General features: G+C 59.9%; 50 protein-coding genes. 22 read left to right on the plus strand and 28 right to left on the minus strand.

Annotated features, from left to right (window positions below; genetic code table 11):
• Positions 1 to 36: 36 nt before the first annotated feature.
• Both I6F38_RS08040 and I6F38_RS08045 read right to left on the minus strand, forming a co-directional pair.
• Positions 37 to 804, minus strand: coding sequence for a creatininase family protein (locus I6F38_RS08040; protein ID WP_225159861.1), 768 nt, complete (start codon positions 802 to 804; stop codon positions 37 to 39).
• Entirely contained in the window at positions 805 to 1,569 is a 765-nt protein-coding gene (locus I6F38_RS08045; protein ID WP_028342724.1) for an enoyl-CoA hydratase/isomerase family protein, read from the minus strand. It lies immediately after the preceding gene.
• A 349-nt stretch (positions 1,570 to 1,918) separates the two neighbouring features.
• Between I6F38_RS08045 and I6F38_RS08050 the strand changes: the two genes are divergently transcribed.
• From I6F38_RS08050 to I6F38_RS08060, 3 genes are all read left to right on the plus strand, one after another.
• Complete coding sequence (locus tag I6F38_RS08050) at positions 1,919 to 2,542, plus strand: Lrp/AsnC family transcriptional regulator (protein ID WP_016841238.1); 624 nt, start codon at positions 1,919 to 1,921, stop codon at positions 2,540 to 2,542.
• A gap of 667 nt (positions 2,543 to 3,209) precedes the next feature.
• Positions 3,210 to 3,416: a hypothetical protein gene (locus I6F38_RS08055; RefSeq protein WP_225159862.1), complete on the plus strand. Its 207-nt coding sequence runs from the start codon at positions 3,210 to 3,212 to the stop codon at positions 3,414 to 3,416.
• A gap of 77 nt (positions 3,417 to 3,493) precedes the next feature.
• Positions 3,494 to 4,330, plus strand: coding sequence for an alpha/beta fold hydrolase (locus tag I6F38_RS08060; RefSeq protein ID WP_080686847.1), 837 nt, complete (start codon positions 3,494 to 3,496; stop codon positions 4,328 to 4,330).
• A gap of 165 nt (positions 4,331 to 4,495) precedes the next feature.
• Here I6F38_RS08060 and I6F38_RS08065 read toward each other — a convergent pair whose 3' ends face one another.
• From I6F38_RS08065 to I6F38_RS08105, 9 genes are all read right to left on the minus strand, one after another.
• Positions 4,496 to 5,107: a TIGR00730 family Rossman fold protein gene (locus tag I6F38_RS08065; protein ID WP_225159863.1), complete on the minus strand. Its 612-nt coding sequence runs from the start codon at positions 5,105 to 5,107 to the stop codon at positions 4,496 to 4,498.
• Between the two features lie 169 nt (positions 5,108 to 5,276).
• Positions 5,277 to 6,380, minus strand: a complete 1,104-nt coding sequence (locus I6F38_RS08070) for an ABC transporter substrate-binding protein (protein ID WP_077230983.1) — start codon at positions 6,378 to 6,380, stop codon at positions 5,277 to 5,279.
• 20 nt (positions 6,381 to 6,400) lie between these two features.
• A complete protein-coding gene (locus tag I6F38_RS08075) occupies positions 6,401 to 7,156 on the minus strand; it encodes an ABC transporter permease (protein ID WP_225159864.1) in 756 nt (251 codons plus the stop codon).
• A gap of 32 nt (positions 7,157 to 7,188) precedes the next feature.
• A complete protein-coding gene (locus tag I6F38_RS08080) occupies positions 7,189 to 8,115 on the minus strand; it encodes an ABC transporter ATP-binding protein (protein ID WP_225159865.1) in 927 nt (308 codons plus the stop codon).
• A 23-nt stretch (positions 8,116 to 8,138) separates the two neighbouring features.
• Complete coding sequence (locus I6F38_RS08085) at positions 8,139 to 8,357, minus strand: hypothetical protein (protein ID WP_225159866.1); 219 nt, start codon at positions 8,355 to 8,357, stop codon at positions 8,139 to 8,141.
• Positions 8,358 to 8,568: 211 nt separating this feature from the next.
• Positions 8,569 to 9,252: a TetR family transcriptional regulator gene (locus I6F38_RS08090; protein ID WP_050994231.1), complete on the minus strand. Its 684-nt coding sequence runs from the start codon at positions 9,250 to 9,252 to the stop codon at positions 8,569 to 8,571.
• Positions 9,253 to 9,401: 149 nt separating this feature from the next.
• A complete protein-coding gene (locus I6F38_RS08095) occupies positions 9,402 to 11,693 on the minus strand; it encodes a xanthine dehydrogenase family protein molybdopterin-binding subunit (RefSeq protein WP_035632283.1) in 2,292 nt (763 codons plus the stop codon).
• Positions 11,693 to 12,166: a (2Fe-2S)-binding protein gene (locus tag I6F38_RS08100; RefSeq protein WP_016844813.1), complete on the minus strand. Its 474-nt coding sequence runs from the start codon at positions 12,164 to 12,166 to the stop codon at positions 11,693 to 11,695. The genes I6F38_RS08095 and I6F38_RS08100 overlap by 1 nt, the downstream gene beginning before the upstream one ends.
• A 9-nt stretch (positions 12,167 to 12,175) precedes the next feature.
• Entirely contained in the window at positions 12,176 to 13,033 is an 858-nt protein-coding gene (locus tag I6F38_RS08105; protein ID WP_225159868.1) for a xanthine dehydrogenase family protein subunit M, read from the minus strand.
• Between the two features lie 249 nt (positions 13,034 to 13,282).
• On the opposite strand from I6F38_RS08105, the gene I6F38_RS08110 reads away from it, so the two are divergent.
• Positions 13,283 to 14,236 (plus strand): amidohydrolase family protein, encoded by a 954-nt coding sequence (locus I6F38_RS08110; protein WP_225159870.1) that lies wholly within the window; start codon positions 13,283 to 13,285, stop codon positions 14,234 to 14,236.
• A gap of 39 nt (positions 14,237 to 14,275) precedes the next feature.
• Complete coding sequence (locus I6F38_RS08115) at positions 14,276 to 15,208, plus strand: alpha/beta hydrolase (protein ID WP_225159872.1); 933 nt, start codon at positions 14,276 to 14,278, stop codon at positions 15,206 to 15,208.
• Between the two features lie 86 nt (positions 15,209 to 15,294).
• Here I6F38_RS08115 and I6F38_RS08120 read toward each other — a convergent pair whose 3' ends face one another.
• Complete coding sequence (locus I6F38_RS08120) at positions 15,295 to 16,722, minus strand: aldehyde dehydrogenase family protein (RefSeq protein ID WP_077230981.1); 1,428 nt, start codon at positions 16,720 to 16,722, stop codon at positions 15,295 to 15,297.
• Positions 16,723 to 16,881: 159 nt separating this feature from the next.
• Between I6F38_RS08120 and I6F38_RS08125 the strand changes: the two genes are divergently transcribed.
• Entirely contained in the window at positions 16,882 to 17,658 is a 777-nt protein-coding gene (locus tag I6F38_RS08125) for an aspartate dehydrogenase (protein WP_168388408.1), read from the plus strand.
• 71 nt (positions 17,659 to 17,729) lie between these two features.
• On the opposite strand, the gene I6F38_RS08130 is transcribed toward I6F38_RS08125, so the two are convergent.
• Together I6F38_RS08130 and I6F38_RS08135 are read right to left on the minus strand one after the other, a co-directional pair.
• The gene (locus I6F38_RS08130) at positions 17,730 to 18,200 is read right to left on the minus strand and encodes a cupin domain-containing protein (protein WP_077230984.1); all 471 of its coding nucleotides are present in this window, start codon (positions 18,198 to 18,200) and stop codon (positions 17,730 to 17,732) included.
• A gap of 330 nt (positions 18,201 to 18,530) precedes the next feature.
• On the minus strand, positions 18,531 to 18,977 hold the full coding sequence (locus I6F38_RS08135) for a carbon monoxide dehydrogenase subunit G (protein ID WP_028342715.1): 447 nt from the start codon (positions 18,975 to 18,977) through the stop codon (positions 18,531 to 18,533).
• A 133-nt stretch (positions 18,978 to 19,110) separates the two neighbouring features.
• Between I6F38_RS08135 and I6F38_RS08140 the strand changes: the two genes are divergently transcribed.
• From I6F38_RS08140 to I6F38_RS08185, 9 genes are all read left to right on the plus strand, one after another.
• Positions 19,111 to 20,022, plus strand: a complete 912-nt coding sequence (locus tag I6F38_RS08140; RefSeq protein ID WP_050994232.1) for a dihydrodipicolinate synthase family protein — start codon at positions 19,111 to 19,113, stop codon at positions 20,020 to 20,022.
• Between the two features lie 234 nt (positions 20,023 to 20,256).
• Positions 20,257 to 21,414 (plus strand): thiolase family protein, encoded by a 1,158-nt coding sequence (locus I6F38_RS08145; RefSeq protein ID WP_028342714.1) that lies wholly within the window; start codon positions 20,257 to 20,259, stop codon positions 21,412 to 21,414.
• Between the two features lies 1 nt (position 21,415).
• Positions 21,416 to 21,850, plus strand: coding sequence for an OB-fold domain-containing protein (locus I6F38_RS08150; RefSeq protein WP_016844824.1), 435 nt, complete (start codon positions 21,416 to 21,418; stop codon positions 21,848 to 21,850).
• Positions 21,847 to 23,175, plus strand: coding sequence for an AMP-binding protein (locus I6F38_RS08155; protein WP_225159874.1), 1,329 nt, complete (start codon positions 21,847 to 21,849; stop codon positions 23,173 to 23,175). The genes I6F38_RS08150 and I6F38_RS08155 overlap by 4 nt, the downstream gene beginning before the upstream one ends.
• Positions 23,176 to 23,416: 241 nt before the next feature.
• Positions 23,417 to 24,028 (plus strand): TetR/AcrR family transcriptional regulator, encoded by a 612-nt coding sequence (locus tag I6F38_RS08165; RefSeq protein WP_080583573.1) that lies wholly within the window; start codon positions 23,417 to 23,419, stop codon positions 24,026 to 24,028.
• A 1,202-nt stretch (positions 24,029 to 25,230) separates the two neighbouring features.
• Complete coding sequence (locus I6F38_RS08170; RefSeq protein ID WP_225159877.1) at positions 25,231 to 25,686, plus strand: DUF3788 domain-containing protein; 456 nt, start codon at positions 25,231 to 25,233, stop codon at positions 25,684 to 25,686.
• A gap of 699 nt (positions 25,687 to 26,385) precedes the next feature.
• Complete coding sequence (locus tag I6F38_RS08175) at positions 26,386 to 26,841, plus strand: (2Fe-2S)-binding protein (RefSeq protein ID WP_225159880.1); 456 nt, start codon at positions 26,386 to 26,388, stop codon at positions 26,839 to 26,841.
• Positions 26,825 to 29,053, plus strand: coding sequence for a xanthine dehydrogenase family protein molybdopterin-binding subunit (locus I6F38_RS08180; RefSeq protein WP_225159882.1), 2,229 nt, complete (start codon positions 26,825 to 26,827; stop codon positions 29,051 to 29,053). Before I6F38_RS08175 ends, I6F38_RS08180 begins: the two co-directional genes overlap by 17 nt.
• A 237-nt stretch (positions 29,054 to 29,290) precedes the next feature.
• Positions 29,291 to 30,307: an AraC family transcriptional regulator gene (locus I6F38_RS08185; RefSeq protein ID WP_225159885.1), complete on the plus strand. Its 1,017-nt coding sequence runs from the start codon at positions 29,291 to 29,293 to the stop codon at positions 30,305 to 30,307.
• A gap of 52 nt (positions 30,308 to 30,359) precedes the next feature.
• On the opposite strand, the gene I6F38_RS08190 is transcribed toward I6F38_RS08185, so the two are convergent.
• The 7 genes from I6F38_RS08190 to I6F38_RS08220 all read right to left on the minus strand — a co-directional run bounded on the left by I6F38_RS08190 (position 30,360) and on the right by I6F38_RS08220 (position 38,154).
• Entirely contained in the window at positions 30,360 to 31,598 is a 1,239-nt protein-coding gene (locus I6F38_RS08190; RefSeq protein ID WP_225159887.1) for a DUF3095 domain-containing protein, read from the minus strand.
• Positions 31,599 to 31,684: 86 nt separating this feature from the next.
• Entirely contained in the window at positions 31,685 to 32,200 is a 516-nt protein-coding gene (locus tag I6F38_RS08195) for a DNA starvation/stationary phase protection protein (RefSeq protein ID WP_225159890.1), read from the minus strand.
• Between the two features lie 78 nt (positions 32,201 to 32,278).
• The gene (locus I6F38_RS08200) at positions 32,279 to 33,958 is read right to left on the minus strand and encodes a GMC oxidoreductase (protein WP_225159892.1); all 1,680 of its coding nucleotides are present in this window, start codon (positions 33,956 to 33,958) and stop codon (positions 32,279 to 32,281) included.
• 325 nt (positions 33,959 to 34,283) lie between these two features.
• A complete protein-coding gene (locus I6F38_RS08205) occupies positions 34,284 to 35,309 on the minus strand; it encodes a hypothetical protein (protein ID WP_225159894.1) in 1,026 nt (341 codons plus the stop codon).
• 169 nt (positions 35,310 to 35,478) lie between these two features.
• Entirely contained in the window at positions 35,479 to 35,880 is a 402-nt protein-coding gene (locus I6F38_RS08210; protein WP_225159896.1) for a hypothetical protein, read from the minus strand.
• A 302-nt stretch (positions 35,881 to 36,182) separates the two neighbouring features.
• Entirely contained in the window at positions 36,183 to 37,166 is a 984-nt protein-coding gene (locus I6F38_RS08215) for a LysR family transcriptional regulator (protein ID WP_225159898.1), read from the minus strand.
• A gap of 352 nt (positions 37,167 to 37,518) precedes the next feature.
• Entirely contained in the window at positions 37,519 to 38,154 is a 636-nt protein-coding gene (locus I6F38_RS08220; protein WP_225159899.1) for a response regulator, read from the minus strand.
• Between the two features lie 229 nt (positions 38,155 to 38,383).
• Between I6F38_RS08220 and I6F38_RS08225 the strand changes: the two genes are divergently transcribed.
• Positions 38,384 to 38,776: a response regulator gene (locus tag I6F38_RS08225; RefSeq protein ID WP_225159900.1), complete on the plus strand. Its 393-nt coding sequence runs from the start codon at positions 38,384 to 38,386 to the stop codon at positions 38,774 to 38,776.
• On the opposite strand, the gene I6F38_RS08230 is transcribed toward I6F38_RS08225, so the two are convergent.
• The 3 genes from I6F38_RS08230 to I6F38_RS08240 all read right to left on the minus strand — a co-directional run bounded on the left by I6F38_RS08230 (position 38,771) and on the right by I6F38_RS08240 (position 49,460).
• Entirely contained in the window at positions 38,771 to 44,653 is a 5,883-nt protein-coding gene (locus I6F38_RS08230; protein WP_225159901.1) for an AAA family ATPase, read from the minus strand. The genes I6F38_RS08225 and I6F38_RS08230 overlap by 6 nt on opposite strands.
• 395 nt (positions 44,654 to 45,048) lie before the next feature.
• Positions 45,049 to 48,222, minus strand: coding sequence for a multidrug efflux RND transporter permease subunit (locus tag I6F38_RS08235; protein ID WP_225159902.1), 3,174 nt, complete (start codon positions 48,220 to 48,222; stop codon positions 45,049 to 45,051).
• Complete coding sequence (locus I6F38_RS08240) at positions 48,219 to 49,460, minus strand: efflux RND transporter periplasmic adaptor subunit (protein ID WP_225159903.1); 1,242 nt, start codon at positions 49,458 to 49,460, stop codon at positions 48,219 to 48,221. Before I6F38_RS08240 ends, I6F38_RS08235 begins: the two co-directional genes overlap by 4 nt.
• 571 nt (positions 49,461 to 50,031) lie before the next feature.
• Between I6F38_RS08240 and I6F38_RS08245 the strand changes: the two genes are divergently transcribed.
• The 6 genes from I6F38_RS08245 to I6F38_RS08270 all read left to right on the plus strand — a co-directional run bounded on the left by I6F38_RS08245 (position 50,032) and on the right by I6F38_RS08270 (position 54,083).
• The gene (locus I6F38_RS08245; protein ID WP_225159904.1) at positions 50,032 to 50,295 is read left to right on the plus strand and encodes a hypothetical protein; all 264 of its coding nucleotides are present in this window, start codon (positions 50,032 to 50,034) and stop codon (positions 50,293 to 50,295) included.
• Between the two features lie 164 nt (positions 50,296 to 50,459).
• Positions 50,460 to 50,951 carry an OsmC family protein gene (locus tag I6F38_RS08250; protein WP_225159905.1) on the plus strand — a complete coding sequence of 164 codons (492 nt, stop codon included), beginning with the start codon at positions 50,460 to 50,462 and terminating at the stop codon, positions 50,949 to 50,951.
• A 256-nt stretch (positions 50,952 to 51,207) separates the two neighbouring features.
• A complete protein-coding gene (locus tag I6F38_RS08255; RefSeq protein ID WP_225159994.1) occupies positions 51,208 to 52,125 on the plus strand; it encodes an NADP-dependent oxidoreductase in 918 nt (305 codons plus the stop codon).
• Between the two features lie 185 nt (positions 52,126 to 52,310).
• Positions 52,311 to 52,946 carry a nitroreductase family protein gene (locus I6F38_RS08260; protein ID WP_225159906.1) on the plus strand — a complete coding sequence of 212 codons (636 nt, stop codon included), beginning with the start codon at positions 52,311 to 52,313 and terminating at the stop codon, positions 52,944 to 52,946.
• A 35-nt stretch (positions 52,947 to 52,981) separates the two neighbouring features.
• Entirely contained in the window at positions 52,982 to 53,527 is a 546-nt protein-coding gene (locus I6F38_RS08265; protein WP_225159996.1) for a carboxymuconolactone decarboxylase family protein, read from the plus strand.
• A 274-nt stretch (positions 53,528 to 53,801) separates the two neighbouring features.
• Positions 53,802 to 54,083, plus strand: a complete 282-nt coding sequence (locus I6F38_RS08270) for a DUF427 domain-containing protein (RefSeq protein WP_225159908.1) — start codon at positions 53,802 to 53,804, stop codon at positions 54,081 to 54,083.
• 20 nt (positions 54,084 to 54,103) lie between these two features.
• On the opposite strand, the gene I6F38_RS08275 is transcribed toward I6F38_RS08270, so the two are convergent.
• From I6F38_RS08275 to I6F38_RS08290, 4 genes are all read right to left on the minus strand, one after another.
• Positions 54,104 to 54,412, minus strand: coding sequence for an L-histidine N(alpha)-methyltransferase (locus tag I6F38_RS08275; RefSeq protein ID WP_346657100.1), 309 nt, complete (start codon positions 54,410 to 54,412; stop codon positions 54,104 to 54,106).
• A 33-nt stretch (positions 54,413 to 54,445) separates the two neighbouring features.
• A complete protein-coding gene (locus I6F38_RS08280) occupies positions 54,446 to 54,856 on the minus strand; it encodes a cupin domain-containing protein (RefSeq protein WP_225159910.1) in 411 nt (136 codons plus the stop codon).
• A 72-nt stretch (positions 54,857 to 54,928) separates the two neighbouring features.
• Positions 54,929 to 56,383 carry an MFS transporter gene (locus tag I6F38_RS08285; protein WP_225159912.1) on the minus strand — a complete coding sequence of 485 codons (1,455 nt, stop codon included), beginning with the start codon at positions 56,381 to 56,383 and terminating at the stop codon, positions 54,929 to 54,931.
• A 171-nt stretch (positions 56,384 to 56,554) separates the two neighbouring features.
• Entirely contained in the window at positions 56,555 to 57,472 is a 918-nt protein-coding gene (locus I6F38_RS08290) for an NADP-dependent oxidoreductase (RefSeq protein WP_225159914.1), read from the minus strand.
• Positions 57,473 to 57,524 lie beyond the last annotated feature (52 nt).

The following is a 57,524-nucleotide window of genomic DNA, read 5'->3' on the forward strand; positions in this document are numbered from 1 at the left end:
GCAAATCTCAAGCTGTGCAGGAAGGTGTGAAGCGGGTCAGTCTTCGAACGCGTCGACCAGGAGGTCGGCTATGTGCTCAAGACAGCTTTCCCCGATCGCAACCGTCGAACCACGAGGATCTCCGAGGACCCCGTTCTGCGTGACGGAGGAAATGCCGTTCCTCCACATCAGCTCCAGCTGGTGCTGCGACAGCAGACCGATGTGGCCTGGTTCGAAACGATCGATACGTACGCTGTCTGGACGAATCTTCATCATCAGTGACGTTTCGGCGATGTCGGCGTGGCCGCCTACCGCGGCTTCATCGCCACCGGCAGCGGAGACCGCTTCCCGCCACCCCTTCATCCACGCCTCGGAATCGACGAAAGCATCGATCCGTGCTCGTCCTTCAACGCTCCCGCGAAGGCGCGGCATCATGTCCCTGAGGACCGGGAAGTTGCCGATATGGCCAGAGAAGAAGATGATTCTGGAAAAGCCGTGCCGCATCAGGCTGGCACAATAGTCCGAGCACAACGCCTCGAGCGTTTCGGGACGTATCGATATGGTGCCGGGAAACGTCAGATGATGGGAAGAGCAGCCGACCCTTATTGTCGGGGCAATAAGCGTTCGACCGAGGCGGCGGGCGACCAAGGTGGCGAGGGCTTCCGCATGGTCCGCATCCATGCAAAGCGGCAGATGGGGTCCATGCTGCTCCACGGCCCCGCAAGGTACGACCACAGTGTGGAACCCGCTGCTCAGAGCCATCGAGACATCTTCGAATGTCATGAGCTCCAGGCGCAGATCGCCCATCCATCCAGGCTCGCTCATTCAGACCTTCTTGTTCTTCGCCAGAAAGCGGGCTCTGGCTTCGGCAGAACCCTCTTCGTCCAGATACGCCGGCAGATCCGCGATCGTCATGTCGTCTAGTTCACCGTCACTCATCTGACCGGTGAGATTCAAAGACCGCTTTATCGCCGCGAACAGCTTTCTGTCCTTGCTTCGGAGCTGACGACAAATCGATCTGGCTCTGTTGGCAACCTCGTCCGTGTCAACGATTTGATCGACCGCACCCAGTCTGAGGGCTTTTGACGCGTCGATCAACTCTCCCCAATACAGCAACTCCTTGGCAGCCCGCTGGCCGAGCATTCGCCCCGCTTGACGCATGCCCTTCACGGCGGGAAGCAGCCCATGATTGATCTCCGGGAACCCGACCTGGCATTCGGGATTTGCCACCACGTAATCTGCATGCAGCAGAAACTCGAAGGCTCCTCCCACGGCGTAACCGCGAACGGCACAAATGAATGGGCTCGGATACCTTTCCATTTCACACAGCAGCGCGTGAAACATCCTTAACCGTGGCGTTGCCACCTCGACGGTCGCGATCTCCTTGATGTCGCCGCCGGCGCTGAAGAAGCGATCTCCACGTCCCGTCAGGACGATACCCGGCGGAGCCTCATCTCGTGCGAAGGATTGAATTCGATCCAGAAGGACGGAGATCAGGTCAATATTCAGAGCGTTCGCCGGCGGACGATTCATCGTCATCACAACCACGTCGGCGTCGCGATCTATCAGCAGAATATCGGAGCTTGCCATGCTTGCAGGCTAGCCAAAATTCCCCTTGGTAATCTGCCGAATCTGCTGATCGTTTTCAGATACGGCAACACAAACATTCGCCGGAGCTTCCCCAATCCGCAGGTTCTGCCGCTTCGGCGCGGATTCACCTATTCTATGTGGGATCGATTTTTCTCACGATTCCAACGCCTGATAAGCAACATGGATACCGATCAGATTGTCAGTTTTTAGATACAAGTCGGCATTTTGTCGAAATTCCGCAACCGAGGGAAGCGTTAGCATCGCTGTCATCGAGATGTCACCGTGCGGAGCAACGCGCGGGACGGGAGGCCTCGACAGTCGTATCGTTTGCCCATAGGAGGACTACAGTATGACCGTGGTGGCGCTGGATAGAATCGATATCAAGATCCTGAACGAATTGCAGCAGAACGCGAGCCTGACCAACGTCGAACTCGCCGCTCGAGTTAACCTCTCTCCTTCACCCTGCCTCGCCCGGGTCAAAAACCTCGAAAAGCTTGGCGTGATTGATCGCAGAATTACAATCCTCCATGCCTCCGTGCTGGGTCTTGGCGTGACCGCATTCATCCAGGTGAGGCTCGAAAAGCAAGTACAGAACTCACTCGATAACTTCACCCGTGCAATCGATCGCATGGAGCAAGTGATGGAATGCTATCTCATGACTGGTGATAACGACTATCTGCTCCGCGTCATGGCTTCGGATATTGAGGACCTCGAAGATCTCATCGTAAACAAGCTATCGCGCATTTCGGGTGTATCCAGCATCAAATCCAATCTTGCCTTGAAGAAGATCTCGTACAAGACGGTGCTCCCGATCGACACGACGCGCCCTGTCCAGATCAGACCGTGTCAATCGACGGCGAGGTATGGTGCCGCCAAGGCAAAGTGCGAAGCCACTGCCCTTCCCGCAAGGCCAGAGCATAGCGTGACGTTCGGATTGTCGCACGCGGATAAGCCGTCGGTAGGTGCAAGCTGAGCCAACCAGGAAACTCACAACGATCAGATCTGGTAGACAATCGTTTCCGCTAGGATTCCATGAACGTAGACAGATCCACCGCACTTGGGTCTAATCCCTGCAGAGCCCCTCGGCCTTCTTCACCAAAGCCCGCAATCGAGGCGTGGTTCAAGTGGGCTTCAACTTGGTGCCATGCGGACTACAGACGCCACGAAGCCAACTGGCCCCCTGGACGTTGCGGATCTACATGGGATCATTTGACCGATTTAATCTACGTATCCGCCCGGCCCGTATTTCTCCTCCCGCCGACGCGCCACCCGTGAAGTTCATCACGGCGCCGCCCCAACAACACCAACGCCGCTCGCTTTAATTCCGGCTTCATTTTCGACCCTGTCGCACAAATTGAGTCATCGCTAATGAGTGCCAGCAACCCGCCGACGATTCGGTACGCTGTACCGAGGTGCATTTGCCATGAATCATGTTGACCATACCGTCAACACAATCTAGCAATATACGCGCCGCGCGATCCCGAGGGATGAAGGGAGCCCACGTTACCGTTTTAGAGCGGAGAAATCCGCGCGTAGACCGGAGGCTGTTTGGTGTGTGACGGTTGGACAGACCCTCCTCAGACCCGTCGACGAATGGTCCAAGCGGCCGCCACTGGCGACTATTGCTTCGGAGACACTAGATGACTTCTCAAAAACTTCGGCGAGTATTTGAAGCACTGAGGTGCGGGCTGGCCAAGCAGCTGGAAGCGTTGCAGCGCAACTTAGCTCAATATCCGCCTATCGATCACCCGCTGGACGTCTCGGAATACGAGATACTGAGCAGCGTTTGGGCCGCCCATACCGGCCAGCTTCGCAGCCGACCTCGGGGTGGCGAATTGGAGCATTAAATCGCTCGCGGCGGCCCGTCGGATTGCCTTCCGATGCCCGACCGACTTCCGTACGACAGCTACTTGGGGAAACATTTATGAAACGACGTGACGCGCTCAAAATTGCTGGTGCAACTGCTTTTTCTGTCATCTCCGCCTCTGCAGTATCGGCAGAAGCGTCTCCGCCGACCAGGCAGAAGATAATTATGGTCCACGGATCATGGCACTGGGGCGCTTGTTTTGAAAAAGTCAGCAATTTTCTGGCTGAAGCGGGTTGCGCTGTGGCCACGCCTGACCTCAAGTCACACGGATTCGACGAGAGCCGATATGATAGCTTTTCGACTATGGGAGAATATGTGCAGCCCGTAGAGAAAATGCTGCAAGAGTCAAGAGAGCCTGTCGTATTGCTCGGCCATAGCATGGGCGGCGCCACATTGACTTATCTAGGGGAGAAGTATCCGGAGAAGATTTCGAAGCTAATCTATCTTACAGCGTTCATGGTCCCCCAAGGAAAAACGGTCTTGGATTATACTAAAGCAGATGCCACTAATCCTCAGAAAAGGGAAATCCTGGCGATAGTTAAGTTAGTTGGCGACGGTCGCGGTCTCGAGCTCGATACAACCCGGCGCGACCTCGTGAAGGCTGCGTTTTACGGCGATTGTAGCGACCATGACGTCAATATAGCTATCAAGAATTGCGTGCCCATCACTAGCACCGTGCCCTACGCTGTAGTGTCAGAGATAACAGCCGATCGGTTCGGCAAGATCCCTCGCGTTTTTATCGAATGTTCAATGGACAAAGCGATTCCAATTGAAAGCCAACGTCAAATGGCCGCTGATGTACCCGGCGCGAAGATCATTAGCATCGATACCAGCCATTCTTCCTTCTTCTCTAGGCCGGCAGAGCTCGCCCATATTATTTTAGAGAACACATAGTCACTAGGCCGTGTACTTATAAACCAGCGGGGCATGTGGCTGGTGGTGACTATGTCCACTTTGCTCCTATAGCGACCAAGTTCGTGCGGCAGCGCAGCATGTCGCTATGGGCCAACATCAGAAGCCAACGGCACCTGGCCTCATGACGTCTGAGGACGTTGAGATCTACATCTTGTCGATGATCGACGAACCATCGGCTTTGGGCGCGCCATCTTTAGCAGCGGCAGCGACAATCGCAGGGATGACATCCTCGGCACGATCGACGACAATGGGCTGAAGCAGGTGGTCTCTATGAAGGAAACCTGCGTTGCGTATGTGGTTCAGCATCGCCATCATCGGCGCCCAAAAGCCTTTGATGTTCACCAGGACCATCGGCTTGCGGTGCTGCCCAAGCTGGGCCCAGGTCATGATTTCCACGATTTCTTCGATGGTGCCGATGCCACCCGGAAGCGCCACGAAGGCATCAGAACGCTCGAACATTCTGTGCTTGCGCTCGTGCATGGTGTCGGTGATCGTCAAGTCTTCGAACGTCTTGAGCGCGTCGGTCGTCGTTTCCCAGTTGGTGAGAAATCTCGGAATGATCGCGCCGACCTTGCCGCCGTTGTCCAATGTGCCGCGAGCAACTGCGCCCATCACGCCATGGGTTCCGCCGCCATAGATCAGCGTTAATCCCGATGCAGCAAGTGCGCGTCCCAATCGTTCGCCTGCCTCGACGTAGGCAAGATCGTGTCCGGGCGAGGAACCGCAATAGACGCAGACTGCTTTGATCTTGCTCATGTTGGCGATAACCTTTCCGACGAGCGCCGTCACAAGGGCTCGATATCCGTCGTCTTCGCCCTAACATGCCCTATCCCGTTTCGAGGGAAAGCGATGCGCTATATTCAGTTTGGCACGGGTAGCCGTACAAGGCCTCTCGCAATCAGTATGGCGCCGAGCGTGACGATCCTCAATCGCCCTGGAGCTTGGAGCTTCCGTCCTTCTTCGCATCGTTGATGATGGCGGTTCGATCGTAGTTGTTGATACTATCTATGAACTGGTTCGTTAGAACGTGATCGACGGCTATGGGAGCCGGTAAGACCTTCTGGTCGACAAAGAAGTTGATTAGCCGATTCCAATCGTCGGAGACAAACGTCCCGTGTTTGTCACCAATCTTAGGCGTATTCCAAATGCCGAGCCGTGCCTGATTGACGGTTATTCCTTCCTCAAGCGCTGCAGCGCTGTCTGGGTTTTTGGATGCAGCCTCGGGATACGCTTTCCAAGTGATCAGAACCGCAGCTTTGGGATTTGCCATCGAGTAGTCGTAGCCCTTTGCAACGGCCCGTCCAATTCCCGTTAACATCTTTGGATTGCTCTCGATCGTCTGTGTGCGGGCCAGCAAGCCCACATCCGGCAGCGCGCGCAGATTTTCCGCCACCGGTAGCTCGCGAATGCCGAGACCGGAGAACTTGAACTTGGCGAGCGCGGCATCCCAGTAGACGGCCCCGTCGACAAACTTCTGACGGATCGATGTGACGGCCTGCGCTCCAACACCTATCGGCAGAAAGGAAACATCCTTGTCGGGATCCAGGCCGGCGGCCTGCACGAACGCGCGACCAAACGTCGTACCGGCGCTCCCCATCGATTGGACGCCCAGCTTCTTGCCTTTCAGGTCGCCGAGCGCCTTGATCGGACTATCAGGCAGGACGGCGACCGACCAGATGTTCGAATAGTAGAGCCCGTAGAAGTATCGAATGTCGAGCTTTCCGGACTGAACCCCAACCAGAGCTTCACCTGGCGAGGCGGCGCCGACTTCCGCGTTGCCCGCCGACACTTGTATCGCCGATTCGTTGGAGCCGCCGACCGCGATCAGCGTAACGTCGTAGCCTTCGGATGCGAAATAGCCCTTTTCCTTGGCGACGACGAATGGTGAGAACGCTTCGTCGATATTGCGAACTGGAATCAGCAAGCGTACCTTTTCCAGGGCGCTCGCACTCTGCATTCCGCCGAAATAAACGATTATCGCGGTGGCAGCCGCCCCTAATAGTCCGCGCTTACGCAACATGGTCGACATCGGCTATCTCCTAAATTGTTTCACGTCATGACTGGCGCATCGCCACGCCTGATCCAGAAGATGTACCTGCGTGCGGCATACCTCATCAGGCCGTGCATCACCAGGCCGATCGCCGATAAGATGATCAACACGGCAAAGACGCCGGAAACGTCCATGCTGAAGTTCAGCGTAACCACCAGGTAGCCGAGCCCCACCTGAGCGCCAACGAACTCCCCAACGATGGCGCCGATAACAGCAAGGACGGCAGCGATCTCGAGGCCGGCAAAGATCAACACCAATGCCGACGGAATCCTCAGACGCATTAGGGTCTGCAATTTGGTGGCACCGAATGCCTTCATCATGTCGAGCTGATCTTTATCGGTGGAGTGAAAGCCGGCGATCACGCTGACCAACACCGGGAAGAAGCAGACGAGTGCCGTGATTACGATTTTCGACGTCAAGCCATAGCCGAACCAAATGATGAAGAGGGGCGCAATGGCGACCTTCGGCAAGGTTTGCAGCGCGACGAGATAGGGGTAGACCAGTCGCTCAAAAACCGGAATGAGCGAGATCATCGCACCGATAATCAAGCCTGCGGCGCAGCCGAGCACAAAGCCGCTCAGGACCTCGACCAACGTTGCCCAGAGATGCGGCCAGATCATTCCGCTCGTGACCAGCGCATACAGCCTGAACACTATCGAGCTCGGGGCGGGAAGCACGATGGGCGAGACCGCGAATAGGCGGCAAACGCCTTCCCAGAATGCGATCACCGCCACGGCGACGGCGATTGACTGCAACAGGTGGGCTCGCGATGGGGTCATTGGACTGCTCATAGCGATGTCGTCGTCAAGGATTGTGCTCCGAAGATATTCCGGATGTGATCGCAGATCTCTCCGAAGCGTGGAGTTGCCATTGTCTGCAGCGTACGCGGCCGGCCAACGTCGACGTCGATGATCTCGGATATCCGGCCCGGTCGCGGCGACATGACCACGACACGGTCGCCGAGCAGCACCGCCTCCGGGATGCTGTGAGTGATGAAGATGACGGTCTTCTTTTCTTCGGACCAGACCCGCATCAATTCCATGTTCATCGCTTCGCGCGTCATTGCATCGAGCGCGCCGAACGGCTCATCCATCAGCAGGATCCGCGGCTCGCGCATCAATGCCCGGCAGATCGAGACACGTTGCTGCATGCCGCCGGACAGTTCGAAGGGGTACTTCTGCGCGAAGTCCTTCAGCCCCATGAATGCCAGCAGGCGCTCGGCGCGCCTTACCGTCGCTTCCGATCGATCGCTCTTGAGGTGTGCCGACAACAGGACATTGGCCAATACGGTGTTCCATGGCAGGAGCGTCGCTTGCTGGAACACCACGCCGACGTCCGGGCGCGGCCCAGTGATCTGTGTCTGGTCGCATTGAATGACGCCTGACGATGCGCCTTCGAGACCCGCGAGGATGCGTAGCAGCGTCGTCTTGCCGCACCCACTCGGACCAACCACCGAAATGAACTCGTTCTCCTGGATATCGAGATCGACGTTTGTGAGCGCGTTTACGGTTTCGCCGGAACGCGTCCTGAACCGTTTCTCAAGACCAGCGATGTGAATCATCGGCGGTTTCGATCCGCCAGCGTTCGGAACCAGAGCGCCATATGCGCCACCCTCCACGTTAGCTTTCAAAGCAATCATTGTTTCCTTCCCACAGGGCTGACAGTCGCTCTCGAGGGGAGCAAGAACTACGCCAAGGCGCCACATGCGCCACATGCGCCGTTTTCTATTTCTGTTGACTATTCAGTTAACTGAATTTTTGAATTTGTCCAGCGTGAATTTTGGGCTGCCTTGATCGCGACAGGATCGCCCGATCGCGCGCTTATGTTGAGATGCTCGTGGAGCCGGTCGCCGCCAGTGATCGCACGTACATTCGAGTTTGCCGCAAGAGGCATCCGGAATGCCCTCGCCTTGCGCTCTGGCGGTTGGTCAGCTTCAACTTCCAATGTTGCCAGCATGGTGATCTGCTGCGGGCGAGCTGGCGCGCCACAGTTCGCTGGTTCCGCTCAAGAGCAGATCTTGGCGAGCGGATCGAGGGCGTTAGACCGAGATGGACCTCTACGTAGACCCTGCCAGCTGCACTCTTTTCAAGCGTCTCGCTTGATGCACGATCAAGAAATGCCTTGTAAGAAGCAGCTCATCTTCCTTCGAACAGGGTGAAACGAATGCTTAGCCAGGGGTCTCTGCGAGCGCTTTGACGTTTGATTTCCGTTCTAACGCCGCGCCGGGATCCAACACGCAATACTGCAGGACGAGATTCGTAACGTGCTTGAGCCAATGTTCTCGCGACGATGCTGAGCTCAAGTCTTTATTGAGCGCATTTTCCAGCGTGTATTGGTTGGAGAGGTAATGATAGCACAGCGACGAGAGTGTCAGATACACGACTGCGGGGTCCAAACCGGAACGAAAAGTTCCGTCTCGACTACCGCGCTCCAGGATGAAACTGAGAGTTTCAACGAGCGGATTGTAGAGCTCCCGGATACGCTTCGACTTGCGGATATATTTTCCGCGGTGCTTGTTCTCTTCGTTCAGCAGGCGGATCGCATTCGGATTGCTCTCGAGCGCCACGAAGGTGTGCTCGATCAGCTGCTTCAGCGCAAGCACAGGATCACTCGCGCGCACCGAAAGATCGCTCTGTTGATTACGAAAGTCTTCGTACATCCGCTCCAGGGCGGCGACAAACAAGCCTTCCTTGGATTTGAAGTAGTAGTACAACATGTTCTTGCTGAGACCGCAGCGCTCCGCGATGCGGTCAACCCGTGCGCCCTCGAACCCGATGCGGGCGAATTCTTCGATCGCCAGCTTCAAGATCTTCTCGCGTACGCGAGCCGGATCACTGCTACGACGCGCCAAGACGCGGCTCCCTTCGTCTACAAGAGCAATACCCTGGAAGCATTCATTTCGCCAACGGCCTTTGCATTCACCGACGCTCAGGCTGGGGACGCTCCCATTTTGCTGCACGAACAGAGCGCAACCGCACCCGAAAATCAAATGCAAAATGACTAGGTTTTAGCGTGCGATGCCTCCGCCTCCTCGACCAGTTGCCAGATCCGCGGCGGCGACAGCGGCAGCTGCATCGGTTGAACATTGAGATGGGACAGCGCGTCCGCCACCGCGTTGGCCATAAGCCCCCCCACCGGAATAAGCCCACCCTCGCCGGCGCCCTTGGCACCGAGCGGGTTGTTCGGGCACGGCCTGAGCTCAAGCGTCACCGAATCCAGTTTCGGAAAGTCCGAGGCGGTGGGCAGCAGATAGTCGGCAAAAGAGCCCGTCAGGAGCTGTCCTTCGTCGTCATACACCAAGTGCTCGAGGAAGGCGCCGCCGAGGCCTTGAACCATCGAACCGATAGCCTGACCGTGCAAGGTCAGCGGATTTATCATGCGGCCAACATCCTCGACCGACATGACCTCTATCACCTTGACATGACCCGTGCCTGGATCGACGGCGACGTGCGCAGCTTGCGTGCCATAAGCCCAGGTATATTTTTTATTGAAGAATTCGGCCTCGACCTCAAGGGGGGCTTCCGACAGATCCGCAAACGAAAGCTGGTTCCCATCGAAGCTGGCGCGTTCGCTATCGACGATCACTTCCTCCGGCTTGCAGCCGAGCCGCTCCGCTGCCGTTTTCCTGATCAGCTCCTTGAGCTTTTCGGCGCCCAACAGAATGGCCGAGCCGCCCATCACGGTCGAACGAGAGTGATACGCCCCGTAACCATCTTTCACGTAGGCGGTCGATCCATGAAGGATCGTTATCTTGTGGTAAGGCATCTCCATCGCGTCGGCCGCGATCTGGGCCATGATGGTTTCCAGGCCCTGCCCCACCGAGGATGATCCCATATACACCGACAGCGCACCGTCGGTTTCCAGCACCAGGCGCACTTCTTCCTTTGGCCCCGCCGCGCCACCCTCGATGAAGCTGCCGATCGCGATGCCGTGGTAGTAACCGTCGATCAACTTACCACTCAGCTTTTTCTTTTCTTCCCAGTCGAATTCTTTCAAGCAGCGGTCAAAAACGGTGTGATAATCGCCACTATCGAGCTCGGTCGAGCTGTCGTAGGGCGTGATCGAAGGCAGCGGATAAGGCATTTGCGCGTCGGCCACCAGATTGCGACGACGAAGTTCGATCCGATCGATCTTCAAGTCCTGGGCGGCCAGATCGATCATGCGTTCGCGGACGAAATCGGTCTCGTAGCGCCCTGGGCCGCGATAGGTCCCGCACGGCGTCTTGTTGGTGGTCAGCATCGAGCTCTTCAGGTCGACATGCTCCATGCAGTATGGACCGCACATATATTGCGCGATATTCCGTGGACCGACCGATCCGTTGGTGCGCACGTAGGCGCCGATATCCGACCAGATTTGCCCACGCAGACCTATGAAGCGACCGTCACGCGTCGTCGCGAATTCGACGTCGCATTCCATATCGCGCGCGTGGTTGGCGCTCATGAGGTGTTCGCGGCGATCCTCAGTCCATTTCACCGGACGGCCTACGATGCGCGCGGCTGCAGGGATGAGGTAGTCTTCCGGGTAGAACTCGCCACGCGAACCAAAGCCGCCACCGACATCGACCTCGATGAGATCCACCGCCTCGATCGGCAGGTCGAGCTGGGCGGCAAGCGTGCGGCGGTTATGCCAGGCAGTCTTTGCCGCGCCCCACACCGTCAGTTTCCCGGCCACCGCATCCCATTCGGCCACGAAGCCTCGCGGCTCCATGAACATTGCAGCGTGGCGTTGGACCTTGAACGTCTCCCGGCGGATGTAGTCCGCGTTCTTGAACGCATCGTCGGCATCGCCGCGAAACGCCTTCCAGGTGATCGCGACGTTGGAACCATGATCTTCGAACAATACGGATCGCTTGGCTTCGGCATGCTCGCGATTGGCCACGGCTGGCAGCGGCTCGATATCCAAAATGATATGCTCCAGCGCATCCTCAGCCATGGCCGCGCTGTCGGCAATCACGACCGCGACAGGCTCACCGACATAGCGGACTTTGCCATCGGCGATCACCGGCTGATGAAACGTTTCGAGCTGCGGCAACGGCTGCAAGCGCAGCGGAATCCGCGGAACGTTGTCCCCCAGATCCTTGCCGGTCAGTACGCGATGTACCCCTGGCAGCGCGAGCGCCGCGCTGCTATCGATCGATTTGATCAAGCCGTGCGCCGTCGAACTCCGCAAGATCACCGCATAAAGCTGGTTCGGCCGGTTGACGTCTGCGACGTACGTGCCCCTGCCGCGAAGCAGGCGCAAGTCTTCGACCCGCTCCATCGGGCGGCCAATATACGAGTTGGAGGCCTTCATCACTTGCTCCCGGGAACCTGGTAAGAACTGCGCGCTTCGAGCACCGCCTCGACGATCGGGACATATCCCGAGCATCGGCAGAGGTTGCCTGAAAGGACTTCTCGTATCCGCTCCTCGTCCGCATACGGCTCATGGCTCAACAGCGCATGCGCCGTGGTGATGAAGCCTGGCGTACAGAAGCCACACTGCAATCCGTGATGCTTGCGGAACGCGGTCTGCAATGGCGTCAGTTCATCTCCGGAAAGCCCCTCGACCGTTACAACTCGCTCGCCCTGTGCCTGGACTGCGAGCATAAGGCAGGAGCGGACGGCCTCATCGTTCACCAGCACCGTGCAAGCGCCGCAGACGCCGTGCTCGCATGCCAAGTGGGTACCGGTTTGGCCAAGATCGTCCCGGATGCAATCGGCAAGCGTGGTACGAGGTTCAACGTCGGCACTGACGGGTTTTCCGTTGAGGCTGAATTCGATCTTCATCTAAAACTCCTAAACGGCCGACTTCTTTAAACCGCGACTGAGCAGCGTCGCGACAAGGGCTGCACGGTATGCGCCAGGCGCATGAATGTCGCTCGGCGGATCGACGGTTTGCCGTGCCTTTGCCGAAGCCATCGCAATCAACTTATCGGTCACCTGATTGCCATTCAGCACCGCTTCGGCTTCGGCGAGCCGGATTGGCCGGTCGGCGATCCCAATCGCGCCGATATGCGCATCGGTGATGCGGCCGCCGCCATCGAGATCGTAATGAAGAGCAACGCCAGCGATCGCGAAATCGCCCTTGCGACGCGCAAATTCGAGGAATGCCCACCGTCGTTCCGCCGGCCACGCCGGCAAATGCACCTCGGTGAGAATTTCGTCCGGCTCAAGGCTGGTCTCCAGCGGACCGGTGAAGAAATCCGCCGCCGCCTCGACGCGCGTGCCGGCGGGGCCGACGATCGTCATGCGCGCATCGCAAGTCAGGGCGACGCCGGGCATCTCGGCCGATGGATCGGCATGCGCCACCGAACCGCCCACGGTGCCGCGATTGCGGATCTGGTAGTGGGCAACGTGCTTGATGGCTTCGGCGAGCAGCGGATGGCTGACCGCGAGCCGCCGGTCATTTTCGATATCGCACCACCTCACTTTTGCACCCAGCCGGACGCCGTCCGCCTCGATCCGGATCGCAGCGAGGTCTTTCAGGTGCCTCAAATCCACGAGCAGCTCAGGTGCAGCCAAACGATATGCGAGCATCGGCATCAGGCTCTGACCGCCGGAAATCACCTTGGCATTTCCGTTGCGCGAAGCGAGAAGGCTGACGGCCTCAGCCAGTGTCGAGGGCGCGGCGTATTCGAAAGCGGGCGGCTTCATTCTGTCTCCACCAATGCGCGATGGGCCGACTTACGGTCTGCATCGCGACCCAATAAGAACGAAAAGGAGCGCTCGCAATTCGCTCGGCCCAGCCATCGCCGGATCAGCGCTTCACGGCGTGGCCGGACTATGTCTTATGTTGACTATATAGTCAACAAACGAATAGGCTTTGGACGCAACCGGAGACGGCCCGTGGATCGACCTCACCGGAGCCAGCGCCGGCCAGAGGTACAAAAAGAGGCATTCGCCATGTTCAACGATACACCAGTGATCGCCATCGAGGAACACTATTGGGACCCCGAGATGGCGCGGCATTTCCCAGCCGGCGAGAACAACTCTCATGTGGCCGATCAGCTTGCCGAGATCGGCGACACCAGGCTTTGTGCGATGGATGAGGCGGGAATCGACGTCCAGGTGCTCTCCCATGGAGCGCCCGCAGCCCAAAAGCTGCGGCCTGAAATCGCGGTCGACTTAACGAAACGGGTCAATGATCGCCTTGCGGAGGCGTGCGCCAGACATCCCGGTCGATTTGCCGCGTTTGCTGCTCTGCCGACACCGGTGCCCGAGCAGGCGGCGCGGGAACTCGAACGCTGCGTCAATGAGCTCAAGTTCAAGGGCGCAATGATTCACGGGCTAACCAACGGCCTGTTCATCGACGACAAACGCTTCTGGCCAATCTTCGAGGTCGCCGAAAAGCTCGATGTGCCGATCTATCTGCATCCGTCGGTGCCACATTCCGAGGTCACCAAGTATTATTACGAGGACTATGCGCGCGATTTTCCCACGGTGATCCGGCCGGCTTGGGGATTTACCGTTGAAACGGCGACCGCGGCGATTCGGCTCGTGTTGAGCCGTGCGTTGGAAAAGTACCCAAGGCTACAGATCATCCTCGGCCACTTTGGCGAGACCTTGCCGTTCTTGCTCTGGCGCATTGACCAGGCCTTGGCCCGCCCTGGTCAGGAAGGCTTGGGCTTCCGTAGGCAGTTCAGCCAGCATTTCCACGTGACCTGCAGCGGCTTCTTTTCGACGCCGGCGTTGACCTGCACCATGCTCGAGCTCGGCATCGACCGCATCATGTTCGCCGTGGATTACCCTTACGTCGACAATAAGGATGGAATGAACTGGATCCGAGAACTTCAGCTTTCGATCGACGACAAACGTAAATTGGTCGGCAATAACGCCAGACGACTGCTCAAGCTGTAACTGGCGAACCAGCGAAGACACACGATGGTACGTCGACTGATGACCAAGCGCCCCGAGATTCCTTCCGATCTCCGCGTCCTGATGGCCGAGATTGGCCCAAAGTGGGCGAGCGACACCACGGGCCATGTGAGGCTGATGGTGGAGGAATTCAGCCGGGTGTTGAAGTCTTCACCGAAAGACGGGATCCAGGCTGAGACGGTGAGATATGGAACGCACGAACGGCAGGCGTTCGAGGTATTCCAACCGGCTGACGGCAGTTCCACAACGCGGCCCGGTCTGATTTTTGTCCATGGCGGCGCGTTCACCGAGGGCAGCCGCCATCGCAGCACGGAGATATACGCGAACGTACTCTATTACTTCGCGCGCCACGGGATCGTCGGCATCAACGCCGGCTATCGCCTGGCGCCCGACGCGCGGTATCCCGAAGCCACCCGGGACATCGCGGCCATCGTGCATTGGATGCGGAACAACGCGGCAAACCTGGGTGTCGACCCCAATCGGATATTTCTGATGGGACACTCCGCCGGCGGCGCTCATGTCGGAAGCTATGCCTATGATAGACGGCACCAGCCCGCGACGGGGCATGGCCTCGCGGGCGTTCTGATCGTCAGCGGCCGCGTACGGGCGGATGCGAGAGCGGACAACCCCAATGCCAAGCGTGTCACCGAATATTACGGGCCTGACGTTTCGACCTATGACGATGTCTCGCCCGTTTCGCATGTCGATAGTTCTAGTCCGCCGACCTTCGTCGCATGCTCCGAGTTCGAAAATCCGCTGATCGACGTATACTGCTTCGAGCTTGCCCACCGACTGGGGGCGGCGAAGGGTCATGCACCGCCGTTCGCCTGGATGAAAGGCCACAATCACACGTCGATCATCGCGCACTTCGACACCGCCGAGGACGTTCTGGGCCAGGCCTGCCTCGACTTTATCGCTGAAACGTGCGACGCGACCTCGGTTCAACCCGCCTGATGCAAGATCGCGTCACGGCCCCCTTTCTGAGGGCGTTCACCTTGTCCCCGGGTTTCTGCGTCTGCCGGAGCCCGATCGCGATCTGCTCAAGGTAGCCGAATGCCGGTGAATTTCGGCTGCGTGTATTCCTCGAACGCGTAGGGCAGCCCCTCGCGTCCAACTCCGGATCGACCGACGCCGCCAAAGGGATAATTGTCGAGCCGGAAGCGGCTCGCTTCGTTGATCCAGAGTGAGCCGACGTGGACTTCCTCGGACATCCGCAACGCGTTCGCGAGGCTTGACGTAAAGCACGATCCCTGCAGACCGAACTCACAATCATTTGCTATGCGGATCGCATCATCGATATCGCTGGCGCGCATCACCACAACGACGGGTCCGAATACCTCTTCCCTGATCAACCGGGTGCCTACGGGCGGATCAACCACGATCGTCGGCGGAATTATGCAATCGACCACTTCACCGCAGGTCTCGACCCGACAACCGCGACCACGCGCGTCATCGATCATCGCGGTGATCCTTGCGGCTGCGCGCGACGAGACGACTGGACCGAGATCGGTGTCAGGTAGCGTCGGGTCGCCCACTTTGAGGCGCTTTGCCGCATCAATGAAGCGTCGAAGGAATGCGTCGAATACTGACGCTTCCACAATGATGCGCTGCGTCGAGATACATTGCTGACCGCTCGCCTCGAACGACGACGGAACGATGCGCTTCACCGCATCCTCGAGATCGGCATCGGCAAGAACGATGTTTGGTGAGTTTCCACCCAGCTCGCCGATAAATCGCTTCGCGCCGGCTGCCCGGGCCAGCGCATCCCCTGCGGCAGTGCCTCCGGTCAAGGTGACGACATCGACATCGGAGTGAGCGGCCAAGCCAAGCGCCTCCTCGCGATCACCGGGAAGGACTTGCACCAGCCCCTCCGGGACGCCGCCGGCGATGAAAGCCTTGGCGATTGCTCCAGCGATCTCCGTGCCTTCCAGGCATGGCTTGATGATGACCGCGTTGCCGGTAATCAGCGCGGGAGCAAGCTTTTGCACCAAGAGGTTCGAGGGCGCGTTAAACGGCGTGACCGCAGCCACCACGCCATACGGCACGCGACGAGTAAAGCCGAACAACGCCGCGCCGTTGGGCACCATGTCGACCGGCACCAGCTCGCCTTTCAAGCTGTGCAAATGCGTCGCACAGGCGCGGACAAACGCGACACTGCGCTTGACCTCCATTTCGGCTGCCTTACGGGGTTTGCCGATATGAGCGATGGTCATCTCGACGAGGTCGACGGCCACGCTCTCCATTGCAGCTGCGGCCCCGCTGAGCCATGCGGCGCGCTGATGGGCGGGAGTCCTGAGATACGTCCGGAACGCCGTTTTCGCTACGCGCACACTGCTCGCGAGCCGAGCCGGACCGCCAGGTCGTACGTTGAAAGCGACGCCGCCGCTGTAAGGGTTTCTCACAGGGAATACCTGATCCATTGCGGACGCTGCCGTCGAAGCCGAGGTACCGACATCAGTCGTGGTCATCTTCTTCTTCCCGTTTGAGTGAAGCCGCCCAGGAGCGCGACCTCGATCGCGCGGAGTTTTCGGCACGGCTTGCGTGCAGAAGCCGAAAGCTTGACACTATGTTGACTATATAGTCAACATGATTTGGAGATGCGTAATCGTCCGGGATTGGAGGCCATCATGAGGGTTGCGGTCATTGGTTTCGGGGCGATTGGAAGCTTTGTCATCGAGCATCTGCAAGCCGATCGGTCCATCGAGGTGAGCGCGGCGTTTTCGCTCCCACGCCCCGAAGCGTGTTCAGTTCCCGTCGTCGACAGCCTCGAAGCTCTCCTGGCAACCGGCCCCGAACTGGTGGTCGAGTGCGCGGGTCACGGGAGCTTGCGCGACGTTGGCGAAGCCATCCTCCGGCACGGAACGGATCTTCTGGTCGCTTCAGTCGGCGCGTTGGCAGATTCGGTACTTGAGCATGCGCTGCGAAAGGCAGCAGCGGATGGAGGCGGCCGCCTGCTGATACCAGGCGGCGCACTCGGCGGCATCGATGCGGTCAGCGCCGCTCGTGAAGCCGGCCTCGATTCGGTGGAATATTCCGGCCGCAAGGCGCCGCAGGCTTGGAAAGGTACCCGGGCGGAGCAATTGATCGATCTGATCTCCGTCAGGCAGGCGACCGCGTTTTTCGAATCCGATGCACGAACGGCCGCGCTCCAGTTTCCGCAGAATGCCAACGTCGTCGCGGCACTGGCGCTGGCCGGGCTCGGCTTCGAGAAAACGAAAGTGCGCTTGATTGTCGATCCTGCCGCCGACGGCAACAATCACTCGTTTGTGGCGCGCGGCGCGTTCGGCGAGATTTCGGCTTCGATTCGATCAGCGACCTTGCCGTCTAATCCGAAAACATCCGTGCTGGCGCCGTACAGCTTGATCCAAACGATCAAAAAGCGGGCCGGCCTGATCCTTGCGTGATCCGCCGGCCCGAGTTCAGCGCCATCCCCTCCGTCACAGAAAGGCTCAGGCGCTCGGGAGAAACTGGCCTCCTACGACGCCTTCAAGTGCTCATCGCGGCGCTTGTAGAGCTCGTCATCCGCGTACCCCATCGTTTCGGGCTTGGCGCGACCGAGCATGACCTGGAAGTAGACGGGCTCGAGACTGTTGTTATCGTAGCCGTGGATCACACCGGCCGGACAGGAAATGCATTCCCATGGACCCAGGCGTTTGCTGATCTTGCGGCCATCTTCGTCCTGCACGAAGACGTCGAGGTGCCCCTGCAGGACAAAGAATACTTCTTCGACCTCATGGGTATGAGCGGCATTGCCCTGCCCGGGAGGGACGAACATGATCGAAAGAGTGAAATTCCCGGGCGGGATCGCCGCGACGTCGTTGTGCTTGCCCGAGCCGCCAGCGCCGATGAAGCGGTGTTGCGCGCGCTTGAAGCCTTCGATCTTGGCGTCCTCGAACGCCGCCCAATCCGCGCGGCGGTCGGCATAACGCGCGACGTAGCGATCCATGATCTGCTCCAATGAAGCCGATTCAAGCTCCTTCGAGCGAGCGTGCCTTGCCGTAGCCATCTAGTTCTCCTGTCTTCAAAACAATCTGGTTTCGCCTAGCGTCGGCGGGCACCGGCCCAACCTTTCGCATATCGCCTTAGATGGAAAAGCCGACCACAACTGGTGCCGCCACGTCATCCGGGTTGTACTCTATGTTGACTAACTAGTCAACATAGAGGCAGACTGGCGGTCTTACCGGAGCTGCTGCTCACCGCGTCGATCCGCGCTGCCCTCTAGGATCGTCTCGGGGGACGTCGGTTCGTGGAATGCGTGATCGGCCCGTCAAATGACTCAGATCTGTACTTCTTTGGCAAAGTTGCCGAAAAACTGGTCTGCCAGTTTTTTGGCCGAGCCAAGGATCAGGCGCTGCCCCAACTGCGCAAGCTTCCCGCCGATTTGGGCTTCGACATTGTAGGTCAGCAGCGTGCCACCGTCCTTTTCAACCAAAAGCACCGTCGCACCTCCTTTGGCGAAGCCGGCGACTCCGCCCTCTCCTTCACCGGAAATCTTGTAGCCATTGGGCGGGTCGAGATCGCTAAGCGTTACGCGTCCCTTGAAGCGGGCCGACACCGGGCCGACCTTCATTTTGGCGACCGCACGAAAGCCGCCGTCGTCCGTCGGTTCAAGCTCCTCGCAACCGGGAATGCACGCCTTGAGCACCTCGGGATCGTTCAACTTCGCCCATACCGCCTCACGAGACGCCAGAAGCTGGACTTCGCCGTTCATGGTCATGGCCATGCAAACCATCTCCTCTGTTCGCCACCCCTCCGCAGAGCCGGGGCCAGATTGTTTCCGCCGCATGATGTCCTTAGTTGACCAAATAGTCAACATAGGTATACTTTGCGGCAGATGCACCTGGGCGGAGCGGTCTATGACGAAGTTTCGAGGAGTGTTTCCCTATCTTCCGACGCCGCTTCGAAGCGACGGGACTGTCAATGGTCCCGCGTTACGGGCCATTTGCGATGATCTGATCAAGGCCGGCGTGCATGGTCTCGCAGCTCTCGGTTCGACGGGCGAATATGCCTATCTCAATGCCGACGCTCGTGCCGACGTCGTGCGACACACTGCCGATGCGACCCAAGGGCGGGTGCCTGTTATCGCCGGCGTCGCAGCCACCACGACTCGCGAGGCCATCCGGCAAGCCAGGCGCTGCAAGGAACTGGGAGCTGACTGCATCCTCCTGGTACTCGAGTCATACTTCCCGTTGGATGAGAGGCAAATCGAAAGCTACTTTCGTGCCGTTGCGGATTCGGTCGCTTTGCCACTCTTGATCTACACAAATCCCCAGTTCCAGAAGACCGACCTTTCGATTGACGTTATCGAACGCCTCGCCAACCATCCCCAAATTCAGTACGTGAAAGACGCCTCCAACAACACGGGGCGGCTCCTTTCAATCATGAACCGATGCCCCCAACTTGGCATCTTTGCAGCTTCTTCTCACGTTCCGGTTGCCGTCATGATGCTGGGAGGATTGGGATGGATGGCAGGTCCGGCCTGCATCCTGCCCCGCACGAGCGTCAGACTTTATGATCTGTCAGTCGCCGGGCGCTGGGAAGAGGCGGCTGCTCTTCAACGCCGGCTATGGCGCGTCAACGAGGTCTTCGCAAGGTTCAACCTGGCAGCCTGCATCAAGTATGGCCTTGGCTTGCAGGGATACGACGTCGGATTGCCCGCTGAACCGCAGTCTCCCCTGTCTGAAGCAGCAGGCGCCGAAGTTTCCGACATCCTCAAGGAATTTGGTGAACTCGGCACACTGATCTCTGAAAGCGCGCCCACCTCCTGAGGGTTCGATCTCAGTCATTTTTCGCTGGCCGCGCTGCCCGTCCGCGCCGGCACTCGTCAAACGCAGAAACGGAATCCGCGTGGTGGCCTGCTTCGACGGAAGCGTGAGGCGGACAACCGGGCCCACTGGATGTCGCGGAAGCAGTCGCCTGTCCTGCCGGCGCGCATCCAATTTGTACACTTGTACGACTATTCGTACAGATGTACAGTTTGCTGTCGACGGATAGAGGGCGCCATGAGAGACGTTGCGATCGTAGGGTACTCTGAAACAAAAATAGATGTCCGCACCGGGCGTACATCCTATGAGCTTGCGGGAGACGCTCTCGACGAGATCTTGGTCCGGACCAATGTCGATAAGTCTGAAATCGATGGGCTTTCCGTTTCGGAGACCATGAGCGAGAGCGCGAATCCATTTTGGGCGCAATACATGGCGGACGTACTGGGCATCTCGCCGAGCTGGCTCGAACTGATGGGATTGGGCGGCGTATCGAGCATCGGCGGCGTAGCGCGGGCAGCAATGGCGATCCGCGGCGGCATGTGCTCGATTGCGTTGGTTCTTGCAGCAGACGCGCAATCCAGTGGCGCGACGCCGGAGCAAGGTGCACAGCGGCACGAGTTTCAATATCCAACCGGCTTGCGCGGACCTGTCGGCGCCTTCGGCATGATCATGCGCCGCTATGACCATCTCTACGGCTTGAACAGGGACGCATTGGCAAAGCTGGCGGTCACCCAGCGGCAGCACTCGATCTTGAATGACAATGCTTGCCCGCGCCTGCGCAAGCCGATGACCGAGCACGACTATCTGAATTCGAAGTTGGTCTCCGACCCGCTGCGTGTGCTGGACAGCGTCATGGTCTGTGATGGTGCGAATGCCGTTCTGGTGATGTCGGCAGCGGAAGCGACGAGGCGGGGTCTCAAGGCGGTCTATCCGACGGGCTACGCGGAAAGGACGCACTACAAGGTGACCGAGCCGATGACTGAAATCATGGATTCCGGGTTTCTTGAGGTCGGCCCGCGGGCGCTCAAGCAGGCCGGGCTCGAAGCTTCGGACATCCAGTCGTTCCATCCATACGACGACTTCATTATCGCCATCATGTTGCAGCTTGAGCAGATTGGCTTCTGCCCACAGGGTGCGGGTGCGGATTTTGTCCTGAGCCGGGACATGACGTTCAAGGGCGATTTGCCCCTCAACACCGGAGGCGGTCAGATATCTGCGGGTCAACCAGGTCTCGCGGGCGGCGGGCTCAATCTGGTTGAGGCCGTTCGGCAAATGTTTGGTGACGGCGGCCCGCGCCAAATCAAGAGAACCCGGAATGCTATGGTGACCGGCATCGGCGGCATTCCCTACGCGCGCAACTGGTGTACGTCCGGCGTGATGATCCTGGAGCAATAATATGATCAACGACAACATCAAGCCCCAGCGTCCACTGCCGAAGATCGGCTCCTATCTCGATACCAAGGAGTTTTGGGGCGGGGCCAAGCGCGGCAAACTCATGCTGCAGTTCTGCACACAGACGCAAAGATACCAGCACTATCCGCGGCCGATTAGTCTCTATACCGGCCGACATACGATCGAATGGCGCGAGACCTCGGGAAAGGGCACAGTCTATTCGTGGACGGTAACGCGCTCGCCCTGGCCCGGTCATGAGGCGCGGGTGCCTTACCTGTGTGCCTATGTCGACCTCGCGGAGGGAGTGCGGTTTCTGTGCAATCTCGTCGATTGTTCAGAGGACGAAGTTGTCATCGGCATGCCGGTCGAGGTTCGCTGGGACCGGCTAAACGACGAGACCGTCTATCCCGACTTCGCCCCTGTACGGGTCGCGCCGTGAAGCTTGCATCTTATCTGGCTGCGCAAGCGCAGGCGTTCCCTGACAAAGCCGCACTCGTCTGCGGCGAGACCCGCGTGACGTTTCGTCAATTGTACGAGGACAGTGATCGTATAGCGACCGCACTGCGGAAGTCGGGCGTTGCTATCGGTGATCGGGTGGCAATGTGCCTGCCCAATTGCTGCGAGTTCGTCACAGTGTTCTTCGCGATCGTGAAGAGTGGCGCGCTGGCGATGCCGATCAACATGCGATTGTCGACCAACGAGATTGCGACCATCTTTGCTGACGCGGCGCCAGCCGCGGTCTTCTTCAGCGAAGGCGAGCGTGAAGTGGTCGATCATATCTGCCGTGGAGGCGCCGTCCGCCGCTTCGTGGTCGGGCCTTCCGACGACCCGACTGAACTTTCCATTGCGTCGATGCTCGCATGTCAACCGGAACCAATTGAACTGCCTTCCGAGCACGACGATTGCATGATTTCCTACACGTCCGGTACGACTGGACACCCCAAGGGCGTCGTCACCACGCAGGCGAACTATATCGTCGGAAACGGCTTCCTGAACGCGATGTATTGGAAGCTGTCGCCCGATGATCGCATCGTCGTGACGACGCCGCTTGCGCATCGCACGGCATTTGCACGGGTCGGCAACATGGCCGTGTTGGGCGCGACACTGTATATCATGCCGCGCTTTGACGTGAATGAAGCGATGCAACTGATCGAGGCCGAAAAGATCAGCTTGATTTCGATCGTTCCGACCGTCGGAAGAATGATGTTGCCCGTCATCGAGGCTGAACCGACCCGATTCAGTTCATTGCGCGTGCTGGTCGCAACGGGCGAGGCCTTTCCAGCCGAGATCAAGCAGCGTTTGCTAAAGGCGCTGCCGAAGCTCGAGATATTTTCATTTTTCGCAATGACGGAGGCCGGCTCGCTGGCGATGCTCAAGCCGGACGAACAGTTCGACCATGGGGCTTCGGTCGGTCGCGTCACTCCCGGCGTCGAAATGCGCCTCGTCGATGCAGACGGACAGACGGTCAACACCGGCGAAGCAGGCGAGATTTGGGTCAGATGCGGGTTGCCCGGACAATATCTGCTGTTCAGGACTTACTTCAATCAACCGCAGGCGATGCGAGACGCCTTCCAGGAAGGCTGGTTCAAGACAGGCGATATCGGCCGTTTCGACGCGGATGGATTTCTCTATATTGTCGACCGCAAGAAGGACATGGTGCTATCCGGCGGATACAACATCTACTCCAAGGAGGTCGAGCAAGTGCTGCTCCGATATAGCGGGGTTGCCGACGCCGCCGTCGTAGGCGTCCCCGACGACGTTTAGGGAGAAGCCGTTGCCGCGTTCATCGAGCCTGAGGTGGATGTGATGCTCACCGAGGACGAATTGATTCGATGGTGCGCCTCTGAGCTGGCGAGCTACAAGAAGCCGAAGCACGTGGTGTTCTTGCGCGAATTGCCGAGGAACAGTACCGGCAAGGTGATCAAGACTGAATTGCGGTCGCTATTCCGCTTACGACACTGACACGCCAAGCGTGGCGACCTAACGCACGAGCGCAACAACGCAAATGAGCGTCAATTCCTTCAAACGGACACCACCGCCTGAAACTCGCGGGCAATTGCAGCAGAAGCATATTGCCGGCGTGGTGTATGATCTCATTGCGGAGCAAGGGATCGAGAATCTCACGATGCGACAAGTTGCCGATGCTGCCAAGGTAAGTCTGGGCACCATCACGTACCATTTTCGCAGCAAGGAAGCATTGATCGCCGCTGCGCTGGAATCTGGTTATGAATTGCCGGACGACTGGGATCAGTATAAGGGCTCGCCAGCTGCCCAGCTTCGCCGCATTGCTCTATCCTACGCATTGCAGTCGCCCAAGGAGCGCTGGTGGCGATTCTGGATAAACTATGTCGCAATGAGCACCCGCGACGCTGAAATTCAGGCGATTCAAACCAGACGCTTCGACAAGCAGCGCCGGTTCTGGATCAAGCTCTTCAGGGAAGGCAAGGAGCTCGGCGAAATCCGTGGCGACCTACCGGTCGAAGAGACCGTCGATCGGATGCTGGTCGAGGTGCATGGTCATGTCATTCTGCAATTGGTCAAGCCCAATCCGAGAATGCGGATGGATGCGCGCGAGGCAATAAACAGGATGATCGACGCGATCCTCGACAAGCCGTAATTGCACATCCGTATTTGGTCGGCACCGCGGCTCGCGTTCGCGCTTTCCGGCGCGAGGGCTTCCTGTTCGTTGGTCGGGATCTGCGCTGGCAGCTGCTGGAGCGAGGCCGATCGCGGCCGCACCACCGGCGTGATGGGTGCCGCCACTCGTGGAACATTGAGCGCTGGCGGCGAGCACTGGATTCGCGACGCGCGGCCCGTCGAACGATGCCGATCGGCAGGTCCGCGGTATGTCGTTGATGTGAAGGGCGCAAAGGAGCTGGCGGAGAGAGTGTCAGTCAACTTCCGTTGAAAGATAGAGTATTTTTGACCTGCTTAGGGCAAAACCCACCGTCTGGGCTACGGTCGGAAATGGGTTTCGCTTCCGCCAATCCCGAAGTCATCAACTAAGCAGCCGCCAGGTCACATGAGGCGGGGTCCAAAGCTTTCATTCGCTGACCGGGATAGGGGTTGGCGGTCACGACGCTTTGGATGCGTTGGGCGCCTCATGGAGAACAACGAATCGGGCGGTCGAGTCCGCGGCCGCTTCCGCGCTAGACCCATCATTTCGCAAGCGCTGTTCTACTGAGGGCGGCCTAACTCGCAACTTGGACCCCTTGTAGCTCGTCAAAAGCCGCCGTTCATACGCTATTTGTCACCGGCTCGAAAGGACCCTGCATAGGTTCAAATCCTGGACGCAGGCGCTCCCACAAACTTCCTCCGCTCGCAATTGCCGTGAAGTAGGTATCGGCGGTTCGAGAAGTGCGCGAGGGCGTTTCGGGCGCGCGGGGGCCGCCGGTATGCTTCGAACGCGGCAGGAGCAAGCTAGTGCAGGCTTCCCAACCAAGACCTGGCCGGGAGCGAACTACGGTGAAAGATGCCTTCGTCTTCGCAAGCGCGGATCGTTAACTCAAACACCTAGGCGTTCTATGTCGCACGCGTCTCGCTTGAACAGACCAGGCTCAAATGCCGGTCAACGAGCACAGTCCTGTCTTCGAAGAACGGACCGGACATCCAGATTCCGTGTCCGCAAATCCACGCGCCGCATTTCAGCTTTGACGGGCAACTTGCCTATGCCCCAATGGTGGAGAGAGGTCCGTGACAGAACTTGCGCAACACAGAATCAAACCTTGGGAACATCGCGACACACCTTTCGCGCAAGATCAGGGTCGGCCGCCAAGTCTTCCGAACCTCGTGAAGAAGTTGTGACTGAAGGAAAGCGGCATGGAACATTCCCCCCAGTTCGGTGACAGGATCACTGACAAATCAGCATCGCCCGATGATAGCACTGTCCGCGACTGGATCGGACCGGGCGCGTTCAAGCATTGGGCCTCCCTGCAGAACTGGATCGAGGAATTCTACCCCGGTGTCTTCGCGCCGGAATGGCTCTATGGCGGCAAGAAGCGCGGCTGGTCCCTACGCTACAAGAAAACAAGGGCGTTTTGCACCTTCGTACCGGAATATAGGCGGTTTTCGGCCGTGGTGGTCTTGGGGGGAGCAGAACGAGTCAAGTTTGAGGAGCGCCGTTTTGTCTGGCGCTCGCAGTTGGTCAAGCTTTACGATGAAGCCCAAACATACCCGGACGGGAAATTCCTGACAGTTGCGATCTCATCCGCAGATGATCGGCATGATGTGACGGAGCTTTTGACCATGAAGCGCCCTCCACCGTCGCGCGCTTGAATGTCGCGGAAATCTTAAGTTTCACTGCAAAGTCGGCAAGACACGAATCGGATGGTGCCGAGCGGCCATCCGGCAGTCACATCTGGCAACGACGTTGCACGATGCGTTATCGCGAGAAGAGCTGGCTTCGGCCCACCAACTACCGATCAGTATGCTCCGGCACGAGTGTCGTTACGATCCTCCCTGTGCGGCCACTGTTTGTCGGCGCGACGTTCGTGCAGCGCCGGCGGCCGGGTAACCATCAATTCCCCGATCTCATCCACGCTCTTAGAGCGTGATGACTTTTCTTCGAATCGTCATCTCGCTCCAGCTCTTTGTTTGAGCATGATCTTTCGGAAAACCGGTATCCACTTTTCCGGATCATGCTCCAGGCATCAGGCCTTCCGTAGGTCCATCGACCAAGTAGATGCTGGCCCCGAGCAACACGCGAGTGAACGCCAGAAGCTTTCGTTCTCCCCCGCTCAGTGATTCCGCAATTTGTCTCCGGCCCGCGGCGAGCCGCCCGAGGCGAACACAGGCTCTGTCAGTTTCCTGCTTAGCCATCCGGTTTGCGAGCATTCCCCATTGCTATGGAAACTATACATGCCGGCTATTGGAAAGCTTCGTCCCGCGTTGCGATCAATGCGTAGAGCTTTCGCGGATTTCATGAGTGACGTTGATTGGCACACCGCTCACTCCCAACGCGCTCCGGAGGCATCCATGGCTTTTACGTTAAGGATCAATAGCACGCCTCATGAGGTCGATGTCGATGGCGACGTCCCGCTGCTGTGGGTGCTGCGCGACGTACTCGACATGACCGGGACCAAATTCGGTTGCGGCCAGGCGCTGTGCGGCGCCTGCACCGTGCATCTCGACGGCCAGCCGGTCCGCTCCTGCCAGACGCCGGTCGACAGCGTCGGCGACAGTGCGATCACCACCATCGAGGCGATCGGCCAGACGCCGCAGGGCGCGCCCTTGCAGAAGGCGTGGCTGGAGCTCGAGGTGGTGCAGTGCGGCTACTGCCAGTCCGGCCAGATCATGTCGGCGGCGGCGCTGCTGAAGGGCACGCCGAAGCCGACGGATGATGACATCGACGCTGCCATGTCGGGCAATGTCTGCCGATGCGGCACCTATCACCGCATCCGCGCAGCGATCAAGCATGCTGCAGGAGTTTGAAATCATGGATGAGCTTGTTCTGAAAGAGCAGATTGTCGATGAAACAGCGATGTCGCGGCGCGCCTTTCTTCAGGGCACGGGTTTGCTGCTTGGTTTTGCGCTGACTGGTGCGAGCACCGAGTCCGTCTTCGCTGCGCCTGCTTCGCAGGTGGTCGAAAGCGAGGTCACGGGTACTTTCGCGCCGAACGGATTTATACGGATCAATCCAACCGGCGCCGTGACCCTGGTCATTCCGATGATCGAGATGGGACAGGGGGTTTACACGTCGCTCTCGATGCTCCTCGCTGAAGAACTGGAAGTGAAGCTTGACCAGATTCAGGTTCAGCATGCGCCGCCAAATCATGCGCTTTACGTCAACTCGATCATAGGCATTCAAAATACAGGTGGTTCCGCCTCTGTCCGCGCCTTCTGGACACCACTGCGTCAGGCGGGGGCAGTAGGCCGTAATCTGCTGATCGCGGCAGCGGCAAAGCGCTGGAATGTCGATCCGGCGACTTGCCGCGCCAAGGACGGCGTCGTGTTCGATGCGTCAGGCTCGAAGCATCTGAGCTACGGCGAACTTGCGACAGCGGCGGCGAAATTGCCTGTGCCGTCGGCGGCAAACGTCAAATTGAAGGATGCGAAGGATTTCACCCTGATCGGCACGCGTGCCAGGCGCGTGGATTCAGCAATAAAGGTCGATGGGCGCGCGCTCTACGGCATCGATACGCGACTGCCGGGTATGAAGGTCGCGGCGGTTGCTATTTCGCCCGTGCTCGGTGGCAAAGCGAAAACGGTGGACGAGAAGGCCGCGCTGGCAGTGAAGGGCGTCCGGCAGGTGGTCAATATCGATGAAGCTGTTGCCATGGTAGCGGATCACATGGGTGCGGCGAAGAAGGGGCTCGAGGCCGCCGCCATCACGTGGGACGACGGGCCGAACGGCAAGGTCAACAACGCCGATATCGTCAAGCAATTGGAGGAGGAATCCAAAAAGCCGGGCGCCGTTGCCCGTAACGTCGGGGATGTGGGGAAGGCACTTGCGGCGTCAGCGCAACGGGTTGACGCCATCTATCAGGTGCCTTTCCTGGCCCATGCGGCGATGGAGCCGATGAACTGTACCGTTCATCTGCAGAAGGATCGTTGCGACATTTGGGTCGGGACACAGGCGCCTACGATCACGCAGTCTCAGGTGGCCGAACTCACCGGCCTGCCAACGGATGCGATCAAAATTCACAATCACCTGATTGGCGGTGGCTTCGGTCGAAGGCTGGAAGCCGATGGCACGATCCTCGCCGTCAAGATCGCCAAGCACGTCGACGGCCCGCTGAAAGTGATCTGGAGCCGGGAGGAAGACATTCAGCACGACATGTATCGGCCGTACTATCTCGATCGGCTGTCGGCCGGACTTGATGCGGCCGGCAAGCCGGTTGCCTGGACGCATCGGATCGCCGGCTCCTCGGTCATGGCCCGCTATTATCCCCCTTACTTCAAGGACGGATTGGACCCCGATGCCATCGAAGCGGCGGCCGAGCCGCCCTATGCACTGCCCAATATCCACGTCGACTTTGTCCGGGTCGAGCCCCCTGGTGTCAGGACTTCCTGGTGGCGCGGTGTCGGACCGACTCACAATGTTTTTGTGGTCGAAAGCTTCATAGATGAGCTCGCGCATGCCGCGAAGCAGGATCCCGTCGCCTATCGCAAGGGATTGCTTGGCCACAATCCGCGAGCGCTTGCTGTTCTGTCGCTTGCTGCGGAAAAAGCTGGGTGGGGATCACCACTCCCCGCGCGGCATGGCCGCGGGATTTCGGTGCAATTCGCATACGGAAGCTACACCTCGCAGGTCGCCGAGGTCGAGGTGGCGGCCGATGGCTCTGTCAAAGTCAAGCGGATCGTCTGTGCGATTGATTGCGGCATGTACGTCAATCCCGATACGATCGAAGCACAGGTTCAGGGTGGAACGCTTTTCGGGCTGACCGCTGCGCTCCATGGCTCGATCACCTTCAAGGATGGACGCGTCGAGCAGAGCAATTTCGACAGCTATCTGCCAATGCGTATCGATGAGGTACCGGTGGTGGAGACGCACCTGATTAAGAACGCAAAAGCTCCAGGTGGCATTGGTGAAGCTCCGACAGCCATTGTCAGTGCTGCAGTGACCAATGCGATCTTCGCCGCGACCGGCAAGCGTGTGCGCAGCCTGCCGATCGATACAAATTCGCTGAAGTCGTCGTCTTAGTCCTTACCCATCATCCCACGCGCGTTGTAGCGCGCACGGGATGACAGTGGGGAACTAAAGCCCCGGAGCATAATGACTATTGGAGCATTCGCTTTCTCCGCAGGTCCAAATTTCGTCTAATGGCAAGAAACGAGGTTCAGTGGTACGAACAGCATGGCGGCGCCCCGCTGATCCTTGGAGAACAGGTTTCGGAGCACGATCGGTGCCGGTAGCCGGCAGTAAAGGGCCACCACAGTCATGCACACTTCGAAGGCGGTTCCAAAGCAGGCTCTCATCGGGCAGAACCTTTCGGCGCCCGCGGGTTCCACTGTCAAATTGTCTACAACAGACCTCAACAACTTGATGCAGGCGCTCGACATCGATGTCATCGCGCTGACTGAGATTTTGGTGCCGCACGGCCATCGAGTCGAATTTGGGACGATTGACGTACCCGGGATCCACTACAACTTAAGTGGGGTGGGACGCATTTCGATCAACGGCGGACCGATGATACCGTTGAGCCCTCATTTGCTCATCATCGTGCCGCCAAACACTCCGTTCGTGATCGAAGTTGACGGTGGAAGTAACCCACCGAAGCTCATTTCGAGAGACTGCTGGACTCGTCAAGACGGCATCCTCCGCGTCGCCATGCCGAACAAGCAACCCGAAATCGTCCAGATATGCGGCTTTTTCAACGCATCCTTTGGTCAGTCTGTGAGGCTGTTCGGAGAACTCCGCGAACCGGTCATCGAGCAATTCGAGCCGGCGGACAGGATCGATCTCAAGCTTCGCGAGGCCATGGACGAGTTGCTACAGCAAGAGGTCGGCGTTGGAGCCATGACAGCGTCTCTGCTCAAGCAGATCGTTGTCTCATTGGTGCGACGGTCCCTCAAGTCATCCCAGCGGTGGACTGAGCGATTTTCGATACTTGCCGACAGGCAGGTCACCCGCGCATTCGCAGATATGGTGGCGCGGCCGGGAGCCGCCCATTCAGTTCAAAGCTTGGCACACAGTGCAGGGTTGAGTCGTTCGGCGTTCATGGCGCGTTTCTCGGACATCTTTGGACAATCCCCGATGACCATCTTGCGCGACTTGAGAATGCGCCAGGCCGCGATCGATTTGACGACAACGACGATGTCGATCGACGTCGTTGCTCTCAATGCGGGGTACGAGAGCCGTTCAAGTTTTGTGCGCGCTTTTCGAAAGGCGCACAATCGGGATCCAAGCGACTATCGGCGGATAGCCAAGAAGGGTAAAGCCCAGAAGGATATCTGAGAACAGCAATCCCAAAGCAAGAAGGAGGCCGCCCGCAACGTCGCGCTGTGCCTCATGCAGAGCGGCGCTCAGACTGAGGTGCTTCTCCGCCCGCAACATTTCGCTTCAAGTTGGCTGCGGCGTATGCGTAGCCGCCGGAAGCACCGTCAACGAAGTGCACGTGATCAGCTCGCGTGGGTGATGGCACAAAGCATGTAAGATTTGCAGCCAGCTGTCGATGCGTCCCAAAAAGGCATGCACCTCGTCGCTGAGCCTCTTCCAGGCGTGCGTCTATGACGTCGGCGAGTTCAGTCGAGCAGTCCACTGTCATACGTAGGCCGTCATCGAATTTTCGGTAGTCTGTATTCTCCACAAGCTCTCGTTGAAACCGATCTTCATCAAAGCCGCCAATAGGAAGTCCCGGTAGAATGCCCACCCGCGCCAGAATGGCGCGCGAGCACTTCGCAGCCCAAGCCGCGAAGGGCATCTTTCGGCTGCCTTTCTTGATGGCATGATCAAGATAGTCGACGGACCATGCGGGGAGCGGGCCTTCGGCAGGCAATGGATGTAGGCCCGGCTCATGTGAACGGAGCGTCCGCAGGAGCTCTTGTATGAGCTCCACGAACGAAGTCGGATCATCGCTCGGAACAACGATAAGAGACAAGATGACGCCGTGCTTAGTACTGATCGGCGCAAACCGGCACGAAAGACCCGTGAGGTCGGCTGTTGCTCCCACGGGCGCGCGCGGGACGATGTAGCCGCCTTGCTTGAGTTTGCGCTCTGCCCAGGCAAGCCCTCCGCCGGCAAACATCGCGTAGGTGACATTCGAAGAGGGCGCGAAGCGAGCTACCAGAACGTCCAAGTGCTGAGCGCGAATGTCCGCGATAGGAATGACTGCAATGCGCAACGTGAGACCCAATGCGTCTTCAGCCCAAGCGGCAGTTTTTGCCAGCGCATCCCTGATGATGGACGAATAGGAGCTGGGCGCTGCGAAGCTCGCGCCATCTCCTCCGAACGTGGACGGAAACTGTAGGTCGGGCAGTGCATTGCTGACGGCAGCAAGAACCGCTGCACCGGCCGTATTCACCTCGCGGTATCGTCCTTGTTCAATAGCTCCGGTCGAACGGCTGACGTCCGTAACGGCGATGATCCAGTCATTAGGTAGAGGGCGATACCGATCTCGCCGCACTACGTCATCAAAGGAGTCGAAGGGCACAAGCGCCTGATAGAAGCTGTCGTCTTCGGCCTCGTGGTCAACCTTTGTCTGGAAAAGACCGACTTCGAAGGCCGGCTCTGATCCATCCACCATCATGCGCACTCCCTTCGGTCGTCGTCGGAGTTCAGAGTGAGACCACTGCCTCTGCGACACACAGGCATCGGGTAGGCGTGCGCTCGGGGTCAAGCTCTCCTGGTCGTCTCGAACAGGAACCATGTGCGACGTTCCGTCTCGTCGATCCAGTTTTCGATCAGGCTGGCCGTGGCGACATCGCCAAACTCGTCGCAGACATTGTGGGTCTGGCGCATGCGCTGGGTGAGCGCCAGGTTGTCTTCCTTCAGCTCGGCCAGCATGCCTTCGGGTGTGACGAAATCCGCATCGTTGTCCTCGATATGCTTCACCCTGGCGATGTGGCCGATCGAGCGGATCGTTGTGCCGCCGATCTTGCGGGCTCTTTCCGCGATCTCGTCCGTCATCGCGAAGATCTGCGCGGCCTGCTCGTCGAGAAGGAGATGGTAATCCCGGAAATGCGGGCCTGATATGTGCCAATGAAAGTTCTTGGTCTTGACGTAAAGCGCGAACACGTCTGCCAGAAGCGCAGTGAGGGCGGCTGAAATATCCTTCGTAGCATTGGAGCCGAGATTGCTCGTCGTGGAGAGCGGTGCCTCGCGGCGCTTTCTCGCGTCTTCTAGACTCATTTTGATCTCTCCTTCAGGGTTGATGCAGTCTGCTGTCCGCCGGGTGATGGCTCTGAATAGGCAATTCTGCGGAACCGTTCACCGCGATGGGTCACGATCAGGAAGATTGCGACTATCGCTGTCGCCGGCTTGCGCCAGAGCTCGCTGGGTCCTCTTCAGATCCTCGACCAGCATCGCCGTGGCGTGGCGCGCGAGCGCCTGGGTCGGGGCGTTGGTATTGCCGCTGGTGATGTTCGGCATGATCGAGGCGTCGATTACCCGGAGACCTTCAACCCCACGGACCCTGAGCCTTGCGTCAACCACCGCTCGCGCATCCTGGCCCATCCGGCACGTGCCCACCGGGTGCCACATCGTCGTCACGACGCGCTTCACCCATTCGGCGATCTCGGCGTCCGACTGGATACCCGGACCGGGATCCATCTCCTCTTCGATTACCGACGCCAATGACTCCTGAGCCATAACCTCGCGGACCGCACGCACCGCTTCCACCGCGGCCCTCACGTCTTCCTCCTCGCCCATGAAGTTCGGGTTGATGAGGGGCATCGATGTGGGGTCGCTGTCGGCCAGTCGCACCCAACCGCGGCTCTTGGGCTGAAGCACCACGGTTTCGAAGGTGAAGCCGGAGCGGTCGCCCGTTGCGCTGAGTTGCTCGTTCAAGACGACAGGAGAGTGATAGCATTGGATCGTGGGATCGGCGGCGAAGTCGGACGGATTCCAGTGGGTCACCGACTCGATGCCGTTGCCCGCCGCCGGACCATCCTTGGTGATAATATAACGCAGGCCCGCCTTTATGGTGCCGAGGCCGTGCGCGGCAGCCTGGTAGCCGAGATCGCCTTTTACGTAGGCACGAACCGGTACCATCGGGTGGTCGTGAAGATTTTCGCCCACCTCCGGAGAATCGACGATCACCGCGATGTCGTGCTGGCGAAGCTGCTCCGCTGGCCCGATGCCCGAATGCATGAGGATTTTCGGACTGTGGACGGCGCCGGCCGACAGCACGACCTCGCCGGCCATGATCCTCTCGTTGTCCACGAGCTCGACGCCGACAGCCCGCTTGTTCTCGACGAAGATGCGAATGACGGTCTTGCCGGTGAGGAGGGTCACGCGGCCCGAGGCGAGGTGCGGACGAAGATAAGCGTCGACCGCGCTGCACCGCCGCGCATCTCCAACCGTAGACTGCACCGGCGAGACGCCGATCTGGCTCTCGCCGTTATAGTCGGGATTATAGGGGACCCCATATTCCTGGAAGGCCTTCAGGCAGTATTGGTTCAGCTTGTTGATGCCCTTGGGCAACTGAACCGCCAGACCACCATTGATACCGTGATATTCGTCGTGGAAAGTATCGTTGCTTTCCTGTGCCATGAAGACGGGAAGCAGGTCTTCATAGGACCATTTGCCGGTATCGCCTGCCGCGTCCTGCCACCCGGCGTAATCGCGTATCTGACCACGGACGTAACACATCGCGTTGATCGAGGAGCCACCGCCGAGCACCTTGCCTGAGCGAAATGCTCGCTTGGTGCCGTGCTGGGGAACTGTCTCGTATTTCCAGACATGCCGGTCGTGGGCCAAGATATTGGCGAAGCCGGCGGGAATGTGGATGAATGGATCGTGATCCGCGTCGCCCGCTTCGATCAGCGCGATCGACGCATCGGTGTGTTCGGCGAGATAACTCGCGACGACGCAGCCGGCCGCGCCCGCGCCAACAATGACAATGTCGTACCCCTCTTGAGACATCAGCGTCTTTCTCTTTCGCGCCATTTGTATCGTTCAATCAACGTCCGTAGCCGACGCCTCGCTATCGCGGCGCCTGACCTAGAGATTGATTGGACCTTCCTTTTGGAGAGTGACCCTGCAACGCCGGCGAGGGAAATCACCTCTCGCCATAGAGTCGATAGACGATCGTTATTGTCGCTCCCCGAGGTCACCCTGGCGACGTTCGCCTCACCGGCATCGGTGACGTATCAGAGGGCGTCGCAGCGTTTCGCGAGACGTGCTCTCGCGCTCGACGAAAAAGACGCGGTCAGCGTGTCACAGCGACTCCGGCCGCGCCGTCATGACTCGGGACCAACACTACCGCCGTCGCCTAACCGATCCGAACCCCGCACATACCGGCGATGATCGCGGCCGAGATAGCCGCGCTTATTACCACGCCCGCGCCCCAAAGACGATTTGCGGCGCGTCGATTGACGCCATGCGCGATCAGCACCATTCGTAATCCCGACGTAAGATGGCTTAGGACAAAGAAGACGCCGAGCGCGTAATGAGGCAACAGCCGGATATTCCATGCGTCATGAATGAGCCCGGTCGGGGCTCCGATCGCGAAATTCCAATCGGTCGGTATACCGAGAAAGCTTCGCGCGTAGATGAAAACCGAGTTCATGTGCCCGAGGATGAACAGCAAGAGGTAGGCCCCCGAGGCGACCTGAAATGTCCGATGGAAGCCTTGCGGGGCAGCACTCCAACGCCATGCCAGAAGCAGGCCGGTGCCGATCTGAAAAAGCATGGCCGCGACCAGCAGCGGTTCACCCACGAAAGAGCGGTAGACAACGCGACCGATCTTCATGACTGCCGCATGTGCGTCGGGGCCGATCAACCCAAACAGGTGATTGGCTAGATGGAACCCCACGTATAGGCCCAAGACCACGGCCGTCATTCCGTGGACGATGCGCCAGCGCCCCACGGTCGGGCGCGTTGCAGCGACGGGATTGCGGGCGGCCTGTGACCAAATCGCGATTGCGAGCCAAAGCGCGCACCACACGATTTCGTCTGGGATGGGGCTATGAATCAGGGCCTGAACGACGCCAAGAAAGACATAGAGCGTTGGGGCCGCCACGCCGGCATAGGCGAGCCGCCGCGCTCCTGGATCGGCGTCGGACCGGCAAGCGAGCACGAGCGCGAGAAACGGCACGACGAGCGCCACGGCCAGGATCAAGATCGCGGCGACAATTGCGAGAGGCGAAGGCATTGCGGCCTGCGTGCCGACGACGGCATGAAAGGCGCGGAGTAGAAAAGGGTAGCAAATGGCCGCCGCTGCGGGAGCCAGCGCCAAATAGTCGAAGCGTGGCCCAATCACGGCGCTTCGGTCCCGCGGCTGAGCAAACGCGTTCATCTTAGACCCCTTAAATCTCAGCCGCCCGATCCGGCGAGGGCTTGCGCCGTATTAGCCCTCCACCATCGGCGCCATCAAGAATGATCCCGGCCCAGCCGCAAGCGCACGGGTTCGTGACCGATGGCGGCAGGCGAACATCAGCGACGTTTCGACGACGCCATCGCAGCTTTCAGCCAGCCACGCGCTTGCCCAATTCCGGCCGCATCGCGACTGACTCCTCAGGCGCGTTCAGGACTGACGTCGTGAGCAGGACAGCCGCAGCGAGGACCCAGTAGTACCAGGCGTCGAGCCCCGCGAATTTGAAGGCAAACGGTGCGATGACAAAGACCACCCCGACGGCGCGATCGACCCAAAGGTGCAGCCAGTAGGGAATGATGCGGACGAGACCGGTGGGATGGTCGGTCAGCGCTGCCAAGAGCAGCGCGGCCACACCGGCGACAACCGAAAGCTCCACCGCAAGGGGCCCGCTTTGGCCGAGCTTCAGCACGAACGGAGCTACGATCAAGGCGATCGCAACAGGATAGTCGATCAGGTAGGCGTGGATAGACTTGGTGATGAAGCGAAACGACATCGGAGACTCCTCTGCTTGGTTACTCGAGCGGGTCCATGCGACGTGGAAGGTGCATCCACCCAAGAGGGCGATTTCGCGATCCTGTGATGGTAAGCACTCCGTCACGGGCCAGTCCGGTTAGACGAGCAGTAAGGGTACGCCGGCACGCCAACCATTAGAAATGCCCGGTCGTTATCGTTTCCATTCCACTCGCCCGGCGTCATGGAAGCGGGTTAGTTTGGCGCGTCGACCGCGAGTGTCCGAGGGCGGTGCTTCAGCGTCCGGCTGTCGAGGTCAGGGAAGGCTTGGTAAGACAGCATTGTTCACTTCATGCGTAGCGCGTTTGGGCTTTTGAATCGGCCGCAGTGAACGCATGCGCTACATGCTCTCCCCGGACGCTGGACGCATTCCACGAATTCACCTGCGCGAACGACGAACGACCAGTCGCGAAGCCGCGCGACCTTGACGAAAGCGTCCAGTGCCGGCGAGTAGCGGCGCCCCTGCACAGCCAGTAGCCGCACCTCGCGCGAAACCGGGTCGCCTTCGAGCGGAATGGTCTTGAGCGTCGGAAGGCGCGGCATGTGCTCGGGCGCCAGTATCACGCCGAAGCCGGCGGCAGCCATGTGCTGCAGGTGTGAGTCGTGACCGCTGCAATGGCCGAGGAGGGGCGGTCCCTCGGGGAAGTACGACCGCTGGATCTTCGGGGCGACGTCGCATCCAGCGCGCTCCAGCAAGACGGTCTCACGGAGGTCGTCGATGCCGATGGAAGGACGGTTGGCGAGCTGGTGTGTCGGCGCGAGAACCGCGACGTAGCGCTCCTCGAACAGCAACCAGTCGTCGATGCGGTCGGGCATGTCCCCCACGTCCCCGACCATTGCGGCGTTGATCTCCCCCTCAAGCAAGAGGTCGACGAGCTTCTCCGCCGCGCCCTCGCGCAGTTCGACGTGAAGTCCAGGAACGAACTTTGCGATCTCCGCGATCGGATCGAGGACGAGGGACGCCGAGATGGATGGGGCGAGGCCAATCTTCAGTGGCGCAACCTCCTTGCGTTGGAACTCCTGGGCTCGGCGACGCACCCCCTCTGCCGAGGCCAGTGTGCGCTCCAGCATCGGAAGGACTTCCTTTCCAAGATCGGTGAGTTGAGTCAGCTGGCGTTCGCGGTAGATCAACTGGCCGCCGAGTTCCTGCTCGAGCTTCTGCACCCCCTTGGTCAGGGCGGGCTGCGTGACATTGCAATGTTCGGCGGCGCGGGTGAAGTTGAGCGTGGACGCGACGGCGAGGAAGTAGCGAACCTGATGAAGCTCCATGGGCTGTTCTCCGTCAACGTGCGGCTGTCGATACTGACGGGTCTTGCGATGCCCCGTCCGGACTGGAGCGCTCGTGATCGTTCACAAAGAGGGAAGACGACGTGACTGTCACCGGCCGTATTTTGATGGCTTGAGGGGCTGCGATCGATTGCGCGGAGGTACTGCGAGGTTAGCTTGTCGCTACGTGTGCTAAGCGATCGCTTAGAAGTGAGGGCGTAAACCTCACGCCCCGAACCCGTTGACCGGATGTGCAGCTAAGGGAGAGGATCAGCGGCGCAGAAAAATGCGATGGACGCAATTTGCGAGTAGACGGCGCCCTCGTACGAAAACACTGAGGACATGCCTTTCCGGCTCAGGAGTTCTGCGGGTGTTCTAGTCTTATATTGAGAAGGTCCGCCATCCGGCTGAGCTCGGGGAGCGAACGTGCCTTCATCTTCCGCATCAGGTTCACGCGATGCACCTTCACCGTGGACTCGGCGATGCCGATGTCGTTGGCAACCTGTTTGTTCAGGCGACCGGCCACGACGCCGAGCATAACTTCACGCTCACGGGAGCTGAGCATGTCGAAACGCTCCTTGAGCGCAGCCAATGCGCTATCACTCTCTCGACGGGCGCGATCGCGAGCGAGGCCGGCCTCAATGGCGTCAAGCAGATCCTGATCACGGAATGGCTTTGTAAGGAACTCTATCGCACCGCCCTTCATCGCCTGCACGGTCATCGGCACGTCGGCGTGCGCCGTGATGAAGATAATCGGCACTTGCCTCTTTGCGGCGACAAGTTCGCGTTGAAGCTCAAGACCGCTTCGCCCCGGCATCCTTACGTCGAGCACCAGGCAAGTAGGACCGTCCGGCAGATCGGCCCTGAGAAAATCGGGAACAGACGAAAACTGTCGGGCATGCAAGCCGACTGACCGCAACAGCCGCGCGACCGAGTCGCGAAACTCGGGATCGTCATCGATAACCAAGACACTGGGATTTGCCTCATCCATTCCCGGTATCCTGCGTGGGGAAGCGCGTTTCTCTATTCGACGTCACTCTACGCACAATCAGTCGAGATGAACAGGTATCTTTTGCCTAAGCGTACAGCCGGATGCCTAAGCCATCGCTTACGGGCGCGGTCATTGCATTATTGCGGAATGTCCTGGACACTAGAAATTGCATGCAGGCGCGAGGTATGCCGCCAGTGTAGTGGAGCGAGGAAGGCGCCTGGAACCGGCAATGTTGAACCGAGCACTGATAGCGATCGTCGACGATGATCAGCTCTATCGTGAGTCAATGCGAAAGCTCATAGTGTTAATGGGCTACACAGTCGAGGCGTTTCCGTCAGCAGCCGATTTCCTGGCGTCACGCTTTTTGCCGGAAACCACCTGCTTGATCGCCGACGTTCACATGCCCGGAATGACTGGAGTCGAGTTGCACAAGCATTTGGTCGATGCAGGGTACGCAATCCCGACGATCCTCGTTACCGCCTACCCCGATGAGGTCGTCAGGGATCGGGCTCTAAAGGATGGGATTGTTTGCTACCTCAGCAAGCCAGTGGACGACGACTGTATCGAGCGATGCCTGCGTTCGGCTCTGCAGCCGGGTACGCCGATTGAGGACAATTCATGAGTCGTTGTCCGCCGGCAGGGTAAACTGAAATACCGCGCCGCGAGGTTCGTTCGCTTCCGCCCACAACTTGCCCCCATGTGCGTGGATGATGGAGCGGCATATCGACAACCCCATCCCTGTTCCGCCGGACTTCGTCGTGTAAAAGGCGTCGAAGACCCGATCGAGATGCTCCGGATCGATGCCCCGCCCCGAATCGCGAACGGATACGAGGGCGCCTGTCTGACCCTCCTCGGTGATGATCAATAGCTCTCTTGCCCCTTCCTCAACCGAGCCCATTTCTTCAGCCGCGTTCAGAATCAAGTTCAGCAAGACCTGTTGCAGTTGAACGCAATCCCCCATAACCGGAAGCCGTCCGTCTGCAAGCCGGGTCTGGACTGAAATGCCATTTTTGTGAATCACGCTTTGCGCCAGCGAAATCACTTCGTTGGTAGCCGAATTGAGATCAAAACGCTCCTTTCGCAAAGGCGCCTTCTTAATGTGATCACGCATCCGTCCGATGATGTCCTTGGCTCGGTCCGTGTCCCTGACAACGCAAGCGAGGGCTTCCGTGGTCTCATCCAGATTTGGCGGATTCTTTTCCAAAAAGCGTATCCCTGCACGGGCGTTATTGCGAGCGGTAGCGATCGGATGCAGAATTTCGTGAGACAGCGAGGCGGCCAATTCTCCCATCACGTTCACGCGGTTCATATGGGCGAAATCCAACTCGAGCTGGCGCAGCTTTTCGCGTTCGTTCCGTGCCCGCCTTCGTTCCGTCACATCAACGGTTGTGGTGATAACCTCGGCCAGCGTGCCCCCTGGGGAAAACACATGATAGCTGGTTCCTTCGACCCATTTGAGTGTTCCATCAGGTAAGAGGAGCCTGAACTCGTCTATGAAATCTCTTTTTTGGTGCACGGCCTCCTGAATCGCTGCCCACACCCTGTCGCGGTCCTCTGGGTGAATGCGTTCCCACATACTTTGTCGACTTGGAAGGCCCTGCAGCGGATCAAACCCCCAGATCCGGTAACTCTCGTCCGACCAATAGAGGTAACGCATCGTTGTCGCGTTATAGATCCAATTGCCAGTGCGGGTCAGTTTCTGGGCTTGACTAAGCGCTTCCTCGACGCGCTTGCGCTCTGTCAAATCGAGCACGAACGCAAGGCGCTCGTCGCCTCCTTCTTTGAACACAGCGGCGCCGATAAGCACAGGAACGCGACTGCCGTCTTTTCGGACATACTCCTTCTCGAAGGGGTGAACTATGCCGGTCGAGTTCAATTCGGCCTGAGTCAACAGATCACGCTCGCGCCATTCAGGCGAGGACAACTCGGTCCAGCGTACGCGGCCCGAAACCAAGTCCTCACGGTCATATCCCAAGATACGTAGAAATGCGTCATTGGCTTCAAGAATTCGATCGTCGCGGTCGGCAATCAGGATCCCAATGATGTTGGCGTCGACCAAGCGCCGAATCTTGCCTTCGCGATCTGCGACGTCGCGGTAAAGCCGCGAGTTTTCGAGCGAGATTGCCGCCTGCGATGCAAGGACCTTCAGCACTGTGACGCGGTCAGAGGTGAAAACGTGAGCTGCCAGGTTGTTTTCGAGGTAGAGTACGCCGGCCAGTCTGCCTTGTTTGAGCAACGGCAGGCAGAGAATTGAACGGGCGTGATGCCGATGAAGGTACTTGTCGGCGGAAAACGGGTTCGCGGCTGCGGCATCGTGGAGAAGAACGCTCTCCTTCGTCCGGATCACGTAGTGTAGGATGGACTCCGGCAGATCCGCAGCGGTTACACTTGCTCGTCGCTGACCGACGGTCACCGTATTATTGCTGGTCGTGACTTCCGCCTCAATCCGATACCCATCACCTGCCGCAAGGATCAACAGACCTCGCCCGGCCCCCGCGTGCTCAATCGCTGTGCGCATCAGCGTGTCGATCAGTTTTTCCAGGACGATCTCGCCCGACACAGCTTGCGAGACTTTGATAACAGTAGCTAGATCCAGTTGTTCGACGGATGCGCCGATTGTGCTTGTGGGACCGGCAACCGGCTTTTCCTCCCGGAGATGCGGATACAACTCGTCGAGTTGGCGTACCTTGCCGTCGGCTCCCCAACGGATGTATGCGTACCGCGCGTCCTGCAGGTAGGCACGCGCGATCTTCTCGAACCCGCGTGCGGCATAGAAGCGTGCGGCGACTTCGTTGGCGAGCGCCTCGTTGTGGACCAAACCGTGCGTGTGTGCCGAGCGGATAGCGTGCTCGTAAAGGTGTTCGGCATCGAGCGCGCGGCCTTCGATCCGGGCGATCTCCGCCCCGACGAGTGCGGCGCGGTTCTCGAAGTTTTCCGGGCAAGCCATCGCCCAGACCTCGAGCTGTCGGTGGTGCGCGGCCAGTGCCCTGACATGCTCCTGCCATTGGCCGGCCGCCGCGGACTCGCAGGATGCCGCTCTCGAGAGCGCACTGTAAAAGTGGTATTCCGCGCATTCGAAAAAAGACGCCGATGTCGGCTGCAGCTGTTGCGCCCTCAATGAGGCCTCGAGGGCACCCGCATTGTCGCCGGCAAAGAAGCGCGCCTGCAGCTTGCGGGTCCAGTACGAGCCCGCGGCCAACGCCAGATCCGGGTTCTCGCGGAAGCGGGATTCCAGTACCAGTTCGTCAAACTGGCCATCGTCAAAGCAACCGAAAATCGGCGTCAAGCCGCGGAGTGTTCGAACCAGTCCAAGCTGGCCGGCGATGGAGTCAATCGCAAAACCGAACTGTATATTCCGTGCGAACGTGAGACCATGCTCGATCTCGACTTGCACATTATCTAGCGGATCGCCCGCCGCGAGCAGATACGTGTTCAGGTGAGTGTAGTAGTACGCCGCAAAAGTAAGGTCACCGATCTGGTTTGCCGTCTCAAACGCGCGGCGTAGCAGATCACGACCTTCCCGGACATGCCGCGTCCAGAACATGAGCAAATATCCAAAGTTCAAGTAGGTCCTGGCCTGGAAGCGCTTTAGCCCGCGCTGTTCGACCAGTTCATAGCCGAGACGGCCGAATCGAGGTCCTGCCTGATAATCGCCGAATTCCGGCCCAGTAAGCCTGCCAAGCACTGCATAGGCGTAGCACGAGCCGTCACAGTTGCCGCCCTCGAGGCTGAGATTGACTGCTCGACAGATGACCATCGAACGTAGTTTCGAATCCGTATAGTGGGCAGGCGGCCCGAGCTTCGTTAGGACGTCGAGGGTCGCGAGCGATGCGGCATTGCTCATCAAAGGCAGATCAATGAGGCTTTCGATCGTGCGGGAGCCGAGTTGGGACCAGATCCGCTCATACTCGCGCCGAACCTCTTCTTCCGTCGGGTGCGGCGACCAGTCGATGCCCAGATGCCGTAGATAGTCGAGACCGACTGCGATCGCGCGGCTACCCTGATCTAGGGTTGTGTAAAGATCTACCTGCAGGCACGTGACGCGCGCTCGTTCGATCGTCGTTGCGGCACGGGCCGACAGCATCGCCAGTCGCGGCTCGGCTTCCGCCAGTGCACCAGTGAGGAATTCACATTCGGCCCGGTGCAGTTCCAGCTCAAAGATCAGGTCGTGCTGGCGCTCCCAAGATTCCTTTCGCAGCAGCGCCGCGCCGGAGATAAAATAGTTCAGCGCCGAGACATACGCTGTCGCGGTCTTGGCGCGTCTACCTGCAATGAAATTCAACTCTGCGACCCGCTCAAGCCTCTCAACTGACGTGATGAGATGCGAGCCGCGGTTGAGCTGATTGACGATTTCGAAGATCGTCTCCTCCAGCTTCTCTGGAGGAGTCTGCGCTGCGAGCAGCATCCCAATTCGGAGATGGGCTTCAGCACGTGATTCCTCAGGGATCAAGGAGTAGACGGCTTCCTGGACACGGTCGTGGAGAAACTTGTAGGAATCTTCCGAACGAAAGATCAGCCCTGCTCGCACCGCTTCCCAAAGCTGGCCATGCATCTCCTCGGCGGAGTCCTGGTAAACGATCCGCAACATGGTGAACCCTGCGTCGTTGCCCAGGCAGGCGAGCTTCTGCAATGCGTTTCGAGTTTCGGCGGACAGGCGGTTCAGCCTCCCCACCATAAGGTCCACCACATTGTCGGTGTAACCTTTGGCGTGAATGCGATTCAGGTCCCAGCACCATCGCGCCTCGCCATAATCGAAAGTGAGCAATGCTTCGTCGGCGAGCGCAGAAATGAACTGAATAGCGAAAAACGGATTGCCGGTTGTCTTCTCGTGGATCAGTTGCGCCAGTGGCGTGATTCTCTCTGGTTCGCTGTGAACAGAATCCGCGACTAGTTTTCCCAAGTCTTCACAGGTTAGGGGCGCCAATACGATGTCTTGCAATATCGCTCCAGCTTGGCGCATCGCTTCGAGCTTGCGCATCAGCGGGTGGATGGGATCGACTTCGTTGTCGCGGTAAGCGCCAATCAACAACAGGTTCTGCACACCCGGCCGGGTCAACAGATCCTCGAGCAGATCGAGCGTTGCTGCATCGAGCCATTGGAGATCGTCGAGGAACAGGGCGAGCGGATGTTCCGGCCGCGCGAATACGCTGATAAATCGCCGGAACACCAGCTGAAAGCGGCCCTGTGCATCCTGTAGCGGCAGCTCGGGGACCGGCGGCTGTTCGCCGATGATGTGCTTCAATTCCGGGATGAGATCAACAATAAGCCGACCGTTCGGTTCGAGCGCCTCGAGCAGCGCCTCCCGCCATTGCCGCAGCTCCGCTTCGGTCTTGCTCAGAAGCGGGCGGATCAGGCTCTGAAAGGCCTGCGCAAGGGTGGCGTAGGGGATGTCGCGCTTGTACTGGTCAAACTTGCCCGATGCAAAAAAGCCGCGGGGCAGAACAAGTCGCTTATGAAGCTCGTTGACGACCGCAGACTTGCCGATGCCGGAGTATCCGGAAACCAGCACCAACTCCGGCCTGCAGCCGGCGACGATGCGGTCGAAGGAGGCAAGCAGGGTTTTGATCTCGGCTGTCCGACCATACAATTTCTCGGGGATCAGCAGCCGGTCCGGAATGTCGTGTTCCCCGGGCGGGAATTCGTCGATACCGCCTCGGATTTCCCATTCAGCAAGGCAACGCCGTAGATCGCTCTCGGCGCCTGCAGCCGTCTGGTAACGCTCCTCAGCAGTCTTGGCGAGCAGCTTCATAATGATCGCAGAGACGGAGCCTGGGAGGTTTTTTAACCGCTCGCGGGGCGGCGCCGGTGGTCTTGCAATATGGCAGTGCACCCATTCCATCGGGTTGGCCGCCGTGAAGGGCAGAACGCCCGTGAGCATCTGGTACAGCGTGACGCCGAGGGCGTAGAGATCGCTGCGGGCGTCGATCGAGCGGTTCATCCGCCCGGTTTGTTCGGGTGCCATGTAGGCAAGCGTACCGGCGATGGTCTCGGGCGGCTCGGGCGCCTGCCGCTCGCGGGACAGGCGCGATGCGATGCCAAACCCGGTGAGCCGCACGTGTCCATCCGCGCAGTCCACCACAATATTGGCTGGCTTGATGTCTTTGTGGATGAGCCCGCGCTGATGAAGCTTGCCCACAGCCGAGGAAACAGCGATAGCAAGGCGCAGAAAGCGTCCTACCTCCATGGGCCCACCGAGCAAACAGTCGAGCCGCTCGCCGCCCGGATCATCGAGCACTAGCACGGTCCGACCGGCGTCGCGCATGAGGGCCAGCGGCCGCACCGCCCATGCCGCGTCGAGCTCATCTTTCAGCTCGTATTCGTGCGTCAGGCGATCGAGTCTTGTCCGCGACGGGTGATCGGCGGCGGGGGCAACAAGCAACACAGCAACCCGGTTGCCATTGTCGTCCAGTCGCCAGCCTCGGCTGAAGACGCGCTCGCCGTCCTCCCACAACACCTGAGAGCTGCCGTCCGAGTACGCGACGTTCAGCAACTGTTGCACCCTCTGTCAGACTCTGGCGTCGGGCTTCGGCTTGAAGTCGGCTGATCAAGCTCTTCGCCACACACGCTGCCTCACTCCAGCCTGGAGAAATCGTACTCCATCGCCCGAGAAATGCCAGCCGCCACCCCCGTCTTGCCGGGTACGGCGGACGCGGCTTCGTTTAGCAGCAATTTGGAGCGATTTGCCCGCCCTCAGGGTGCAGAGACTCGAGCTGGAACTCAGCCATCGCGAGCCCCAGCTGACGCAGCTCACCGATCCTGGAAGGGAAATCCTTCCGAAGCTGGCGCGCATGCTGGACTCGGCAGAGACGGTACGTCATCGAGCCCAGGCGCGTCCCGCGCTCCTCAGTGTAACGGAGATAGTGTTCCGGCTTCATCGCGCATCGACGCCGCGGCTCACTCCGCCGCCGCCGCCGTCGTCTGGTTCGGCTTGCCCTCGTTCTTGCCTTCCGCGAGGTTCCGCACCACCATGTAGAAGATCGGCGTGAAGATCAGGCCGAACAGCGTGACGCCGAGCATGCCGAAGAACACGGCGACGCCGACCGCCTGACGCATCTCCGAGCCGGAACCGGTCGACACCACCAGCGGCAGCACGCCGAGGATGAAGGCGAACGACGTCATCAGGATCGGCCGCAGGCGGAGCCGGCAGGCCTCGATAACAGCCTCCAGCCGCGGTCTGCCCTCGAGCTCGATGTCGCGCGCGAACTCGACGATCAGGATCGCGTTCTTGGCAGCAAGCCCCACCAGCACCACGAAGCCGATCTGGGTCAGGATGTTGACGTCCTGGCCCATGATGCGCACGCCGATGGTGGCCGCGAACAGGCACATCGGCACGATCAGGATCACCGCGAACGGCAGCGTCCAGCTGCCATATTGCGCCGCCAGCACCAGATAGACGAACAGCACACAGATCGGGAACACATAGAGGCCGGCATTGCCACCTGTCACCTGTTGATAGGACAGATCGGTCCATTCCAACGAAAAGCCGCTCGGCAATGTTTTGTCGGCCAGTTGCTTGATGGCGTTGAGCGCCGTCGTCGAGCTCACGCCCGGTGCCGGCTCACCCTGCAGTTCGGACGCAGCGTAGAGATTGTAGCGCGCGACACGATCGGGTCCCGAGATATCCTTGAAGTCCACGACGCTTCCGAGCATCACCATATCGCCGGCGGCGTTACGGGTGCGCAGCCGCGCGAGATCCGCGCCCTCCTTGCGGAACGGGAGATCGGCCTGTGCGGTGACGTGATAGGTACGCCCGAACAGGTTGAAGTCGTTGACATAGGTCGAGCCGAAATAGGTCTGGATGGTGTCATTGATGTTGGCGATCGGCACCCCGAGCTTCTGCGCCTTGACGCGATCGATGTCGACGAAGAGTTGCGGCGTATTGACCGTGAAGGGCGAGAACACCTGCGTCAACCCGGGCGCCTTGCGCGCTGCGGCGACGAGCTCGTCGGTCGCGGCTGCCAGCAGCTCTGGGCCGCGACCTTGCCGATCCTGGATACGGATGGTGAAGCCGCCGCCGGTGCCGATGCCCGGGACCGCGGGCGGTGGAATGACGATGACGAAAGCGCCCTCGATCACCGACAGCCGCTTGCGCAGATCGGCTGTGATCGCGTTGGCCGACAACCCCTTCTTCTGCCGTGCCTCCGGCTCGTCGAACACCGGGAACAACGCCGCGGCGTTGCCGGCCTGCGTGCGCGTCGCTCCGGAAAACCCGGCAAAGGCCCCGACACGCACGATACCTGGCGTATCCAGCGCAATCCGCTCGATTTCGCGCACCACCGCAGTGGTCCGCGCCAGCGATGCGGCGCCTGGCAATTGTGCCGAGATGATGAGGTAACCGCGATCCTGCGCGGGAATGAAGCCCTGCGAGGTGGTGGCGAGCAGCCAGCCGGCGCTGCCGATCAGCACGAGATAGATCACAAGCATCACCACCGTATGCCGAATCACAAAGCCGGCGGCGGCCGCGTAGCCGCGCGCCAGGCGATCGAAGATGCGGTCGAACAGCGCGGTGAAGCTGTCCCAGCCGCGTGCGATGATGTTCCAGCGCGCCGGCGGACGTTTCTCCTCGTGCGGAGTAAGGATCTGCGAGGCCAGTGCCGGTGATAACGTCAGCGAGCAGAATAGGGAGATGGCGGTCGCGACCGCAATGGTGACGGCGAATTGCTGGAAGAACTGTCCGGAAATGCCGCCCAGGAAGGCAGTCGGCACGAACACCGCGCAGAGCACCAGCGCGATCGAGACCAGCGCGCCGCCGACCTCCTCCATGGTCTTGAGCGCCGCCTCGCGCCGGCTCATACCGAGCTGCAGATGTCGCTCGACATTCTCGACAACCACGATGGCGTCGTCGACCACGATGCCGACCGCGAGAACCAGACCGAACAGCGTTAAATTATTGATCGAGAATCCGAGCACCGCCATCACCGCGAAGGTGCCGACCAGCGACACCGGAATCGCGACGATCGGGATGATCGCAGGCCGCCACCCCTGCAAAAACACGAGCACCACGATGACGACGAGCGCCATCGCCTCGTAGATCGTCTTGACCAGCTCATGGACCGATTGGGCGATGAATTCGGTGGGATTGTAGCCGATATTGTAGTCGAGTCCCCTAGGGAAGCTCGTCTTCAGCCTCTCCATCGTGTCCGAGATGCTTTTCGCGGTGGCGAGCGCGTTCGATCCGGGCCGTTGCGTCACCACCATTGCGACGGCCGACTTGCGCAGGACGAAGCTGCCGGTGGCGTAGGACAGCGCACCGAGCTCGACGCGGGCAACGTCGCGCAGCCGCACGGTACGGCCGTCGGAGCCGGCCTTCACCACGATGTCCTCGAACTGCCTGATATCTTTGAGGCGCCCAGTGAAGACGAGGTTCGGCTGGAATGCACGATCGGCTATCGGCGGCTCCGCGATCTGTCCGCCCGTGATCTGCAGGTTCTGCGCGCGGATCGCCGCTATCACCTCGCTCGATGTCAGACCGAGATTGGCGATCCGGTCGGGATCGAGCCACAACCGCATCGAGTAGTCGCGCGCGCCGAACATCTGGATGTCGCCGACGCCGTCGAGCCGCAAAAGCTGATCGCGGACCTGCAGCAACGTGTAGTTTGAGATGTAGAGCTGATCGAACGTGTCGTCGGGCGACAGCACGAACACGGCCATCAGGATGTCGGGCGAATTCTTGCGGGTGACGACACCGTTGCGCTGCACCTCCTCGGGCAGCCGCGGCTGCGCGATCGCGACACGGTTCTGCACCAGCACCTGGGCCTTGTCGAGGTCGGTGCCGAGCTTGAACGTGACGGTGATGGTGAGCTGGCCGTTCGAGGTCGCCTGGCTGTAGAGATACAGCATGTCCTCGACGCCGTTGATCTCCTGCTCGATCGGGGCGGCGACGGTGTCGGATACGGTCTGCGCCGAGGCGCCCGGATATTGCGTGGTGACGGTAACGGTCGGCGGCGCCACCTGCGGATATTCCGAGACCGGCAGCGTCTGGTAGGCGATCGCGCCGACGATCACGAGCACGATCGACAGCACCATCGCCAGGATGGGCTGGTTGATGGAAAGCCTTCCGAGATTCATGGCTTGGCACCTGCTGGCTTATCGCCCGCCGGCGCCTGCGCCATTTTCGGTGTCACCTTGGCGCCGACGCGGGCGCGCTGCAGCCCGTCGACGATGACGTGATCCTCCGCTTTGAGGCCCTCGCGAATCACGCGCAGCCCTTCATCGAGCGGCCCGAGCACCACCGCCCTTGCCTCCACTGTGTTGTCGTCCTTGACCACGAACACGATCTTGCGCGACTGGTCGCTGGCGACAGCAGTGTCAGGGATCAGCAGCGCCTCGTAGGGCGCGGAGCCGATGATTCGAACCCGCCCGAACTGCCCGGGCAGGATCGAGAGATCCTTGTTCGGGATGATCGCGCGGCTGCGCAGCGTCGCGGTCGAGACATCCAGTCGATTGTCGAGGAAGTCCATCTTCCCCTCATGCGACGGCTTTGTTTCGCCGGTCAGCGTCACCTGCACCGGGTTCGGCGCGTCGCGCGAGCTCGGACGCTTGCCTTCGAACCAGAGCTTACTGTTGCGCTGATAGGTCGCCTCGTCGACGTCGAAATAAATGTATATCGGGTCGAGCGACACGATCGAGGTGAGCAGCGTCGCACCGCCCTCGCTGCCCTGCACCAGATTGCCCGGCGTCACCAGATGGCGGCTGACGCGGCCGGTGATCGGCGCCAGCACATGGGTGAATTCGACATTGAGCTGGGCCGCCTTCAGCCCGCCTTCGGCCTGCGTCTCGGCGGCACGCGCCGCCTGCAGTGCCTGGCGGCGCTGGTCGACGACTTGTTCGGAGACCGCGCTGGTCTGCACGAGGGTCAGGCCGCGATCGAGATCGCGCTTCGCAAGCTCCCCTTTGGCGCGTGCGTCGGCGAGTTGCCCCTCGGCTTGCAGCACGACCGCCTCGAACGGGCGCGGATCGATGACGTAAAGCAGGTCGCCGGCGCGGACGATCGCACCATCCTTGAACTCTACACTGTTGACGAAGCCGCCGACGCGGGCACGGACCTGAACCTCCTTTATCGCCTCGAAGCGGCCGGTGAACTCGTCCCAATCGGTGACGGTCCGTTTGACCGGTTGCGCCACCGTCACCGGCGGCGGCGCGGCCGCCTGCGATTGCGCCTTCTCGTCGCAGCCAGCGAGCGCCAGCGCGAACAGCAGACCGACCGATGCGAAACCGCATCGAAGGCGACGAAACGAACTTCGCGCCGGAGCCGGAGGCTCCGCCGCCGCTAAGGCCCCGCCGGGTCGCAGTGTCAGCGTGCCCATGGCGCGACGATTTCGATTACATCGTTGCTTTGCATATCGACCCACTCTCAATCTTTCCATCGTGTTCCGCGTGCCGATCGCGAAACCGCAAGTTTCGGCTCGACGATGCTTTTGAAAGTGACCTTGCAACACTGGCGACGGAAATCACCTCTCGCCATGGAGTCGATAAACGGTCGTTATTGCCGCTCGCCGCGCGAGCGTGGACGCCGTAGCGGGGAACGCCACAAGCCGCATGGCACTCGAAGCCGCGACGTTTTCACTCTGCAGAAGCTTCCAGGCTGCGTACAGTCGCCGGCAATCGATGCGTAAAGGGCTCCGAGCGAAGCTCGTACATGGCGTAAGAGCCGCAAAAGCGCGCGCGGCACTGTGGCCCATTCATGGTCTGCATCAATAACTCAAACGCATTTTTACAATCTGGCGCGTCTCGACGAAGAGGTCACTCCGCGCCAGACACTTAAGGATCATTCAGGAGACGACCGCACCACGCTCGTTATCGGCCCCGCCCCATGTTTCGCCACCGTTCTCCTCCGCAACGACAGGCGTCGTTGCGTCCACCCACCTGGAAAGTCAATTGGCAGCAACAATCACTGAATGCGCGATCGCCGACGCGAAGGCTGGGCGGGGTATCGTCACCTCGAAACTCGATGGTTTGAGGACTGAGCTGGAAGGCTGCGCGCTCGTTCGCATTCTTTCCGACCGGGACTTCGGCTCGCTGGAAGCTAATGCATTGTTCGCGAACGGAAAGACCATTGAGCCCGCTACACACGTTCACGGATTTGTTCACTGGGACTTCGACACTGGCTTCACGGAGCATTCCCGGCGGGAATGGACATGATAGCTTTACCTGAATGGTCGCCGGATTTACTTGCTGAGCGCACTGGCTGGAGCGGACGCAGCGCTGGGATCTCGCATGAACGCCAAGAGTTATTTGGCGCTGCCACTGGCGTACACACTCGTCGAAGCCGGTGGATCAGTCATCCGAACGATCGGGACCTAATCATGACCAAGACCCGCGAAGTTGTCGTCGCAAGCGACCTCACCAATCATGGCGCGCTGGTTGGCCATATCGGCGAATCTCGGTTTCCTGTCGGCGGCCCAGATGGCGTCGGCCACATTTCTTCTGGACCCAATCCTTACGACCTTCTCAGCGCGTCTCTTGCCGCATGCACCGCTATGAGCGTTCGTTTTCAGGCTCGACGCCAGAAACTACCGCTGGAGCGGCTGGAGGTGGGCGTCAGCTTCCACCACGGCGCCCAGGGCGAAAGAGATTCGTTCGAGCGCACCCTCGTGCTGGAAGGAGAACTCGACGCGCAGCAGCGCGCATTCTTGCTGGAAGCCGCAAACCTCTGTCCCGTAGGCCAAATTCTCGGCATTAGCGCGGATATTACCACACGCCTGGACGTTACAGCTTCCGGCCACAACGAAAGCTCTCCAGCCAGCTACGAGGATGACCTGGCTCTACTTCCGATCCCGAATATTACTCCGGATTGAGCGTCTCTAGTGCCGTCGATCACTGCACCGGGGCAATCGCAGCCTATCATACCCGCAGGGTCTCCAGTTCGCGACCCCGCGAGGCCCCCGCGGGGCATTCGCTCCGCGGCTCACCGCTGACGCGCCTTGATCTTTCGCCCCGATGGCATCGATTCCATAGCCACGGTTCATTGGACCATCGATTTTCATGATCGTACTTTTGCTCGTCTGCAAGAGAATTCGAAGTGACGACACACCACACACGGGGAGGTGGATGATGAAGGCAATCGTCGTAACGGACCAGGCTGCAGGAACTGCCGGGATGAGGCTCGTGGAGCGGCCCGAGCCGCAGGCGGCGATCAACGACGTCGTCGTTCAGGTTCATGCATCGGGATTCGTCGGGACTGAATTGGCGTGGCCCTCGACATGGACCGATCGCCTCAATCGCGACCGAACACCGTCGATCCCCGGGCACGAGCTGGCTGGAGTGGTCACCGCTCTCGGCTACGGCACGACGGGGCTGTCGGTGGGACAGCGGGTGTTCGGCCTCACGGACTGGACTCGCGATGGCACCCTGGCGGAGTATGTGGCCGTCGAGGCCCGCAACCTCGCGCCGCTGCCGGGCGACGTCGACTTCACGGTGGGCGCGAGCTTGCCGATCTCGGGCCTGACCGCGTGGCAGGGACTGTTCGAGCATGGCCGCCTTCAGGCAGGGCAGATCGTCCTCGCGCACGGCGCGGCCGGCGCAGTCGGGTCGATGGTGACGCAACTCGCACGAGAGGTCGGCGCCCACGTCATCGGCACCGGACGCGCCGCCGATCGTCAGAAGGCGCTCGACTTCGGCGCGCAGGAGTTCGTCGACCTTGAGAACGACGCCCTGGAAGACGTCGGCTCAGTCGATCTGGTGTTCGATCTTATCGGCGGCGACATCGGGAAGCGTTCCGCGCGCCTGATTCGAGCCGGAGGAACACTGGTGTCCATCGTCGGGCCGACTGAGGCGCGGCCCGGCTACGGCCTGGCGATCGACTTCGTTGTCGAGTCCGATCGTGGCCAACTGACTGAGATCGTCCGGCGGGTGCGCGACGGACGGCTGCGGACGAACATCGGCAGCATCGCGGCCCTCGACGATGCCGTCGCTTCTTTCAATCCGACCAAGCGGATCAACGGGAAAACGATTATCCGCGTTCGTCCGTGAACGGCACGTGTCTTCGATGCACGCGGCTGGCTGCCTCCTATCAGACGCGCCGGGGACAACCTCGGAAATTACCAATGGCCCCTGGCATGAGATGCCGGACGGGCTCCATCCCTGCGACATTTCCAGCAAAGAGAGCGAAAGCACTCTCGTACCTCAACCCATCAGTTCACCCCATAGGAATCACCATGACTACCGGAATTACCAAGACCAACGCCGTCATCGAATGTATCCTGAGCCGCAGCTCCACCAAGTACTACGACCCGACCGCCACCTTGAGCGACGAACAGATCCGCGAGCTGGTGCGAATCGGCACCACTGCGCCGACATCCTTCCACTTGCAGAACTGGCGCTTCATCGCCGTACGCACGCCGGAAGCCAAAGCTCGGTTGAGCCCGATCGCTTGGAGTCAGCCCGCGATCACCGAAGCGGCCGTTACATTCATCGTCTGCGGCCAGATGGCCGATTCCAGCGTGGTACCAGAGCGTCTGGCACCGCTGGTGGAAGCTGGCATCATGCCGGCAAAGATGGTGCCGGAATGGGAAATCCCCGCACGTGATCTTTACATGGAGTACCCGCAGCGCCAGCGCGACGAGGCCGTGCGTACCGCCACTTTTGGCGCAGCGGCAATGATCACTGTAGCCACCTCGTGGGGCCTGGGTTCTACACCGATGATCGGTTTCGATGCCGAAGCGGTGCACCGCGAGTTCGGACTGACCAAGGACGAAGTACCGGTCATGCTGTTGTCCGTAGGGGCCGTGCGTCCGGGAAACTGGCCGCAGAAGCCGCGCCGGCCGGTGGCTGATGTGTTGAATCTCGTTTGATGATTAGTGAAAACCAGCAACCTACAGAGAACATGATGCCAAGGATTGCAGCTCTAAAGCCGGAACAGGTGCCGGCTGATTCGAAACCGACCCTCGATATGTTCGCCAAGAACATCGGGTTCACCCCAAATATGATGGCGACTTTCGCGATAAGCCCGATCGCGTTCAACGCATGGGCCGCCCTGCTCGGCTCCTTGAGCAAGGCGCTCGACGTGAAGACGCGTGACAGCATCGGCCTCGCTGTCTCCGAAGTGAATGGCTGCGACTACTGCCTGACGGTTCACAGCTTTACGGCCGATCATATGGCCAAGCTGCCGGCAAATGAAATCATTCTCGCTCGGAAGGGCCATGCCAGCGACCCGAAGCGGGACGCCGCCATCCAGTTTGCGCGCAAAGTCATCGAGACCCGCGGCAAGGTCAGTGACGGCGATCTGAAAGCCGTTCGCGATGCCGGCTACACGGATGCGAACGTCATCGAGATCGTCGCGCTGGTGGCCATGTACTCCTTGACGAACTTTTTCAATAACGTGTTCGATCCCAAGAAGGACTTTCCCGCCGTTGCGCCGGCTGGCTCGATCTGAACTCTCCCCGGTCGCATCGACCACAGGGTGCTTGGAGGTTCTATTTGAGGCGAGGTAACGCCAGAGTCCGGATGCACCCAGGAACGATTCTTGGGAGCGCGTCTGGGCTTTTGGTGTGTGCCGACAAGGTCAGGATACCGCATGAACTCCTCGTCCCTCCCCTTCATTGCGGCGATCGAGATCATCTTCAACCCCCACCAGACGACCTATCGAGTCGAACGGTTCGAGCTCGGGTTGTGTCAGCTCGAACTCGTAGCATGGAAAGGAACGGGAAATGGCAGTCGCGACATGGAACGGAACAGTGATAGCGGAATCGGAGAAGACCGTTGTCGTCGAAGGCAACCACTACTTCCCGCCCGGGTCCGTCAATACGCAGTATCTTAAGCCGAGCACGACGACCAGCCGGTGTCCATGGAAGGGCCTTGCAAATTACTATTCGCTAATCGTCGATGGCAAAATCAATGAAGACGCAGCATGGTATTACGCCAAGCCCTCCGATGCAGCAGCGGCCATCAAAGGCTACATCGCATTCTGGAAAGGTGTGGATGTTAGGTAATCGACCGACCGTCGTCATCACTACTCGATGAGAATCGCATCAGACTCTACAAAATCGGCGATGCCACTCTGCCGCTCTCGCAGGATCGATGTTTCGGCTCGGGTCAGGTAATACTCATCCAGCCTCGTTATCTCCTCAAAAAGTGCCGATCCACGCTCGTCGTATAACCAACGGCTCGGCAGTGTCTTCACATCAGCGGATAATCCGCAGATGACGTCTCTGGCAAATGCATGTTCAACAGGGGCGATGCTGCTATTTTCGTGAAGCATATTTTCCGCTTTCGGTGACACAACGAATAACGGCCGCGGTAAACCGGCGGCCGATATCATCAGCGTGGATTCTTGGCTGGCGCAGCCAGTATGTTATTTGATGGGCGTTGTCAGCGGGTTGTCATTGGCGTCGAGGACGAAGACGGCGAGCAGCTTTGCCGGCTCTGTCTTGCTCGCGTTGCGGCTGATCGAATGGGTCGCGCCCGGCGGTTCCGACCAGCGCTCGCCTGCGCGATAGATGCGCGTCTCGCCGTCGTTCACCTTCGACTCGATCGCGCCCGATATCACGTAGGCGTAGATGAAAGCCGACTTCGCGTGGGTGTGGGACGGAGACGCCGCGCCCGGCGCGTAATTTACTTCGAGAGCGATCAGTGACTTACCGGGGATATTGGGAATAGCCGCCTCGAAGTTCTTCGTGACGGATTGCGCTTCGCTATCAAGGGCGCCGGCTATCAAGAAGACGTAGGCGGTGCAGGTGGTGGCGATAATGGTTCGGATCTTCATGGACTTTCTCCTTCTGCCTGTAGGTTGGTCTTCGTTCTTCATTGCTTCCTCTCGGCCATACCGGCCCGGTGATTACGAACACCGAACGGGTCCGTTTCGCGGGATGAAGTCGACGTGGGGCCCGGGCTCGATAACGAACACCGCGAGCGTTGCGAGAACGCAGGCGACTGCGGCAACAGCCATCGCCATGTGGAATCCCGAGAACAGCTGAGGACCGCCCTGCTGCAGGACGCCGCCGAGTAGGGCGATGGCAACGAGTGACCCGGCGCGCGAGACCGCGCTGTTGACGCCAGACGCGGTTCCGGCGCGATCGGGCTCGACGGAGGTGAGGACGAGGGTCGTCAACGGCGCGATCGCAAGGCTCATGCCCAGCGACAGCAACAGGATGCTGGGGAAGATGTCCACCCAATAGGTCGCGTTCGGTCCGATACGGAGCGCCATGGTGCATGCCAAGGCGACGACGGCGCTGCCGGCGAACAAAGGCAAGCGCCGGCCGAACTGGCGGCAGAGCGCGCCGGCGAGCGGCGAGACGACCGTAATCAGCACTTGCAGAGGAATGAACGCCAGGCCCGCCACCAGCGTCGGCAGGTGCGCACCACGGATCATCACGAACGGCATCAACGTCAGCATGACCGTGAACGGCCCATAGAGGAGCGCGGTGAACAGGTTCGCGCCGACGACCGACCGCGAGGCGAAGAGCGACGGGGGCAGCATGGCGTTGTCGCCTAATCGCCATTCGGTCACGATGAGGCCAGCTAAGCCGCCCAGACCGACGATCAGGGTGACGAGCACGCATAGGTTCAGACCGGAACCGTTGGTCAGGCTGGTCAGCCCCGCGCCCAGCCCGCCGAGCCCGATTGTCGAAAGGACTGCCCCACCAACGTCGATCCGGGCTTGGCTCGTCGGGGAGTCCTTGGGTATCCACACGGCGCCGACGGCCAGCGCGCCGGCGACTACGGGCAGGAGCATCAGAAAGGTCGTCCGCCAGGACCCGTGATCGAGGATCGCGCCGGCGATCGCCGGCGCGACGCCGCTGGCGACAGCCGCGGCGGCGGACCAGATGCCGACCGCACGGGCTTTCTTGTCGGCGGGAAAGGCCTGCCCGAGCACGGAAAGGCCGTTGGGCAGGATCAAAGCTTCGCCCAAGCCTTGCAGGAAGCGGCCGACGATGAGCAGCGCGAAACTCGGCGTGAAACCAATCGCGGCCGCGCCCAGGCCAAAGAGAACGATCCCCGCGAGGAAGATCCGCTTCTGTCCGAATCGGTCGCCCAGGGCGCCGGCGACCAAGGTCAGGGCCGCGAGCGGCAGGAGCTCGGCGTTCATCACCCACTGCAGTTCGAGCGGCGACAGGCGCATGTCTCGGCCAATCGCAGCGAGCGCGACGGTGATGACGGCGCTGCTGACGAACACGAGGCAGCTGCCCAGGCTCGACGCGGCGAGCACCTTTGTGCTGCCCTGCGCGCCGACGGCCTTAGGCTCGGAGAGCGCAAGGCCACCGTCGGTCAGGATCAGGGACGCACTGCTCACGACCTAATTCCTCATGGGTACTGCGCCGGCCAGCGCGTGAAGATTTGATGATCGAGTGTCACTTTCTTGCACTTAGATGAGCCGGCCGAGTTGGAGGGACATGGCCGGTCTTCCGCCTGGACGCATGCCGAGCTGGCGAGAAGCGCAGAACCGTTCTCCGCCCCCAAGTCCTCAGGGACGAACGCGAATGATTGTCTTCCCCTTGCGTCGCTCGGTCCGATTGAAGGCGGCGACGGCATCGTCGAGGGTCGCGATGTCGCCGATGTTCGTCCGCAGTCGTCCGTCCCGCACCCGCTGGATGATCTCACTCAGTTGGGCGCGATCGGACTCGACAACGAAGTCGATCGCCAGGCCATCAGCCGGCCGTGCTTCGGTCGGGCCGGCGATGGTCACCAGCGTTCCTCCGGCTCGAATCACGCGCGCGGACCGCTTCGCGATGTCGCCACCGAAGATATCGAACACCAGATCGACTCCGCTGATATCTTCCAGAGTGTCGTTGTCGAGATCCACAAACTCCAGTGCGCCGAAGTCGAGCGCCGTCTGACGGCCGGCAGCATGCCCGGTGCCGATGACGTACGCCCCGGCCTCACGAGCGAGTTGGGTTGCCATCGAACCGACTACGCCGGCAGCACCGTGCACGAGGACGCTCTGCCCCGCGAGAAGGCGGCCGTGCTCGAACAATCCCTGCCACGCGGTCAGGCCCGGCATCACGAGGGCGGCGCCCACCGTGAAGTCAACATCTCCCGGCAGCGGCGCGAGGTTGCGTGCCTCGACGGCTACATACTCCGCCAGCGTGCCGTCGCGAGTCCAGTCCGTGAGGCCGAACACCCGCTGCCCTACCGACAGCCCCGTCGTGCCATAGCCAAGGGCGGTGACCACCCCGGCCAGCTCGTGGCCGGGGATCGAAGGCGTCCGGTCACGGCCGAGGCGATCGGTCCAGGTCGGGGGCCACGTCAGCTCATCCCCGGTGAATCCCGACGCATGAACCTGAACGACGACGTCGTTAATCGCTGCCTGCGGCTCGGGCCGCTCCACCAGCTTCATCCCGGCCGTTCCCGCGGCCTGGTCCGTTACCACAATCGCCTTCATGTGAATTGCCTCCTCAGTTACTTGTCTCTTTGCTGGATATTCCAGCGATAAA

The organism is Bradyrhizobium sp. BRP56 (assembly GCF_020194035.1).
Taxonomy (GTDB): Bacteria; Pseudomonadota; Alphaproteobacteria; order Rhizobiales; family Xanthobacteraceae; genus Bradyrhizobium; species Bradyrhizobium australafricanum.

What these genes read in the sequence shown, in the direction of transcription:
- I6F38_RS08040 (WP_225159861.1), bottom strand. Translation starts at nt 804, where the DNA reads ATGAGCGAGCCTGGATGGATGGGCGATCTGCGCCTGGAGCTCATGACA.
- I6F38_RS08045 (WP_028342724.1), bottom strand. Translation starts at nt 1,569, where the DNA reads ATGGCAAGCTCCGATATTCTGCTGATAGATCGCGACGCCGACGTGGTT.
- I6F38_RS08050 (WP_016841238.1), top strand. Translation starts at nt 1,919, where the DNA reads ATGACCGTGGTGGCGCTGGATAGAATCGATATCAAGATCCTGAACGAA.
- I6F38_RS08055 (WP_225159862.1), top strand. Translation starts at nt 3,210, where the DNA reads ATGACTTCTCAAAAACTTCGGCGAGTATTTGAAGCACTGAGGTGCGGG.
- I6F38_RS08060 (WP_080686847.1), top strand. Translation starts at nt 3,494, where the DNA reads ATGAAACGACGTGACGCGCTCAAAATTGCTGGTGCAACTGCTTTTTCT.
- I6F38_RS08065 (WP_225159863.1), bottom strand. Translation starts at nt 5,107, where the DNA reads ATGAGCAAGATCAAAGCAGTCTGCGTCTATTGCGGTTCCTCGCCCGGA.
- I6F38_RS08070 (WP_077230983.1), bottom strand. Translation starts at nt 6,380, where the DNA reads ATGTCGACCATGTTGCGTAAGCGCGGACTATTAGGGGCGGCTGCCACC.
- I6F38_RS08080 (WP_225159865.1), bottom strand. Translation starts at nt 8,115, where the DNA reads ATGTGGCGCATGTGGCGCCTTGGCGTAGTTCTTGCTCCCCTCGAGAGC.
- I6F38_RS08085 (WP_225159866.1), bottom strand. Translation starts at nt 8,357, where the DNA reads ATGCTGGCAACATTGGAAGTTGAAGCTGACCAACCGCCAGAGCGCAAG.
- I6F38_RS08095 (WP_035632283.1), bottom strand. Translation starts at nt 11,693, where the DNA reads ATGAAGGCCTCCAACTCGTATATTGGCCGCCCGATGGAGCGGGTCGAA.
- I6F38_RS08100 (WP_016844813.1), bottom strand. Translation starts at nt 12,166, where the DNA reads ATGAAGATCGAATTCAGCCTCAACGGAAAACCCGTCAGTGCCGACGTT.
- I6F38_RS08105 (WP_225159868.1), bottom strand. Translation starts at nt 13,033, where the DNA reads ATGAAGCCGCCCGCTTTCGAATACGCCGCGCCCTCGACACTGGCTGAG.
- I6F38_RS08110 (WP_225159870.1), top strand. Translation starts at nt 13,283, where the DNA reads ATGTTCAACGATACACCAGTGATCGCCATCGAGGAACACTATTGGGAC.
- I6F38_RS08115 (WP_225159872.1), top strand. Translation starts at nt 14,276, where the DNA reads ATGACCAAGCGCCCCGAGATTCCTTCCGATCTCCGCGTCCTGATGGCC.
- I6F38_RS08120 (WP_077230981.1), bottom strand. Translation starts at nt 16,722, where the DNA reads ATGACCACGACTGATGTCGGTACCTCGGCTTCGACGGCAGCGTCCGCA.
- I6F38_RS08125 (WP_168388408.1), top strand. Translation starts at nt 16,882, where the DNA reads ATGAGGGTTGCGGTCATTGGTTTCGGGGCGATTGGAAGCTTTGTCATC.
- I6F38_RS08130 (WP_077230984.1), bottom strand. Translation starts at nt 18,200, where the DNA reads ATGGATCGCTACGTCGCGCGTTATGCCGACCGCCGCGCGGATTGGGCG.
- I6F38_RS08135 (WP_028342715.1), bottom strand. Translation starts at nt 18,977, where the DNA reads ATGGCCATGACCATGAACGGCGAAGTCCAGCTTCTGGCGTCTCGTGAG.
- I6F38_RS08140 (WP_050994232.1), top strand. Translation starts at nt 19,111, where the DNA reads ATGACGAAGTTTCGAGGAGTGTTTCCCTATCTTCCGACGCCGCTTCGA.
- I6F38_RS08145 (WP_028342714.1), top strand. Translation starts at nt 20,257, where the DNA reads ATGAGAGACGTTGCGATCGTAGGGTACTCTGAAACAAAAATAGATGTC.
- I6F38_RS08150 (WP_016844824.1), top strand. Translation starts at nt 21,416, where the DNA reads ATGATCAACGACAACATCAAGCCCCAGCGTCCACTGCCGAAGATCGGC.
- I6F38_RS08165 (WP_080583573.1), top strand. Translation starts at nt 23,417, where the DNA reads ATGAGCGTCAATTCCTTCAAACGGACACCACCGCCTGAAACTCGCGGG.
- I6F38_RS08170 (WP_225159877.1), top strand. Translation starts at nt 25,231, where the DNA reads ATGGAACATTCCCCCCAGTTCGGTGACAGGATCACTGACAAATCAGCA.
- I6F38_RS08175 (WP_225159880.1), top strand. Translation starts at nt 26,386, where the DNA reads ATGGCTTTTACGTTAAGGATCAATAGCACGCCTCATGAGGTCGATGTC.
- I6F38_RS08180 (WP_225159882.1), top strand. Translation starts at nt 26,825, where the DNA reads ATGCTGCAGGAGTTTGAAATCATGGATGAGCTTGTTCTGAAAGAGCAG.
- I6F38_RS08185 (WP_225159885.1), top strand. Translation starts at nt 29,291, where the DNA reads ATGCACACTTCGAAGGCGGTTCCAAAGCAGGCTCTCATCGGGCAGAAC.
- I6F38_RS08190 (WP_225159887.1), bottom strand. Translation starts at nt 31,598, where the DNA reads ATGATGGTGGATGGATCAGAGCCGGCCTTCGAAGTCGGTCTTTTCCAG.
- I6F38_RS08195 (WP_225159890.1), bottom strand. Translation starts at nt 32,200, where the DNA reads ATGAGTCTAGAAGACGCGAGAAAGCGCCGCGAGGCACCGCTCTCCACG.
- I6F38_RS08200 (WP_225159892.1), bottom strand. Translation starts at nt 33,958, where the DNA reads ATGGCGCGAAAGAGAAAGACGCTGATGTCTCAAGAGGGGTACGACATT.
- I6F38_RS08205 (WP_225159894.1), bottom strand. Translation starts at nt 35,309, where the DNA reads ATGAACGCGTTTGCTCAGCCGCGGGACCGAAGCGCCGTGATTGGGCCA.
- I6F38_RS08210 (WP_225159896.1), bottom strand. Translation starts at nt 35,880, where the DNA reads ATGTCGTTTCGCTTCATCACCAAGTCTATCCACGCCTACCTGATCGAC.
- I6F38_RS08215 (WP_225159898.1), bottom strand. Translation starts at nt 37,166, where the DNA reads ATGGAGCTTCATCAGGTTCGCTACTTCCTCGCCGTCGCGTCCACGCTC.
- I6F38_RS08220 (WP_225159899.1), bottom strand. Translation starts at nt 38,154, where the DNA reads ATGGATGAGGCAAATCCCAGTGTCTTGGTTATCGATGACGATCCCGAG.
- I6F38_RS08225 (WP_225159900.1), top strand. Translation starts at nt 38,384, where the DNA reads ATGTTGAACCGAGCACTGATAGCGATCGTCGACGATGATCAGCTCTAT.
- I6F38_RS08235 (WP_225159902.1), bottom strand. Translation starts at nt 48,222, where the DNA reads ATGAATCTCGGAAGGCTTTCCATCAACCAGCCCATCCTGGCGATGGTG.
- I6F38_RS08240 (WP_225159903.1), bottom strand. Translation starts at nt 49,460, where the DNA reads ATGGGCACGCTGACACTGCGACCCGGCGGGGCCTTAGCGGCGGCGGAG.
- I6F38_RS08250 (WP_225159905.1), top strand. Translation starts at nt 50,460, where the DNA reads ATGACCAAGACCCGCGAAGTTGTCGTCGCAAGCGACCTCACCAATCAT.
- I6F38_RS08255 (WP_225159994.1), top strand. Translation starts at nt 51,208, where the DNA reads ATGAAGGCAATCGTCGTAACGGACCAGGCTGCAGGAACTGCCGGGATG.
- I6F38_RS08260 (WP_225159906.1), top strand. Translation starts at nt 52,311, where the DNA reads ATGACTACCGGAATTACCAAGACCAACGCCGTCATCGAATGTATCCTG.
- I6F38_RS08265 (WP_225159996.1), top strand. Translation starts at nt 52,982, where the DNA reads ATGCCAAGGATTGCAGCTCTAAAGCCGGAACAGGTGCCGGCTGATTCG.
- I6F38_RS08270 (WP_225159908.1), top strand. Translation starts at nt 53,802, where the DNA reads ATGGCAGTCGCGACATGGAACGGAACAGTGATAGCGGAATCGGAGAAG.
- I6F38_RS08275 (WP_346657100.1), bottom strand. Translation starts at nt 54,412, where the DNA reads ATGATATCGGCCGCCGGTTTACCGCGGCCGTTATTCGTTGTGTCACCG.
- I6F38_RS08280 (WP_225159910.1), bottom strand. Translation starts at nt 54,856, where the DNA reads ATGAAGATCCGAACCATTATCGCCACCACCTGCACCGCCTACGTCTTC.
- I6F38_RS08290 (WP_225159914.1), bottom strand. Translation starts at nt 57,472, where the DNA reads ATGAAGGCGATTGTGGTAACGGACCAGGCCGCGGGAACGGCCGGGATG.